The sequence below is a fragment of the Terriglobia bacterium genome (assembly GCA_035712365.1).
Classification (GTDB): Bacteria; Acidobacteriota; Terriglobia; order UBA7540; family UBA7540; genus SCRD01.
Map to the genome: position 1 here is coordinate 1 of DASTAW010000050.1, position 57671 is coordinate 57671.

The following is a 57671-nucleotide window of genomic DNA, read 5'->3' on the forward strand; positions in this document are numbered from 1 at the left end:
GATTGTGGGATTGAGGCCGGAGCCGTTCAAGCGGGTGGTGACGGGCGTGGAGATGTTCAAAAAGCTGCTGGACGAAGGGCAGGCGGGGGACAACATCGGCGTTCTGCTGCGGGGGACGGAAAAGGATGACGTGGAGCGCGGCATGGTGCTGTCGAAGCCGGGATCGATCACGCCGCACACGAAGTTCAAGGCAGAGGCCTATATTCTGACCAAGGAAGAGGGAGGACGGCACACGCCGTTTTTCTCGGGATACCGGCCGCAGTTTTATTTCCGGACGACGGACGTGACGGGAGTGGCGACGCTGCCGCAGGGGACGGAAATGGTGATGCCGGGGGACAACGTAAGTATGGAGATCGAGCTGATTACGCCGATCGCCATGGAGAAGGGGCTGCGGTTCGCCATCCGCGAAGGCGGCCATACCGTCGGCGCCGGCTCCGTAACCGATGTCATTCAATAAAGATTGAACCCTCGGGTGAGTTAAGCCATGCGTGATATCATTACATTACAGTGCAGCGAGTGCAAGAACCGCAATTACTCGACAACCAAGAACAAGAAGAAGCACACGGACCGTGTGGAGATTAAGAGGTTTTGCCCGAAGTGCCGCCAACACAGGGCGCATAAAGAAGTAAAATGAGAAAGGCAGTGACAAGTGACGAGTAAGGGCGGCGGCAGGCGAAACCGGCTTATCAATTATCGCTCGTCACCCGCCACTGCCTTTTGGAGGGGCGTCAGATCAACGGCTAATCTGCCGGTCTCCAAAACCGGTCATGGGGGTTCGAATCCCTCCGCCCCTGCCACGAACGCCAGAATGGAATCTGGCTCTGCGTCGTGGGTACGAAAGCGGGATGGGGAAAGATCATATGGCGATGGTAGATGAACTGTCATCTGGCAAAGAGGTTGCCGGAAAGATCGGCTCGTACGTCAAGGACGTCCGCGCGGAAATGAAGCGGGTGACCTGGCCCGGCAGGCAGGAGGTCTACGGCACCACGGTTATGGTGATCATCACCACCTTCCTGTTCGGGTTTTACTTCATGCTTTGTGACGAGGTTTTCTCCCGTTTGGTTTCTTATGTGCTGAACTGGGGAAAGTCCTTATAGGAACCAACATTGGAAGCCCTGAAAATGGAAAAAAACTGGTACATCATTCATACCTACTCGGGGTTTGAGAGGAAGGTGGCGGAGTCGCTGAAGGGCCGGATTGCCGCCGAGAACCTGGCGGAAAAATTCGGCGAGATCATGGTTCCGACCGAAGACGTGATTGAGATCAAGCAGGGGAAAAAAGTCGTAACGTCGAAGCTCTTTTATCCCGGCTACGTGCTGGTTGAGATGGAGATGAACGACGTGACATGGCACGTGGTGCGGTCAACGCCCCGGGTGACCGGTTTCGTAGGTTCGGGCCCCACGCCCACTCCCCTGAGCGTCGAGGAGGTTGACCGCATTGTCCATAAGGTTGAGGTGGCGGCTGAGAATCCCAAGCCCAGGCTCGAGTTTGAGCGCGGCGAAAGCATCAAGATCACCGACGGGCCGTTTAAGGACTTCACGGGCGCTGTGGAAGAAATCAACGCCGACCGTTCAACGCTGCGGGTAATGGTGACCATCTTCGGGCGCGCCACGCCTGTGGAGCTGGATTTTTATCAAGTGGAGAAGGTGTAACAACATGGCAAAAAGAGTGGTGGCAATGGTGAAGTTGCAAATCGCCGCTGGGAAAGCGACCCCTGCCCCGCCCGTTGGTCCTGCGCTAGGGCAGCACGGCGTAAACATCATGGATTTCTGCAAGACATTTAATGCCAAGACCTCTTCCAAGGACCAGGAAGGGCTGATCATTCCCGTGGTGCTGACGGTCTATCACGACCGGACATTCAGCTTCGTCACCAAAACCCCGCCTGCATCCGTTCTGTTGAAGCGTGCGGCCGGAATCGCCAAAGGATCTGGAGAACCCAACAAGAATAAAGTAGGGTCGGTCTCGGAAAAGCAGGTTGAAGAGATCGCCAAGCAGAAGCTGCCGGACCTGAACGCGAGAGACTTGGCGGCAGCTATTGCCACCGTAAAGGGCACGGCGCGGAGCATGGGGCTGGAGATTGTCGCCTGAGTCGATGGTTCTTAGACCGACGGGAGCAACGAGGAGGACAAAAAAGGTGGGGAAGAAATATGAAGCCAGCAGGAAGATGGTGGACAAGCCCGCCTATGTGCTTCAGGAAGCCATGCCGCTGGTGAAGAAGGCGGCCTTTGCCAAGTTTGATGAATCGGTTGAAGTTGCGTTGAACCTGGGCGTAGACCCAAAGCATGCCGACCAGATGGTGCGTGGGACAGTGGTCCTGCCGCACGGCCTCGGCAAGGCTACCCGTGTGATCGTGATCGCTTCAGGCGAAAAAGTCCGCGAGGCGCGCGAAGCCGGCGCCGACGAAGTGGGCGCCGAGGACCTGGTGCAAAAGATCCAGGGCGGCTGGATGGACTTTGACGCGGTGGTGGCAACTCCCGACATGATGAAGTCTGTCGGACGGCTGGGAAAAGTGCTGGGACCCCGAGGCCTGATGCCGAACCCCAAGACAGGTACGGTGACGCTGGACGTGGCCAAGGCCGTCAGCGAACTGAAGGCCGGCAAGGTAGAGTTCCGGGTAGACAAGACCGGGATCATCCACTGTGCGGTCGGGAAGGTTTCATTTGACGCCGATAAGCTTGCGGACAATGCGAAGGCCCTGATCACGAGCGTACTGAGGGCGAAACCGGCGACGGCAAAAGGCCGCTACGTAAAAAACATTGTGGTCTCGTCGACTATGGGGCCCGGAGTGCCGATCGATCTGGCCTCGGTAGAGGCGACATAGCGATTTTTGATGATGACAAGAGGAGTCCAATGAAGCGGGAAGAAAAACATCAGCAGTCAAAAGACCTGCACGAGGAACTGAAAAAGGCGCGCACGGTCTTTCTGACAGGGTTCGAAGGCTTGACGGTGGCACAAGACACGGAACTTCGCCGCCAGATTACCAGGACCGGCGCGCGGTACAAGGTGGTGAAGAACAGCCTGATCGAGCGGGCAGCCGCCGGGACCGACACCGCACCGACCGCGCAGGACCTGCGTGGCACCACTTCGCTCGCTTATACGGCGGCGACTGATCCCGTAGCACTTGCCAAAGTCCTGGTGGAATACGCCAAGGAAAATCCTGCCCTGGTCTTTAAAGCCGGGGTGGTGGAGGGACGAGTCGTCTCCCTGGCGGAGGTGGAGTCGCTGGCGTCGCTTCCCTCGCGCGAAGAGCTGTTCGCCAAAGCATTGTTTGTCATGAAGGCGCCGGCCCAGCAACTTGCCAGCGCGATCTCCGCTGTGGCCCGCGATCTGGCGCGAGTCATTCAACAGGCTGTGAAAGAACAAAAGTTCCAGGCATCCGGCGCTAACTAGATTCGGCAAAGATTATAGGCTTCCATTTTGCCGGATCTCAGGGAAGTCAGGATATTTCAGGAGGATAAATACAACGATGTCCGAAAAAGTTGACAAAATCGTCGAAGAAGTCAAGGGGTTGACGCTGCTCGAAGCCTCAGAGCTGGTGAAAAAGCTCGAAGAAGTGCTGGGAGTGTCTGCTGCGGCGGCCGCCCCGGTGATGGTGGCTGGAGCAGCAGGGGCTGGAGCGGCAGCGGCGCCCGCGGAAGAAAAAACCGAATTTAACGTGGTCCTTACCGCCGTCGGCTCTAACAAGATCAATGTTATTAAGGCGGTCCGTGAGGTCACAAGCCTCGGCCTGAAGGAAGCCAAGGACCTGGTCGATGGGGCTCCCAAGCCGATCAAGGAGGGAGTTTCCAAGGAAGAGGCTGAAAACATTAAGAAGAAGTTTACTGAAGCGGGTGCAACCGTAGAAGTGAAATAGTTCCCTCCGGGCCAGGGGAACACGCTGCGCGGGGCCAAGTCGCTGGTGTTTTCAATTTGAAGACCCTAAAGGCCGGTGTTGGCGATTGTAGCATCTCAATTCAAAAGAACTACGGCGAGGGGTGCCGAGGTGCGTGTGAAAGGGGTTCGGCATCCTTCAGCCCCTCTCATGCATCAGAGTCAAAGAGTGCATGTGTCTCCATTGATCCATAGCCCTTTAAAATCAAAGCAAGGAGCATAACGAAATGCCCAACGGCGTTAACGGTGTTCTGCCGCGTCGGATTGATTTTTCAAAGATTCCGTCGGTCATTCAGATTCCTAATCTGATTGAAGTCCAGAAGCGTTCATATGACCGATTTCTACAGATGAGCGCTCTGCCCTCTGAGCGTGACGACCTCGGACTCCAGGCGGTCTTTAACTCGGTTTTCCCCATCACCGACTTTCGCGGCGTCGCCCAGCTCGATTTTGTCGACTATTCCATTGGCGACTGGGAATGCAAGTGCGGTAGCCTCCGCGGACTCCACCACCTGCGCCGCACCTGTAAGCAGTGCGGCTATACCGTCGTTACCGATCCCTTCAAGGCCGGGGAGGTACTGTGCGAGAAGTGCGGAACGTTTAACAAGAATGAAGTTGATTTTTGTCACAAGTGCGGCGACCCTGTGACCCTCCAGCTCAAATATGATGTTACCGAGTGCCAGGAGCGCGGCATGACTTTTGCCGCCCCTCTCAAAGTGACCATCCGTCTGACGCTCTACGACAAGGAAAGCGAGGCAGGTCCCCGCAACATCCTCGACATCAAGGAACAGGAAGTTTATTTCGGCGAGATCCCGCTGATGACCGACAACGGGACCTTTATCATTAACGGAACGGAGCGTGTGATTGTCAGCCAGCTCCATCGCTCGCCCGGCGTTTTTTTTGAGTCCAACGCCGCCCGCAGCTATTTCCTGGGCAAGCTCATCCCCTACCGCGGCTCATGGGTGGAATTTGAGTACGACACCAAAAACATTCTTTACGTGCGGATTGACCGAAAGCGCAAAATTCTGGGCACCATCTTTCTGCGCGCCCTGGGCCTGAAAGACAACTCCGACATCATCAAGACCTTCTATCGTGTTGAAAATATCGGCCTCAAAGACCGCAAGCTCCTGTGGCAGGTCTCCGAGGGACTCCTGGGGATAAGGCTTTCGAAGGCCGTGGAACACTCCCGGTCGCATGAGACGATCGTCGCGTCCGGAAAACGCATAACCGCCTCGGTGCTGAAGGAACTTCAGAAATCCAAAATTACGCACGTGGAAATCACCCCGCACGACCTGGAAAGCGCCTGCGCCGCCGAGGACATCATTGACCCATCGACCGGCGAAATCCTGCTGGAAGCCAACAACGAAGTTACGCCCTCCGTGCTCAACTCCGCCATTGACGGCGGAATCGAGGAAATGAGGGTCTTCTTCCCCGAACGCGACGAGATCGGCCCCGTCATCGGCCAGACACTGCGGCGCGATTCCATCAAAAGTGTGCAGGAAGCTTTAATCGAGATGTACCGGAAATTGCGCCCCGGCGATCCTCCAACCCTGGATACCGCTACAGCCCTGTTTACCGGGATGTTTTTCGACCCCCGCAAGTATGACTTTTCCCGCGTGGGCCGCCTGAAGTTCAACATCAAGCTGGGCTACTACAGCAAGCTCAAGGTCCGGATGGACGACAAGACGACCCAGTTTGAACTGGAAGACGCCCGCAACCTTCCCACCTCGAATTTCTACGTTGTTGTCGACGAAGAGAAGATGTACGTCCGCAAGCGAGAAGGCAATATCTGTACGGAAGTCGAGCGCGGCTGCGAAGGGACCCTGGCCACCGAGCACTCTGAAACCGCGCCTGTTCAGCTCCCCCTCGACAAGCGCACTCTGGATCCCGAAGACTTCTATGCGACCATCCGCTACCTTCTGAAACTGCAGAAGAACCCCGGTGGCAAGTTTGAGGTGGACGATATCGACCACCTGGGCAACCGACGGGTGCGCGCGGTGGGTGAGCTGCTGGAAAACCAGTTTCGGCTAGGCCTGGTACGTATGGAACGGGCCATCAAGGAAAAGATGTCCGTCTACCAGGAAATGTCCACGGCCATGCCGCACGACCTAATCAATGCCAAACCGGTGATGGCGGCCATCCGCGAATTCTTCGGCTCGTCTCAGCTCTCCCAGTTCATGGACCAGACCAACCCGCTTTCGGAAATCACCCACAAGCGGCGACTGTCGGCCCTGGGACCCGGCGGACTTTCGCGTGAGCGTGCTGGATTTGAGGTCCGCGACGTTCACACCACTCACTACGGCAGGATCTGCCCCATCGAGACCCCTGAGGGTCCCAACATCGGGCTGATCTCATCGCTTTCGTGCTACGCGCGGATTAATGAGTACGGGTTTATCGAAAGCCCTTATCGCAAGGTGCGGGACGGAAGGGTGGTGGATTATGTCACCATTACCCACGGCGGCGACGGGCCCTGGAAGGTGGGCGAGCACGTTGAGCAGGAAGAAGTCGAAAAACTGAACAACGAACTGCGCTCGAAGAAACGCAAGGCCGTGGAATATGAGCCGTATTCGTTCTACCTTTCGGCCTGGGAAGAAGATCACTACGTGGTGGCCCAGGCCAACGTTCCCATCGACGAAAAGGGCCGCCTCGCCAACGAACTGGTCAACGCTCGGCAGACCGGCAACTTTGTCCTGGTGCGGCGCGAGAGCGTGGATTACATAGACGTCAGCCCGAAGCAGTTGGTCAGCGTCGCGGCATCGCTGATTCCCTTTCTCGAAAACGACGATGCCAACCGCGCTCTGATGGGTTCCAATATGCAGCGGCAGTCGGTTCCCTTGCTCCGCGCCCAGTCGCCGCTGGTCGGCACCGGCATGGAAGAGGTGACGGCCCGCGACTCCGGCGCCGTAGTCATCTGCAAGCGCGATGGAGTGGTTGACAGCGTAGACAGCGAACGCATCATTGTCCGGGTGGAAGGCGACGGCCAGAGCCAGCATATGTCCCGGGAGGTGGGCGCGGACATCTACCAGATGATCAAGTTCCGACGCTCCAACCAGAACACCTGCGTCAACCAGAAGCCGGTGGTCCGAAAGGGTACGCGAGTCAAGACGGGCCAGGTGCTCGCCGACGGCCCCTGCACCGACCACGGCGAACTGGCGCTGGGACGCAACATTCTGGTGGCTTTCATGCCCTGGCGCGGATACAACTTTGAGGACGCCATCCTGGTGAGCGAAAAACTCGTGAAGGAAGATTCCTACACCTCGATCCACATCGAAGAGTTCGAAACCGAGGCGCGTGACACCAAGCTGGGGCCGGAAGACGTAACTCGCGACATTCCCAACGTCTCCGAAACCCTGCTGCGCGACCTCGACGAGAGCGGCGTCATCCGGATTGGCGCCTACGTCAAGCCGGGCGACATCCTGGTGGGCAAAGTCACGCCCAAGGGTGAAACGCAGCTCTCGCCTGAAGAAAAACTGCTGCGGGCCATCTTCGGAGAAAAGGCCGGCGACGTCCGCGACGCTTCGCTTCAGTGTCCTCCGGGCATCGAAGGCATCGTGGTGGACGTCAAAATTTTCTCCCGAAAGGGTGCCGAGAAGGACGCTCGAGCCAGGGCCATTGAAGAGGCCGAGGTATCGCGCATGGAAAAGAACCTCAACGACGAGATTCGCATTCTGAATGACGAGCGCCTGAACCGCCTGTGCGCCGTGCTCGAAGGGGAAAAGCTGCAGGCCGACCTCCACGACGAAAAAACCAACAAACGCCTGATGTCCAAGGGTGACACGCTCACGCGCGACGACCTGGCCCGCATTTCGGGACGCAACCTCAAGCGCATGCGGATCGTGAAGAAAGATCCCACCCTGACGGAGCAAATCGACGAGATCGAAGAGATGACCTCGCGCCAGATCGACATCCTGCGCAAAATCACCGCGGAGAAGGAACAAAAGCTCAAGAAGGGCGATGAACTACCTCCGGGCGTCATCAAGCTGGTGAAGGTCTACATCGCCATGAAGCGCAAGCTTTCGGTGGGTGACAAGATGGCGGGCCGGCACGGCAACAAGGGCGTCATCGCCCGGATTCTTCCGGAAGAGGACATGCCCTACACGCCGGACGGCACTCCGGTTGAAATTGTGCTGAACCCCCTCGGCGTACCTTCCCGGATGAACGTGGGGCAGATCCTCGAAACCCATCTGGGGTGGGCAGCCAAAGAACTGGGCGATAAGATCAAGGCGCTATTCTCGAATAACGGCCACGCGGAGGCGCTGCGCGAAGAGCTGAAGGGCCTCTTCAGCGGAACTCCGCTCGCCAAAAAGTTCAGCGGAGCGACGGATGAGGAGGTCCTGGAATTCGCGAACTCTGTCCGGGGCGGTGTGCGCTTCGCCACCCCTGTGTTCGACGGGGCCAGCGAAAAGGAGATCAAGACCTATCTCGAAAAGGCCGGCCTTTCGACCTCCGGCAAGATCATGCTCCGCGACGGAATGACCGGCGATCCGTTTGAGCAGCCGGTGACGGTGGGATACATCTACATGCTGAAGCTTTCCCACCTGGTGGACGACAAGATTCACGCCCGCTCGATCGGCCCTTATTCGCTGATCACCCAGCAGCCGCTGGGCGGCAAGGCGCAGTTCGGCGGCCAGCGCTTCGGAGAAATGGAGGTCTGGGCTCTCGAGGCCTACGGCGCGGCCTGCATCCTGCAGGAACTGCTGACGGCGAAATCTGATGACGTTTATGGGCGAGCCAAGATCTACGAGGCGATCGTCAAGGGCGAGGCCGCCATCGAACCTGGCGTGCCCGAGTCCTTCAACGTTTTGGTGCGAGAGCTGCAAAGCCTCTGCCTGGATGTTGAGCTCATCAAGAAGCCCAAGGAACTGCAGCCGGCGCCCTTGGGCGCTGAATAGTTTTATCCGTCGGCGTGATTCCCAGGCGTTGGATCACGCAGGACCGCAAGAATACCAATAAACGCTTCTCGCTTGAGAAGGAGGCAACATTGTTTCGAAGCAGCCCTTATGACCGAGTCAGCCTTATTGGAGAGTTCGATGCCATTCGTATCAGCCTGGCATCCCCGGAAAAGATTCGCTCCTGGTCCCATGGTGAGGTAACCAAGCCAGAAACCATCAACTACAGGACCTTCAAGCCCGAGCGCGACGGCCTGTTCTGCGCCAGAATTTTTGGTCCCGTTACCGACTGGGAATGCCTTTGCGGAAAGTACAAACGGATGAAGCACCGTGGAGTCATCTGCGACAAATGCGGTGTGGAAGTCACGCTTTCCAAGGTGCGGCGCGAGCGCCTGGGACACATCGAGCTGGCCGCGCCTTGCTCCCACGTCTGGTTCTTCAAAGGCCTGCCCAGCCGCATCGGCCACCTGCTGGACATCTCGCTCCGCGACCTTGAAAAGATCCTTTACTTTGAGGCCTACGTCGTCACCGATCCCGGCGAAGCTCCCGTCAAGGAAAAAGAAGTCCTGACGGAAGAGCGCTACCGGGAACTCCAGCAGGATTTTCTCGGCAAGTTCCGTGCCGGCATGGGCGCCGAGGCCATCAAGGAACTCCTGAAGCAATTGGATGTAGAATCGCTCGCCGTGGAGCTGCGCGAGAAGATGAAGACCGACAGCTCCCAGCAGAAGCGGATCAAATATGCCAAGCGACTGAAGGTAGTGGAGGCTTTCCGTAAATCGGGCAATAAACCCGAGTGGATGATCCTCGACGTGATTCCGGTGATTCCGCCGGAGCTGCGGCCGCTGGTGCCGCTCGATGGCGGACGTTTTGCCACCTCTGACCTGAATGACCTTTACCGCCGCGTCATCAATCGGAACAACCGGCTGAAGAAGCTGATGGAACTCCACGCGCCCGATGTGATTGTGCGCAACGAGAAGCGCATGCTGCAGGAAGCCGTGGACGCTCTGTTTGACAACGGCCGCAGAGGCCGCGTGTTGCGCGGCGCCAACAACCGCCCGCTCAAGTCCCTTTCCGATACGCTGAAAGGAAAGCAGGGCCGCTTCCGCCAGAACCTGCTGGGCAAACGCGTTGACTACTCCGGCCGCTCCGTGATCGTGGTGGGGCCCGACCTCAAGCTCCATCAGTGCGGCCTGCCCAAGAAGATGGCGCTGGAGCTGTTCAAGCCCTTCATCTATCACAAGCTCGAGCAGTCCGGTAACTGCACCACTATTAAAGCGGCCAAAGAAATGGTGGAGCGCCAGGAATCGGTTGTGTGGGACATCCTGGAAGAGGTCATCAAAGATCATCCGGTGCTGCTCAACCGTGCTCCCACGCTGCATCGTCTGGGCATTCAAGCCTTTGAGCCGGTGCTGGTGGAAGGCAAAGCGATCAAGATCCATCCGCTGGTCTGCACGGCGTTCAACGCCGACTTTGACGGCGATCAGATGGCCGTCCACATTCCTCTTTCACCCGAGGCCCAGATTGAAGCCTCTGTGCTGATGCTGGCCTCCAACAACATTCTGTCGCCGGCCAACGGACAGCCGCTGGCCACGCCCACCCAGGACGTCGTGCTGGGCGTGTACTATCTCACCAAAGAACAAAAGGGGGCCAGGGGTGAAGGCCGCACATTCGCCAACCCCGAGGACGTCCTGCTGGCGCTCGAAGCCGGGGAAGTTGAGACTCGCACTCCCATCCGGCTCCGCTACACGGGGCGCGTAGTTGACCTCACGACAGCATACGACGACCAGGACGTCCTCCACACAGAACCGATCACAATGAAGCACCAGTTCATCAACACCACCGTGGGTCGAGTTATTTTCAACGACCATCTGCCTCCCGAGATGCCTTTCATCAATGGAACCCTTCGCAAAAAGGGCCTGGGCGCGGTGGTCAATTACAGCTATCTTCGCTTTGGACTGGAAACGGCCGTCGGCCTGTTGGACAAGATCAAGGCCCTCGGCTTCCTCTATGCTACCCGGTCCGGAATGTCGCTCGGCATCGACGACCTGGTTGTGCCTTCCAATAAAGCCGACCTGGTTCGCGCGGCGCAGAAAGAAGTAATCGAGGTTGAAAAGCAGTACCAGGAGGGCGCGATCACCCACGGCGAGCGTTATAACAAGGTGATCGCCATCTGGTCTAACGTCACCGACCGCGTCGCCGATGAGATGTTCCAGACCATGGAAGGCCAGGATACGACCGGCTCGCTCAATCCGGTCTATGTCATGGCCGATTCCGGCGCCCGCGGTTCCAAGCAGCAGATACGCCAGCTCTCCGGCATGCGCGGACTGATGGCCAAGCCCTCGGGCGAAATCATCGAGACGCCCATCACCGCCAATTTCCGCGAAGGGCTGAACGTGCTGCAATACTTCATCTCAACGCACGGAGCCCGCAAGGGATTGGCGGATACGGCCCTCAAGACGGCCGATTCCGGCTACCTGACACGGCGGCTGGTGGACGTGGCGCAGGACGTCATCGTCTCCGAATTCGATTGCGGCACGGTGGATGGTCTTTACGTGGAATCCATTGTGGAAGCCGGCGAAGTCGTCGAGCCTCTCCGCGACCGTATCGTCGGCCGAGTCTCCCTCGAACAGATCAAGGACTACGAGGGCAACGTCATCGTCGATTTCAACCAGGAGATCAACGAAGATCTGGCGGCGTCCATCCAGGCAGCCGGTATCGAGCGAGTGAAGATCCGCTCCGTGCTTACCTGCGAGTCTCGCCGCGGGGTCTGCATCCGCTGCTACGGACGCAATCTTGCCACCGGACGCTTGGTCGAGATCGGTGAGGCCGTGGGCGTTGTCGCCGCACAATCCATCGGCGAGCCCGGAACCCAGCTCACCATGCGGACCTTCCACATCGGAGGCACCGCCAGCCGTATTTCCGAGCAATCCAAACTGGAAGCCAAGAACAACGGCTTCCTCAAGTTCCAAAATCTCCAGACCGTCACCAATCGCGATGGCCACTTTGTGGTGATGAACCGCAACGGCTCCATCGTGGTTGCCGACGAGAAAGGCCGTGAACGCGAGCGATACTCCGTGGTTTACGGCGCCAAGATCATTTACGCAGACGGCGCGCCCGTCAAGCTGGGTGACACCGTCGTGGAATGGGACCCCTACACCTTCTCGATCTTGACGGAAGTCGCGGGTGAGGTCCACTTCAAGGACCTCGAGACCGGCACCACTCTTCAGGAACAGGTGGACGAAGTGACGGGCCTTTCACAGCTCGTCGTGAAGGATTCTCCGGATGAGAAATACCAGCCGCAACTGATCATCCGGCCAGAGGGAAAGGCTTCATCGAAGGGCGCCAAGAAGTACCTGATGCCCTCCCGCGCTCACCTGATGGTTCAGGACAGCGACACCGTCCAGGCGGGCGACGTTCTGGCCAAGATCCCGCGCGAAACCACCAAGACCAAGGACATCACCGGCGGTCTGCCGCGCGTCCAGGAGCTGTTTGAAGCCCGCAAGCCGCACGAGCCCGCCGTCATCACCGAAATCGACGGCGTGGTCCGCTACGGCGACGTCCTCAAGGGACAGCGCAAGGTGATCGTGATTCCGGAGCGCGGCGAAACCAAAGAGTACCTGCTCCCTCGCGGCGTTCACATCTCCGTGCAGGAGGGAGAACGCGTCAAGGCGGGTGAGCCGCTCATGGACGGGCCACGCAACCCGCACGACATCCTGGCGGTGCTCGGCGAAAAGGAACTGCAGAAGTACCTGGTAGATGAAATCCAGGAGGTCTACCGGCTGCAGGGCGTCAATATCAACGACAAGCACATCGAGGTGATCGTCCGGCAGATGATGCGGTGGATCAAGGTGGAAGAACCCGGCGACACGGAATTTCTGCTCGACGAGCAGGTGGACAAGTTCCGTTTCCGTGGCGAAAACGACAGGGCGGTGGCGCAGGGCGGCAAACCCGCCACGGGCCGCTCCCTGCTGCTCGGCATCACCAAGGCCTCGCTGGCCACTGATTCGTTCATCTCGGCGGCCTCCTTCCAGGAGACCACGCGCGTGCTGACCGAAGCCTCCATCCGGGGTGCGGTCGATCACCTGCGCGGCCTCAAGGAAAATGTTATCATGGGCCGCCTGATTCCCGCCGGCACGGGGCTGGAACGCTACCGCAACTTCCGCCTGCTGACGGAAACCGAGGTTCCGGAACCCGAACTTGAAATCGCCGAAGGGATGCCCGGCGAGGAAGCCATTCCTCCCTCACCCGGCATTGCCGCGGAACTGATGGACGAAGACGAAGCCAGGCCAACGCAATAAGAACCAGGAGGCCGGCAACCCGGGAGTGTCGCTTGTAATGGCGGACAGCATTCTCGGGGGCCGGCCTTCGCAACTTTACTCATGCGGTTCTCCTGCTTCAAGTGCGGCGAACAGATTAACGCGCCGGAACGCGTCATGGGCCGCGAAACCTGCCCCAACTGCGACGCTGACCTGCACTGCTGCCGCAACTGTCGCTTCTACGATCCCGGCAAACACAACCAGTGCGCCGAACCGCAGGTGGAATGGGTCCGGGACAAGGAAGCGTCAAATTACTGCGACTATTTCCAGCCCAACCCCGTCCTGCTGGCCAGCGGCTCCGGCCCGGGCAAACAGGAAGACGCCCGAACAAAGTTTGGCTCCCTGTTTAACAACTCCTGACACGATTCCATATTCAAAATTCAAAGTATATTTCACGGCTTCAACATCACGCCGTTCCAGAGGACATGAAGTGAAATATGAGCGATTCGAGCAACTTCCCGTTTGGCAGGCAAGCATCGAACTGGCCGCAAATATTTACGCCTTCACCACGAATCCTCCTTTCCGAGGTCAGTACAGCCTCCGAGATCAACTGGAGCGGGCGACGGTATCCATCTCCAACAACATCGCAGAGGGATTTGAAAGAGGCAGCAATCAGGAACTCCTCGCCTTCCTGTATATCGCTCGAGGATCATCCGGAGAAGTGCGCTCCATGCTCTGCCTGCTGGAGAGGCTTCGTGCATTCAAAGAGCTTGGATCCGAAATTTTGACTTTGAAATCAAAAGCGGAAACCATTTCCAAACAGTTAGGCGCATGGGTGCGCTCGGTTCAAAATTCAGGCATGAAAGACGAGCGGTGCGTTACGGACAAAATCCGCAAGGGGGATGAGGCAAACCGGCAACGAAAAGAATTCCTTGCAAGATTGGACCGAATCCGTAATCGCAGGACTTAAAAGTCGCGGACGACCTCCTCATGAACGCCCACGAGATGTGGAATCTGAAATCTTGAATTTTGAATCTTGAATTTCTCGTTGCAGAAAATTGGGACCCCTGAGGAACTTCAGGAAAGCTCGAACCCGCCCGCCTTCTCAAAAGCGTCGGCCACCTGCAAGAGCCGCGCTTCGTCGAAGTGTTTGGCGAAGATCTGCATGCCCACCGGCATCGGAGGCTCTCCAGCTAACCGACCGCAGGGCACGGAAATCCCGGGAATGCCCGCCAGGCTGGCGGTAACGGTGTAAATATCGGCAAGGTACATCTGCAGCGGATCATCCATTTTCTCGCCCAGTTTGAAGGGAGGGAGGGGCGAAGTGGGGGCGACAATTACATCGACTTCATCAAAGGCTTCAACAAAATCCCGCGTAATCAGCGTCCGCACCTTTTGCGCTTTCAGGTAGTAAGCGTCGTAATAGCCGGAACTCAGCACGTAGGTCCCCAGCATGATACGGCGCTTCACTTCCGGACCAAACCCCTGGTCGCGCGTCTTGCGATACATGTCGCGCAGGCCCGAATATTCCTTCGCCCGGTAACCGTAACGCACGCCGTCATAGCGAGCCAGGTTCGAACTTGCCTCGGCCGTGCAGATAATGTAGTAGCAGGCGATGGCGTACTCGGTGTGCGGCAAGCGGATGCGCACAATCTCGCACCCCAGTTTTTCGAGCACTCCGATTCCCTTCTCGATGTTGGCGCGGATTTCGGGGTTCAGACTTTCAAAGTACTCACTGGGCACTCCCACTTTCAAACCGCGCACGTTGCCGTCGAGAGACTTTTCGTAGTCCTCAACCGCCACGCCCGCCGAAGTGGAATCCATCGGGTCGCGACCGGCAATCACCTTCAGCGTCCGGGCCACATCGCGCACAGAGCGTCCAAAGGGTCCGACGTGGTCGAGCGAGGAGGCAAAGGCCACCAGGCCGTAGCGGGAAACCCGCCCGTAGGTCCCCATCATGCCTACGACGCCGCAGAAGGCCGCTGGCTGCCGGATGGATCCTCCTGTATCCGATCCCAGCGCAACCGTCGCCAGGTTGGCCGCCACGGCTGCCGCAGAGCCGCCGCTCGAGCCGCCCGGCACGCGCGTCAGGTCGTGTGGGTTATGGGTGGGATAGAAGCCGGAGTTTTCCGTCGAGGAGCCCATGGCAAACTCATCGCAGTTGGTCTTGCCCAGGATAACGGCCCCTGCCGACTCCAGCCTCTCGACTGCCGTTGCATCATAGGGCGCGACGAAGTTTTCCAGCATCTTTGAAGCGCAGGTTGTTTTGAGCCCGCGCGTCAGCAGAACATCCTTTACCGCCACCGGCACGCCTGACAGCGGCAGCAGGGGTTCGCCGGCCGCAATTTGGCGGTCAACCGCTCGCGCCTGCTCAAGTGCTTTCTCCTCGCAGGTGGAAAGGTAAGAGCGGATGCTCGCGTCGTCCTTCTTGATGCGCTCGAGGTGCGACCGGGCAATCTCCTCGGCAGAGGCTTCCCGCCTCGCCAGCAGGCCGTGAATTTCTTCAATGGTCAGATGGGTCAGGTTGTTCATGAACGGTGCAAGGTGCCGAAAAAGTCCGCCTGGAATTTCATCCTGAGCGAGGCGAAGGATCTGCTTCGCTCATTTCCACGAAACCACAGCGGTTGCTTCGCGGAGTTTGCCCCCGAGCCCCTTCTCCCGCCATGCAGGATCAGGAGCGTTGGCAAACGGCGAGCGAACGGACTCAGCATGCGGTTCTTTCAACAACCTGTCTTGCCGTGGCCACAGCCAATGCCCAGCTACTCTTTCTCAATCACCTGCGGCACTTTGAAACAGCCGCCGCCCGCCTCCGGAGCATTTTGGAGCGCTTCCACCTGCGTGAAGCAGGGCTGCGCCAGGTCATCGCGCAGGGCCGGATTCTCGGTCGCGGGATAGGTCACCTGGGCCATCGGCTCCACTCCCGCTGTGTCCAGTTCATTAAGCTTCTGGACGTACTCGAGCACCGCGTCGAGTTGGGGGCCGAATTTTTTCACCTCTTCGTCCGTCAGCTCAAGATGGGCGAGATCGGCCACGTAGAGAACGTCTTTTTCGCTTAAAGCCATTGCTTTCCGCCGACTGGAAGGGTTGATCAGCCCGCAAGCGCACACCCTCTGGTTTATTAAAAGGACGCCGTCCGCCGTGCTAAACCCGTTCGCGTCATTCCGGCCCCGCACGAGGGTGAGGAATTTGCCGTTAGTCTAAACGTGCTCTCCCTAAAGCATCCACTTAGCCTAAGGGATGGAGTTACCCGCGAGGCGCATTAAACATGATATCAGTTGACTTGTGATTTGTCTGGTAGCGGCGCGGCCATTACCGGTCCCGGCACATAGGCGACCTTCAACTTCCGGACCGCCGGTACACCCAGGTAACGATTGACCTGCGTCAGGATGTCGTCTGACATTCGGCGCATTTCGGCAGACCAGGCCGTGCAGTCGCATTCCAACGTCAGCGTGCCTTCTTCAAAGAACGTCGGGCGCGAGTGGCGCGCCATTGGCTTGCCGGCTACCAGCGGCCACAATGGCGCGAGCACGTCCAGCACATGAGAGTTTGTCCGGCGAGCCTGCCCCTTGAATATGAGAGGGAGAATCTTGCTGATTTCTTCCATCGACTTCCCTGGTCCGGTTCCGTCTGTATCGAGAGGTCAACGAGTCTACCACAATCGTCCTCAAGGTCAAACATTTTGTTGAGTCCTTTCTGGGGACCTTATAATAGTCCCGTGATGCGCTTGATTCTGGCTTCAAATTCTCCCCGCCGCCGCGAGCTGCTGCAAAATGCGGGCTTCGATTTTGAAGTTCGGCCCAGCGGGATTGAAGAAATCCGGCTGCCGGATGAGTCTCCGGAAGATTTTGCGCGCAGGCTGGCTCGTGACAAAGCGCTGGAGGTTGCGCGGCAGTCGGAAGCGGGAAGCCTGGTGCTGGGCGCTGACACCGTGGTGACCGTCAACGCTGAAATCATGGAGAAGCCTGTTGACGCAGCCGATGCCGCGCGAATGCTGCGCACGCTCTCCGGCCGCGCCCATCGCGTGATCACAGCGGTGTGCCTCGTCCGCGCGCCGGAAAGTATTCTGGCATGGAAGCATGAGACGACTTCCGTCACATTCGGAAATCTGACTTGTGAGGAAATCGAAACTTACGTCGCGAGCGGCGAGCCTTTTGACAAGGCCGGAGGCTATGCCATCCAGGGGCTTGCCTCGCGCTTCGTTCCCCGCATCGACGGCTGCTACTTCAACGTCGTCGGCCTGCCGGTCCCACTGCTGCATGAGATTATGAAGTCGGTCACGGCAGAATAGAGCCCGCGGCTTCAGGGACCGAAGGTCCTTTCGTCGTGACGCCCACGGGCGGCGGAGCTGGAGCTCTGCCCTCCCATGGCATCACCTTCATTACGATATCAAAGAATAATCCGCTCATCGCCCTGGCGGCGGGTGACGCGCTCGCGGTCAAGGTATTCGAGCAGCGGGATGGCGTACTTGCGGCTGAGCCCGGTCAGTTCCTTGAACACGCCCACGTTGATGCGATCGCTCTTGGTTTTCTGGCGCGCCAGCAGTTGTTTGAGGTTGCCCAGGGCGCCGGAGTGAAAAATCAGGTCATCCGCCACCTTCGCCAGCACTTTCTCTTTCAGCAGCATTTGCAGGATCTTCGCGGCTCTAATACGATCGATCTTCAGTCCGGCCAGCACGTCACTTGCCGCCGGCACGGCGAGCCCCGCCGTAGCGAACGCGTGGACAATCTGGTCGCGCGCCGCCGCTTCCTGGGAGTCCAGTTCGATCACGCGCCCCGCTAGCCTGACGGTCTCCCCGCTGGCCTCAATCTTTTCCGCCTTCTCGAGCTGCCGCAGTACAGCGTTGAAGACCGCCGCCGATGGCTCCCGCTTCTGCCGGTCGCGGACCCGGCCCCGCAAGTCCTCTTTGGCAATGCCGCTCATCAGGGGATTGCTGCCGTGAAAGCTTGCGAGCTGCCTCGCGACTTCGCCCGCCAGATGTATGAAGTGTTCAGCGTGGACGAATATGCCAGCCGGCTGGCCCAGAACCACGAGGCGTTTTTTCGCCTGGAGCGCCCGGCCCAGTTGTTCCAGCGCGGCCTCCGATCTTCCCATGCGCGCCGTCAGCATGGACATGGCGGCCTCTCCGGACTCACGCACCAGCAGTTCCAGCCTCTCTTCCTCGCTTCCCTTCTCCATGGCCGAAAGCCACTTCGCTACGGCAGGATCCAGCAACCGGTGCCGTCCGGGGAAATTGTCGATTACCACGCCGCCTCCGATGGTGACCACCGGAGAAAACTGCCGCACGATGAAACGATCTCCCGGCAGGAACAGTCCCGGATGCGCCAGCCGGAGTTGCACGCAACCCTGCATGCCGGGCGCAAGTTCTCTGGAACCCAGCAGGACAACCTCCGCTACCGTCTCCGCCGTTCCGGAATGGAAATGCACCCGCGCGCGGTTCTTCAGCGGCCGCGCGGAGCGCAACAAAGTCAGCGAGCAATCGAGGCGCGAAGTCGCCTGAAACAGCCCCGCGGCAGCCAGCACCATGCCCCGCTCGATTTCGCTGCTTTCAATCCCGGCAAGATTCAAGGCGGTGCGCTGGCCGGCCTCGGCGCTTTCCGCGGGCGCGTTGTGCACCTGGATTCCGCGAATGCGCGCCCGGCGGCCTTCCGGAAAAATTTCCGCCTCGTCGTCTTTGTGGATGCTCCCGGCGATCAGCGTCCCCGTCACTACGGTCCCAAAGCCCTTCATCACAAACGCGCGGTCGATGGGCAGGCGAAACGGCAGCGCGAGCGGCCTGGCCAGAATTCCCTCGCCAAGGCGCCGCAACGCATTCCGAATATCGTCCAGCCCCGCGCCCGTTTTTGAGCTGGCGGCAACCATCGGCGCGTTTTCAAGAAAGGAACCTTTCACCATCTCGTGGACTTCCAGCCTCACCAGGTCCAGCACGTCGCTATCGACGAGGTCAGATTTTGTTATCACCACCAGCCCGTTGCGGATATTCAGCAGCCGGCAGATATCAAAATGCTCGCGGGTCTGCGGCTTGATGGATTCGTCCGCCGCCACCACCAGCAGCACCAGGTCGATGCCGCCCACGCCGGCCAGCATGTTTTTCACGAAACGCTCGTGGCCGGGCACATCCACGAATCCCACGCGAATATCGCCTCCGATGTCCAGGTGGGCAAATCCCAGGTCGATGGTAATGCCGCGTCTTTTCTCTTCCTCCAGACGGTCGGGATCTGTGCCCGTCAATGCCTGCACCAGCGCGGATTTCCCGTGGTCAATGTGACCCGCGGTTCCTACAATCAGATGTGTCATTGCACAAGAATTATCAGGGATGGCAGGAGATTCTGGCAACTGGGCGATGGCACGGCCTTTTGCGAGGTAGTGGCGAGTTTACCTCGCCACCAGGCGAGCCGGCATCTGCTGAACAGCAGACCTGCAACCAACCGCACTCTCCGTGCCCTCTGTGGTTCAATAGTTTTCACACCGAGAACACAGCGTGCCGGAGCGGCAACTAATGTGGCACGGCCGTCTCAGCCGTGTTCATGGGCGAGACGCCCATGCCAAGCGGTCAGATCATTTCTGCGACGCCGGCGGCTGCGGCTTTTCGCGTTCCTCGCCCAGCCACACGCTCGCAACTTTCCATCCCGCCCGGTTTCTCTGCAGAACGATATGGTAGGATGCGACGGCTTCGGGGTTTTCAAAATCGACCGCGGCCAGCGCGCGTGACTTATCCGGCGAATATGTCAGATCTTTGACGTGGACCTCCACGCCGGCATTCTGTTGCCCTGCTTCTCCCGCGGCCGATGGCAGCTCGAGCGCGGGCATGAAGTAGCTGCGAATTGTTTGCTCCACGGAACGTCCCACCGACTTCCCAGCCGGGGACGCCATGAAACTGGCCCGCAGCTCAACGACCATGGCGGCCGTCTCGATATCGTCCTGGATGACGGGATCAGTGATCTGCATTTGCGCCTGGCGAAGTCTGGGCACAAGCGCCGCGTCAGAGCTGATGGAGAGCGCGAGAATGGCGTTCTGGGTTACGTCGCGGTCGGGCTCGTGGTCTGAAGCGAGCACCTTGTTCAGAAGAATTTCAGTGTCCTGCGGATTGCCGGACCCGCCCAGCGCGCCATAATAAAAGCGCCTCAGGTCCAGGTCGCGTGGGTCCTTCAAAAGCCTCTCCAGGATTGCAAGCGACTGCTCGTCGCCCAAATAAGCCAGGGTCTGCGCGGCAAATTCAGCGGTGCGGTCGTCTTTGAGCGCATGCTCAAGCTTTGGAATAATGGCCGGCCCCGCCGCGAACGCCGCGCGATAAAGGTCCTCACCCGCGGCGGGGTCCTGTGCCGTCAAGACGTCGTAGAGCTTTGCCGGGTCCCATGGGTTGTTCAACAGCTCGCGGCGTTCCTGCTCGATGGGCGCCGGCAGCGACGCGGCAGCCATCTGTAAGGCCAGCTGGAAAGCAAGCGCCGCCAGCGTCAGTAACGCCAGGCGCCTTCGTTTGCGGCCCGGCCGTTCGATTCCTGCCTTGCTAAGATTTTCCATTCAGCAGCTTCGGCAATTCGCGCAAATCGTCAATCCGGATGTCGGGCGGCGCTTCATCCAGCGTGGGAGCGCCAAACCCGTAATTCACTCCGCAGGTCCAGGCGCCCGCGTTACGGCCCGCGAGAACGTCGGAGACGGAGTCGCCGATCATCATGGTTTTCGAGGCCGGCGCTTCGGTTTCCTCCATCAGCCGCTGGAGGCCGACCGGGTCCGGCTTTTTGCTTGCAAAGCTGTCGCCGCCGTAAATCTGCAGGAACCGGTCCGCGAGGCCAAGGCCCTTCAGCATGTCGCGGCTGAACTTCACAGGCTTATTGGTCAGCACCGCCATCTTGCGCCCGTCGAGCTCCGCCAGCGCTTCCCGGACTCCGGGATAGGCGGCGGTATGATCCAGCATGTGCTCGCGATAATGGTTCAGAAAAATCCTTTGTGCCTGTTCCAACAGTTCCTCGTTGACGCCCGCGCCAAGCGCCCGGCTCACCAGGACCTTCACACCCTGCCCTACATACGACGCGATCCGTTCCATGCTGAGTGGCTCGCGGTCGATTTTTTCCAGCGTGGCGTTGACGCTGTTCGCCAGGTCGAGCTCGCTGTCCACCAGCGTGCCGTCCAGGTCAAAGACCAGAAGCTCGATCTGGCCAAGCGCGATTTTGGGAATGGCCATTAGTCACTCACCTTCGCCTGGGGCCGATTTTGATCTGCTACAGGCCCAATCGCGCGCAGGGCGATCGCGGCCTCCTCCGCCGGGACGGGATTGTAGTAGAAGGTTTCCGCGTCAAAGTGGTCCGATTCACCGTCAAGCTCAGGATAGATTTCAAAGTGCCAATGGAAATCGTCCTTCACGGTCTTCCAGCGGGTCGTTTCCGTGCCATAGGCGGCAAGGTTGGGCTCCGTGTGCAGCACCAGTCGCAGCTTGTCGGAAATATTCTGGACCCGCAGCAGCTCCATCTTCAGGAATGCTGCCAGCGAAATCAGCCGCGGCCACGGCGCCACGTCCCGCTCAAAGGAGGAATGGTGCTGCGCCGGCAATATCCAAACCTCATACGGAAAGCGCGAGGCATACGGGCAGAGGCAGACAAAATCTGAGTTCTGGTCAACGACCCGCGTGCCCTGGCGGCCCTCCTGGTATAGGATGTCGCAGTAGATACACCGCTCCTTGCGTTGGTAATGGAACAGGCTCCAGCGGAGCTCCCGTTCAACCAGGGTGGGGATCACAGGGACAGCAAGAATCTGCGAGTGTGCGTGTTCCTCGGCGGCTCGCCGCGCGCGGCCCTGGTCCTTAAACATCGAGACGTAGCGGAACCGCGGGTCCTGCTTGAGGTCAAAAATCCGGTCACGGCAGATTTCCAGCACACGGGCGATGTGCTCAGGAGCAAGCTCTGCCAGCGTCTTCCCATGCAGGCTGGTCTCCACCACGATTTCGTGCGCACCCAGGGCGTTCATGCGGTCATACATCCCTTCGCCCTGGCGATTGAGGCCGCCCTCCACGCGGAACAGAGGAGCGCGATCGTGGAACACACGCACGTCCCAGCGGCCTTCAGCATCCAGATTCTGGCGGATCGGCGCCGGAGTATACCCTTCGTTTCCGGGGCAGAATGGACACAATTCACCCGAATCCAGCGCGTCCGGCATGGCAGGCCGCTGGCCAGTGATCACCCACCTTCGCCGAACAGGATCCAGTCGCAGTACAGGCATGGCTTCCCTGGCGGAAAATTCAGATCTTTCAGCCCGAATTCAATTGCGCACCCGGCCGCGGCCCGGCCTACAGCGCGAATGCCATTGTCTATTCTAGCCCGAACGGGTAGCAAGCGGCGCAATCCCTGATCTCGAATGCCGGTCTGCGAACGGGCGGGAGTGGGATTAGAATAGTTGTCGGCTAGTGGGCCTCTGCGCGCCGGCCGATGGAGCCAATCGTTTTTCTGTTTGATCACTCTGATGTGATTTTAGGGCAGGAGGATTCCAGGATGATTCCTCTTTCGGAGATTGCAGTACGCCTTGTGGTAGCGGCATTGCTGAGCGCGCTCGTGGGAGTCGAGCGCGAGCGCCTCGAACGCGCCGCCGGAATGCGAACGCACGCCATGGTCGGGCTGGGCGCGGCGCTCTTCATGGTGCTTTCGAGCTTCGGCTTCCACGACATTCTTGGAGCACCAAACGTTGTGCTGGACCCTTCGCGCATCGCGGCGCAGATTGTGAGCGGTATAGGGTTCCTGGGCGCAGGGCTGATCATTTTCCAGCGTGAAACGGTGCGGGGGCTGACGACCGCAGCGAGCATTTGGGTGGTGGCGGCGATTGGAGCGGCAGTCGGCGGCGGGCTTTATCTGGTCGCCGTAGCCACGGCGGTGCTGGCGCTGCTGATTCTGGCGGGCCTGCGGCCGGTTGAGAACCGCTTATTCCACCACCGCCATTCACATGAGCTGAGCCTGCTGCTCGAGCATGGCGTAGGATCGTTGGCGGCAATCGAGTCAGCAGTGGAATCGGCAGGGCAGCAGCTCGATCGCATGGTCGTGCTGCCAGGCGACGCGGGCGCCGCTGACCGAGTTGACATCGTCCTGACCCCGGTGTCCGCGCGAGACCTCAGCTCGTTGATGGACCGCCTGGGCAGGCTCCAGGGCGTGCGGCAAATCACATCGGAAAGATAGGCAGCGTTTGTCCCGAGCCACGGGCGCCGAGGGCGACGGATTTTCGGTATGAAGGTACTTGAAGGAGGCGCATGGGCAATCGTCTGGTTTCCAAACGGTCATTCTGCATCCTGAGCGGACTGAGCGGCATCATTGGTGTCGTTTTGATCCTGGTGTCATTCAATATCAATCCCGGTCCGCCCCCAGGCGCGACCAGCGCCGAATTGATGGAGTTCGGCCGGCAGCATTACGGTTCCGTGCTCTGGGGAGGCTGGTTGCAAGTGGTTGGTCCGGTCCTCATAATCCTTTTCGCTTTCTCCCTTGTTCACTTAGCCGGGGCCGCGCAGAGCCTTTCCGGCTGGATGACCTTTTTCGGGGCCACAATCCTCATGACTGTCAGTCTCATCGAGGTCACCTTTTACATCAGCGCCTTTCATGCAGATCCGCCGACGATGCCTTTCATCAGTCTGAGTGTCATTTCTGCTGTTCAACACCTCTACTTCATTGTGGCCGCGCCAACTCTGTTCTTGCCTCTCGGGATCATCCTGATCGGCGCTCCCATCATCCCGCGATGGTTCGGTTATCTTGCCGTTCTCCTGGGAGTCGCATTTGGAGCGCTGGGAGTCATCTATCTGCTCACCTTGACGCTGTCGGCTGGAGTCACGGCCTTTGCGGGTATTCAGGCGCTCTGGGGTTAGCCGCCGCGATCGCGCTCATGGTCCGCAGCAGACGAATTGCGGCCAGTCCATAGCCCGGCTGCGGCGCGCGACGCCGCCTTATTGTCTGCTTTATTTCCTAAAGGGTAAATGGCCGGCAGCGCTGAACAACTCTGCTAATTTTGAGAATCAGCCAACCATAGGCTGCAAAACACAGTGCGGCCAAACGCGAGCAGGCCGGAGGTCACCCATCTGAGGGAAAACTGCGGATGGCGAAGCGCGTCGATTTCGTCGAGTATTTCCGGCGCTGTCGCTTCGCCCGTCACCACCAGGACCCGTCCAAAATGGCTGGTCCGGAGGTTTTTCACCTGGGGAGCGGCGCCGGCTGCGGGTTCCTTGGGCCTTCGAAGCTCGAGGATCATCTTGTCCCAACGGTCCTTGGCAACCGCTTCAGGGGCCAGGGCGCCTTCTGACTTGTCTCGCGCCGAGACGAGGGACAACACGTTCTGCATGACGGAAGCATCGCCAGTGGTGAGAAAGTATCTGTCAGGGTCCTGCAACATAGGTCCTCCACCGTCCCCGCCCAACATTACCATTCCGAATAGTAACTTCTGCGATACTAGGAGGCAATGGTACGGAAGTACCACGCACCTTTGGCCCATGCCCTCTGGGGGCCGCCGACGGCTCATCCATTTGCTTCAATTCGCACTCCCGGATTACAGGTCGGGACACGCATACGTTCTCAGCTTGATGGAGACCGTGTATAGGTATCGGCGCCCGGAGCGCCTGTGGGCCGCTAAATGCCTTACTTTCAGCAGGCTTTATGGCCACACCGGTCTGCTGCCATTCCCGGGCTGCCCATGAAGGGATTATGGTTGACTGGCGGAAACTCGCAATATACGATTGCGCAGCATTCATTCGTGGACGTGCGGCGTCGATCTTTTAAATCAAACGTGTGTGCCTGCGGGCCTGTATCAGGTCCCCGCGAGCGCGGATAGGAGTCCGCTATGTCGGGCCGGTTTCGCAAAGGGATGGTGCTCGTGTTGTGTGAGGCGCTGGTCTTGATGCCGCTGATGACCGCTAGAGCAGGCCAGGCCGGGGCCGAAACCTCATCTTCCGCCGCGGAGGCCGCTTCCCTTCGCGACTATTTGCAGAAACCTTACGTGGAACTCTTTGAGGTCGCGCCGAAGCTCGCCTTCACAACAGCGGAGATTGAACAGCAGCGCAAGGGCCTGCAAAAAGGCGAGGACTTTTGCGTTAATCAGTTCAAAACCCATGCGAAGAATTACAACAAACAGATAGCGGCGGCACAAAAAGAGCTGAAACAAAACACGCAGAAGATTACCGACGCCGAGCGGAAGGATTTGCACTGCCAGATCCAAAATCTCGAATTGCTGAGGAGCGAAGCTGAGGTCCTGTCGCGAAATGCCATCCCAACTGCGTACGACAACCTCACCGCCAAACTGGACCTGATCCAGAAATGGCCGGCGACACACAAGGAGATTGAACAGCAGATTGCGAACGGTTCCTACAACCAGCGCCGCTGGGGCGATGTAAAGGACATCGGCTTCCGGGAAATCGCGGCGGGCCAGGAGGACGATATTCGAAGAGGGCAGGAGGCGATTCAACAGATGAAACAGGCTGGGATCATGCCCAAGGACCTGCCGGACAAGGGTATTCAGGAGTATGTCAACTCAGTGGCGCAACGCATCGCCACGCACTCGGACCTGAAAATTCCTCTCCACTGCACGGTGCTGCAGTCGAGGGAGGCCAATGCATTTGCCCTGCCGGGCGGGTACATTTTCGTGCAAAGGGGATTGCTCGAAGAAGCAGATGATGAGTCAGAGCTCGCAGGCGTCCTTGCGCATGAAATTTCTCACGATGTCGCCCGGCACAGCAGCAAGCTGATGAAGCGCGCGACCATCGCGAGCATTTTCTACCAGGCGGCCCAGGTTGCCGCCGTGGTCCTCACGGGAGGGATCGCCGGCATTGGGATGTACTACGCCTTGCAGTACGGTTTCTATGGACTGGGTCTGGTGTTGAGCCTCCAACTGCTGGGCGTAAGCCGCGACTATGAACTCGAAGCCGATCAGCTTGGCGTCCAGTACGCGTGGAATGCCGGGTATGATCCATCGGGATTCACGCGCTTTTTCGACAAGATGGCCACGCGCGCCGGTTACGTCAACAGCGTAAGCTGGTTCCGGACGCATCCACCCTTCTATCAGCGAATGGTGGACACCCAACGCGAGATAGCATTCCTCCCGAAGAAAGAAAGTTTGATACTGCAAACCACGGCCTTTGAAAATATGAAAAAAGCTCTCAAGCCTGTCGCGGCCGAAGCAGAAAAAGAAGAGGTGGGAAAGCCGAGCCTTCGAATCACGCGTGAGCAAGGCTGCGCGCCGCCCCAAAAACTTGAATACAAGCCGAATCAGCCGATTGAGGACCTGTGCGCTGCCGCTTCGCAAAATAATCAGAAATAGCTGGCGCCATTCCGGTCCGTTCGTTTGCGCTTTTGGCAAACGCTTGCGGCCTCCCGCGCCGCTCTGAAGGGAACCGGCCAGAAACGATCAAAATCTGCTCCAAAAACCTGGTTTCCCAGCCGGCGGGCACCGACCAGGAGTGCTCGCACGGTTTGGACGCAAGGTAAGTCATTTATAATATGTCACATCAGTAAACGAACTGCATAGCCTCCACGTTCCAGGAAAGACCGAACGCGGAAGGCCCAGGCAGGGACCTCACGAAACAGGCGCAGTTCCGGGCCGGGGGGAAAACCAGAGCACAAATAAAACCTATTGACGAATGGACGAGTCACAGGCATGCTTACATTCTGCCTCGGGGGAGGAGAATAATGGGGCCCTTTGTCACTCGGAATGAAAAACGGCACTTACCGCAGGTTTTTACGGGTCGCGACGGCATGCCTGGTCGCCGGCTTCGTATCGTCAACTCCACTGAGCGGGGCCGTCAAGGCCTCTGGCCACGAAGTTCTCATCTTCGACTACCACAGGTTTAACACCTTTCGCTCCGACAGCATGACGGTCAGGCTTTCCGTCTTCAAGTTCCAGCTTCAATACATGGCGGAGCACGGCTATCATTTCATTCCTCTAGCCCGTTATGTAGCGTACAAGGAGGGCAAGGCCCCTCCACCGCCTCCGCATTCCGTGGTGATTACCATGGACGACGGCCACGAATCCGTGTACACCGAGGCCCTTCCTCTGGTGGAAAAGTACCGCATTCCTGTGACCCTGTTCATCTATCCGTCCGCGATTTCAAACGCGTCATACGCCATGACCTGGCAGCAATTGCGCGCGCTCAAGGCTACCGGACTCTTTGATATTCAATCCCACACCTACTGGCATCCCAACTTCAAGATCGAAAAGAGGCGAATGACGCCAGCCCAGTACAACAAATTTGTGGACCTTCAGCTTCGCCGCTCCAGGGACGTTCTTGACCGGAAGCTGGGAATCCACGTTTCCATGCTGGCATGGCCGTTTGGAATCTATGATCAAACACTCACACACGACGCATCTCAAGCCGGATATACCGCAGCATTTGCGCTCGACGGAAGGCACGCCGGCGATTCCGACAACATCATGGGAATCTCGCGCTACCTGGTTACCGACCGGGACAGCGGACGCTTCTTCGAGGATATTCTCGACGGCACACCGGCGCGGCGCTAAGCGCGGCGTGGCGCTTGCGTCGCTGTTCCTGGCGTTCGCGCTGGCGCCGGGGACCAGCTTTGCGGGCGCGTGCCGCGGGCGGGTCCTGGACGCAAAATCCGGCCTCCCCATCGCGGGCGCTTTGGCCACCATGGGAAACTCCGTTGTTAAAACCGATAGCGACGGGGTCTTTCAAGTCACAGGCACGGGCGACGCGGCGGGCGTCAGGGCAGCCGGCTACCTGCGGACGGACCTTCCTGCAGGTTCCTGCGCCGGCGATCAAACATTGGTCAGGTTGACTCCGTTCCGCCCGAAGGCCCTCTACCTTTCGTTTTACGCGATTGGTAATTCTTCAATTCGTGGCGGCGCAGTCCATCTGATCGAGAAAACGGAGCTAAACGCACTGGTTATTGACGTCAAAGGCGACCGGGGCATGCTTTCGTATCCCAGCGCGATTCCTCTGGCCAAAGAGGACGGAGCGCAAAGCATTATTACCGTACGCAACCTGAAAGCCCGGCTCGACGAACTGCACCAGCAACACCTCTACCTGATCGCTCGAATCGTCATCTTCAAAGATGACATGCTGGCTTCCGCCAAACCCGACCTGGCGGTGAAGACCGGGGACGGCAGGGTTTGGCGCGACAACGAAAACATGGCGTGGACCGATCCCTTCAAAAAGGAAGTCCGCGACTACAACATCGCGATTGCCGTGGAAGCCGCCCAGTCGGGTTTTGACGAGGTCCAATTCGACTACGTGCGTTTTCCGGACAAGAAGGGCGTGGTTTTTTCGCAGCACAACAACGAGGATGCGCGAGTCGCCACCATCACCGCGTTCCTTGCCGAAGCCAGGAAAAAGCTCACTCCGTACAATGTTTTCCTCTCCGCGGACATCTTTGGTTACACGTGCTGGAACCGGAATGACACGGGCATCGGCCAGAAGATCGAGCGCATCGGGCAAATCGTCGATTACATCTCGCCCATGCTCTACCCTTCCACTTTCCAGTTCGGCATCCCGGGCGACAGGAATCCCGTCAAAGATCCTTTGGATATTATCCGGCTGACCCTTGCCCGCGCCCAGCAGCGGACGGGGCTCGACCCCACTCACTTCAGGCCCTGGCTGCAAGCCTTTCGAGACTATGCCTTTGATCGCAGAAAATTTGGCGCGGACCAGATCAGAGACCAGATTCAGGCCGCCGAAAGCTTCGGTAGCGACGGTTGGATGTTGTGGAACCCCCGCAACGTCTATACCACCGCTGGTTTGACGCTGCGCCAGCCGCCGGGCAACACAACCACGCCCCGGAATGAGCTGCTAAGTAACGGCGCACTCACTGGCGGGCGGCAGGAAATTCCACCTTCGGCGGCTGCTGCGCCGCCGGAGTAGCGGCGAAATAGGCATCGTTTCTCTGGAAGCCCGCCCAGCCCGCGAAAACGTTGTTCGGAAATTGCCCGATATAGGCGTTGTAGTCCTGGAGAGCATTGTTGTAGCGGCGGCGCTCTACGGCGATCCGGTTTTCCGTGCCTGCCAGCTCATCCTGCAACCGCAGGAAGCTTTCATTTGACCGCAGTTGAGGATAATTCTCCGTTAGAGCCAGCACTTTCACCAGAGCGCCGTCCAGTTGCTGGTTGGCTGTGATTTTGTCCCTGGGATTCTGGGCGTTCATCAAATTCGCCCGGGCGTTGGCCACAGCGGTAAAGACGGTGACTTCCTGCGCCGCAACGCCCTTCACCGTTTGCACCAGATTGGGAATCAGATCGGCGCGACGCTCGAGCACCACCGACACCTGCGCCCAGTCGGATTTGATCTCCTCGTTCTTCCGCACCATGGTGTTTCGCGCGCTGACATACATGCCGCCAAAGATCAGGACAGTCAGCACTATTACGATCAGCACCAGCCAGCCTTTTTTCATCATTTTTCTCCCAGTGCCATTCCCACCTGGCTTGCCTATTCCCCGTCCGCCAGCCTGCGGTCTACTTCATCCGTCACCCGCTCGACCAGGTCCAGATATTCCCGCAAGGTTTCACGGGCCTTCACATCGCGGGCCTGGCGCTTTCCTTCGCGTACGTCGAGCACGGCCAGGAACGCGTCGGGGCGTCCCCCGCTCAGGCGCGCTATTTCAGCGACAACGTCGCGCCTTCCTACCGGCGGGTCCACGCCCAGCGCAATCAGCGCGTGACGAAACAGTGTTACGAACGTGGATACGGACGCATCCATCAGCGCCATCAACACGTGCTCCTTCTGCGGCGCCAGCAGAATGCCCTGCCGCAGTTTCACCCAGTTGGTCCGCAGTTCCCGCTCGACCTGCAGCCTGTGCAAATGCATAGGCACGGCCAGTTCGTCGAAAAAATCCTCGCCATAAATCATCTTGTGGTGCGTCTTCATGTCAAGCAACTCGATCGCAAAAATATCCGCTGAGGCACGCAGTTCGTCTAGAGTGAATATCTGAGGCGCGGGGAGTTTCTTTTGTTCCCACCAGACTGCCGCGTCGTGCAACGCTTCAATGTCTTCGGCCCTGGCCCGCTTGAGCACGCACAGGACGTTCAGGTCGGAATGGCGCTCGTGATACTCCCCACGCGCGGCCGAACCAAAAAGCACGATGGCCCTCAGATTGGGGCCCGCTGCGGCCTGCAATTTGTCATTCAACTGCCCGAGCAGCTTCTCCACGAACCTTCCTCCGGCTTACCAGCTTCCACTTGCCCCGCCACCGCCAAATGACCCGCCGCCGAATCCGCCAAATCCTCCGCCGCCGCCAAAACCTCCTCCGCCCCAAGAACCGCCTCTCCAACCGCCGCCCGCACCGCCCATAAACCACGGCCCGCCCCACCACCATGCGCTATGTCTGCGGCCGTAGCGGCGGCGTCCACCAAAAAGCCGGGCCAGCAGCCCGAACAGCGGAAAGAACAGTATGAACAGGAAAATCAACAGGGGAAAGAGATTAGGGCCGCCTTGCGGTGACGCTCTGCTTTCCGGTTCCGAAGCGATTGGTTTTCCGGCGAGGGCTTCGAGCGATATGCCGCGGTCTTTCGCGATGACGGCGGCAACGCGCTGGGTCATCAGCAACAGCGCCGCGCTGTAGTTGCCTTGGCGAAGCAGCGGCCTCGCCTGACGGCCGAAATCTCCCACGAGACCGTCGGGCAGGATCGGTTCCAGCCCGTACCCCACCTCAAATCGATATTGGTGGTCGTTGGGCGCAAGAAGGACCATCACGCCGCGGTCTTTCTGCCTGGGCCCAATGCCCCAGCGTGTTGCCAGATTAATCGAGAAATTCTCGATCGGCTCGCCCTCAAGCGATTTCACGGTCACGACGGCAATCTGGGCCTGCGCTCTGTGGTCAACCTCGGCACACAGGGTATTCAGCTCTTGCGCCGTTTCCGGGTTGATGACTCCAGCAAAGTCGTTAACGTATCCCTGAGGCTTCAAGTCCTGGGGCTTCTGCGCGTGAATACTCGCGGCAGGAAAAATCGCCAGGCAAAGTGCGCCGAGCGCCGCTCGTAGCCGCTTGCTCCAGTCGGTAGCCAGGCAATGCGTACGTCTCGGGCCGGATTGCGATGTTCCTGGAAGGATTGGAGTTCTCCAGCGGAAAGGCGTTCTTCTGCGTTGCTTTAACCATCCCTGCCGGTCATGGTCCGCCCGAAGGAATCCTTGTGTCAGAAGAATGGCTGGGAGGCAGGGATTCGAACCCCGATACGCAGATCCAGAGTCTGCAGTCCTACCGTTAGACGACCTCCCACTGCATCTATCTTTTCTACCAGTTCCAGCGGGCTTCTGGCAACTCAAATTGCCGCAGACTCAGCTTGCATGTTGCTGAAAAACCTCCTCGCACCTCATTCCGAGGGCCGATGTTCTTAATCGGCCCGAGAAATCGGCTTCTGAGCAAGCGCAAAAGCAGGTAATGACAAGCTGCAAACGTCTTTCAGCAACGGCTACGATGCGACCTCGCACCACTGACATACAAACTGCAACTGGGCCTTGGCGGCTGCAACCACCGAGTCAATCTCCACGTATTCATCCGCCGCATGAGTGTTGCCGCCGCGCGGCCCCCACAGCACTGCCGGCGTATTGAAAGCCTGGTGGAACACGTACATATCACACGGGGCCTCGATGCCCTGAATCAGCGGCTCCTGGCCCATCACATTTGTGGCGCATTCCGCAAGCTCGCTGATCAGCGGCTCGTTCCTCGCGATGGCAGATCCCGGTAGCCAGCGAATGGGGAATTCGATTTTCGGCTTTGCCGGGAAAAGCTTCGGAGCAGTTTGCACAATTCCCTCGAACCAGTTGTGGAACTCCCGTTCGATTTCCTCCTGCTTCTCGCCGGGCATCATTTGCCAGTACATTTCAATCTGGCAGGTCTCGGGAATGGTGATGGGTTCCCCTGTGCCCCAGGGTCCAGTGGTCAGTTTGGTAATCGACACCGGCACAGGGTCCTGCGAATCGGCATAAAATTCATGAACCGGAGCTTTCTTTTTGCGCTGCTCTGCAAAGTCCTGCATCTTCAACAGGAAATATCGGATGGGATCGATCACTCCCGTCGGGAACTTTCCCTCCGGCAGCACGCCTCCAGTGGAACTCAGCGTGATGTGGACCGTTCGGCCGCCGCGCTGGGCAGGACAGATTCGTAGAAATGAAGGCTCCGTGATGATGGCGGCGTCACCGTTGTAACCCTTCAACCGGCCGGCAATTGTTCCGTTGACGCCTCCAAATTCTTCGTCCGAGACCGTCTCAATGATCAGGTCGCCCTTTAATTCAATGCCCAGCTCACCCAGGGCTTCCGCCATAAACAGGTTGGTCCCCACTCCTCCCTTCATGTCATTCGAGCCGCGGCCATAAAGCAGATTGCCTTCCACTTGCCCGCCAAACGGATCTCGCGTCCACGGCTGCGTCCCTTTAGGCACGGTGTCAACATGGCCCGATAGAACCAGTGACCGGCCGCCGCCCCGGCCTTTACGCCGCGCCCCAACATTCGGGCGATTGCCGTACTGCCGTTCTTTGTAATAGAAGAGCGGATGTTCCTTCAATCCTTTGACATCGCGGAAATAATATAATTCCGTTTCCAGCCCCTGCCCTTTCAGATAGTCCGCGACATGTTGCTGGCAGGCCTCTTCGTTTCCCACCGGCGGCGTGTTTTCCGACGGGATCCGGACCAGGCCGCGAATAATCTCAACCAGCCTGTCGCGACGATTATCAACGAATGAAGACAGCCTGCTTCTGAGGGCAACATCAAGGGACATTAGGAGGTTCCTTTCTATAAATGGGTTACTGCGGGACTCGCGCGACGTCGGACCTCGGCGAATAAGGCGCTCACCCGCAGTTTCTTATCAGGCTGATGAAAAACCGCTCAACCATGTCATCCTGAGCGCAGCGAAGGATCTGCTTTGGCCATTTTCGACAAGATACAGCAGATGCTTCTCCCGCTTCGCAGGATCAGCATGACGGGCAACGTTCTTCCACAACTTGTTAGAATGCCACACTGGTCGATTTTTTCATACCTCACGAGATTTCAAGTTTGACTGGACTTCGACTGAAGCCTTTCGTCAGATACCCCAGATAGATGACTCCCAGCCCCAGCCAGATAAAACCCACAATCTTGGCCGGAGTCGAGAGGCTCATCCAGACGTAGCTGCAGACCAGCGCGCCAAGCGCGGGGAAGATCAGGTTGGTCAGGAAGGCCATGCCGCTCCGTTCTCTCCCGCGCAGGTAGTAATGACGAATTACGCTGAGGTTCACCAGAATGAAGCCGACAAACGCGCCGAAGTTCAGGAGTTCCACGGCAAGCTGGAAGCGGATCAGCACAGCGCCGAGCAGCGTAATCCCGCCCATCACGTAAATGCTGCGCGTCGGCGTCGAATATTTCTCATCGACATAAGCAAAAATCTTCCGCGAAATCACCCCGTCACGCCCCATTCCAAACAGCAGCCGCGAGGCGCCCGCCTGCCCTGTCAAGGCGCTGGCCAATCCGGCAACCAGCAACACGAAAGTGATCCAGCCCATCATCACCGGTCCGCCCAGGACCCGCCCAATATCCAGGATCGCCGTATCGATCTTGGGAAAGGTGTGATAATTCGGCCAGACAATCTCCGCCAGATAGACCTGCACCACGCAGAACAGCGCCTGAATGATGCAGACCGAGACCGTTGCAATCGCTACGTTCTTCTCCGGGTTTTCCACATCTTCGGCGAGCGTGGAGACGGCGTCGAAACCGATATACGAAAGTGTTGCGATGCCGGCCCCCAGCATCATCGGCCGCAGCTCAAAGGTCGCAGGGTTGTAAATTGCGTGCGGCACGACCAGACCGCTCCAGCCGTGGGCGCCCACAACCACGTGTACCGCAAGCACCACGAACAGAATCGCGGAAAAACTCAGAATCACCATCATCACTTTGCTGGCCCGCGCCGTCATGCTGATTCCCCGAATGTTGATCAGCGTAATTGCCACCGTGAAAAAGAGCGCCCAGGCCAGATACGGGACCTGCGGAACGTACCGTGCGGCGATCAGCGCCGAGTAGATGACGCTGAGCAGCGGAATTAAAAAATAGTCCAGCATCATCGACCATCCGGCCAAAAAACCGATGTGCTCGTTCAGGGCGCGCTGGGCGTAGGTGTAGGTTGAGCCGGCTACGGGATAAGCGCCGGACATCTTTCCATAACTTGCCGCGGTGAAAAGCATGGCCACCATCGCCACCAGGTAGGCCAGCGCGGCGTGTCCCAGCGAAACATCCTGAATGATTCCGTAGACCGGATACGGCGCGGTGGGAGTCAGAATCACCAGGCCATAGATGACAAGGTCGCGGAGCTTCAGCACCCGCCTGAATTGAGGCTTATAACCGAGAGTTTCCAGCGAAGATGAGGCAGTCTGTTCCGCCACCTAGCAAGACCTCACTACAACCATTTCAAATATATGACCAGCGCGCTGAATCAAAAGCTCTATAAGACCCGCTCCATGCTGTCATTCCGAGGGTCGATCTTCTTGATCGGCCCGAGGAATCTGCTTGAGCTTCATGCCGTCGGCCAACAGCAGATTCCTCTCCCGCTCTGCGGGATCGAAATGACGTTCGGAATTACATCTTTTGCATGTCGCCGATTGGGGCGTCCTGCGCCCTCACCGTGCCCGCGTCTCGTAGTTTTTCCAGTCGAGTTTAGTGTCCCTCAGCGGCAGGCCGTGCGCTTTCGCATACTGGTTTCGGACGCTCTCCACGTCGTCGTACCACTTGTCCAGCGGCAACAGAATTTCGCGGTAGATCAGGTAACTCATATCCACCGTGCGCACCGGCAGGTGGTCCTTTACATCATCCACTTCATCCAGATATTTCCGCCCGTTCGCTTCCGCCACTCGCGGCAGCCAGCTCTGGTACCACGTCTCCACCGCCTGGTGGTACGCCTCGTTCCGCTGGCCTCGAATCTCTTCCGCCGTGTCCAGCGCCCGGTCCAGCGCCGCCACCGCCCGCTCGAACTGAACACTTGCAGCCGCTGTCTCGGCCTGCCGCAGCGCCCCGTCTACCTGGTTCATCTCCCCGATCATTTCCAGGTTCTGCCGGTACAGCCCCGCAATCGAGAGGTAAACCTGAAGGTTATATTTCTGGAACTCCACCGACCTCCGATTCCTGTTCAGCAGGTCGAGCAGTTCGTCGTTCGCGGGCATCGACTCCTGCGCCATCTGCACCCGCCGGGCATTGGCCTTGCCCCAGTCGTAGCCCAATCGCAGATATTCGCCCTGCGGCACCGGGGGCAGCGGCAGGGTCTGGTCGCGCTCTGGCCGTCTGGGTTTGAAGATCTGATTTGAGTTTCCGAAAAGGGGCTTGCGGGCGGAAGAAGGTTCAGTGTCCCAACTGCTTTCCCAGAACTCCGCCTGCGTGCTCATCAGTTGGTAAAGCCGTCCGATATTCTGGCCGCCCTGGCCGTAGAACAGGCGGTAAAAGCTGTCTCGCGCTTCGGCAGGCGTGGGCGAGCCCGGATGCCATGCCCAGGCCGGAGCGGTTGCATATCCCAGCCAGAACGTCTCCGGATGCAGCCCTTCATCGCCCCATCCTGCGATAAACACGCCGATGAGATCGGCATTCTGCCGCGATGAGTCGAAGGAGATGTGCCGGTACATTTCCTCGAGCCGATCACCGATTCGGACGTGGTTGAAAAGCTGTGAGGGAGGCAGCCCGTAGTAGTTGGGGAACAACGGCTCCACGCCTTCCGTCGAAGTGTAAATCATCTGCTGGATGCCATGCTCCTTGAAAGCACGGTCGAATTCCGGCCCATAGACCTCGCCATTCACCAGATAGGATGGCAATGAGGGAATGTCATCCACCACCAGGGGATATTCTCCCCAGAAGATTACCTTTCGGCCGCGCTCGTGAAGATAGCCCGCCGCCTGGTCGAGAAATTGCGCTTCCACCTTGCCGACGCTCCCCAGCTTCTTCGCCAGTTGCCCCTCGTTGCACTGCTCGTTGTCGGCCATCCCCACGTAGTAAGGTTCGTCGGTCGAGAGTGCAAAATAGTTCACGCCCTTGGTCGCATCCAGCAGGTCCTGGTACATTCCCTCCAGCAGCTTGTACGAGTCCGGGTTCGTGGTGCAGAGCTCATAATTGCTGTCCGGAAATTCCCGCAGCTTCGCGTATTCCGGATGCTTCAGAATGAACGCAACGTGCGCCGGGCCGTCCAGAAATGGGACCAACTGCACGTGGTACTTCAGCCCATAGTCCGTCAACTCCTGCAATTGCGCCGGCGACAGCGCATAGGGGTCCACCACGGCGGGCGCGCTCTTGAACTCAAAATGTCCATTGAGTTTGATGGAAAATCCGTTGATTTTATAGAACGCCGCCTGCTTCAGCGCCTGCTTCAGCACTTCCATGTGTTCCAGATGATGGTTATCGTCCCAATAGATAATGCGCCGCTCGAGGTCCGGCCAGTCGGTGATGCTGGCCTCCGGCAGCCACAGCTTTCCCTGGGCATGCTTCACCAGTTGCACCAGCGTCTCAACCCCGTAGAACAATCCTGTCGGCGCGTTGGCCGTGATCTTGATTCCCCCGCCCGCCAACTCCAGCCTGTAAGCCTGTTCTTCCAGCGCCTGCTTGTTCTTGTCCGTTGCCTGCCCAATCTCGACTGACCCTGGCTGAATCACCAGCTCAATTGCGCTGCCTCGACCGCGTGTTTCAAGGCTAAGACCGTGGCGCGTCGCGAGACCGTCCTTCAGGCTTTCTACGGCTACGTCGTCGGGCTTCACGCCCTGGCCCAATAGCAGACGCCAGCCGCTGCCGATTTCAAAATCTCCGCCCTTCGGTTCCACTTTCTGCGGGGCAGGAATCACGTTGTAACCGCGTTCCAGCAGCGTCCCTGGGGCTGCTGCACGGGCCACTGGCATCCCACCAATAACCACAAACGCAAAGACCACGAAAATCAGCACGCTACTCAAACGAAAACTCGCTCTCATCTGGTCCTCCGGTCGTTCTTCAGGATCACAACAGGCAAGGGAGTCCGCCGCAACATCAACGTCCGATGCAGTCGCACTTCCCTCGCCTTCAATAGTGGTATCTCTGCCGCAGCATGGATGGTCCCCAATTCCAGATGGGGTCACCCTTAATCACAGTATTCGTGTCGTTCCAGTCAAATGTTTTCGTTCGGGCCGGCAGGCCGTGCGCCTTCGCATACTGGTTTCGGGCGCTCTCCACGTCGTTATACCATTTGCCCAGCGGCAGCAGCAATTCCCGGTAGATCAGGTAACTCATGTCTACGGTCCGCATCGGCAGGTGGTCCTTTACATCATCCACTTCATCCAGATATTTCCGCCCGTTTGCCTCCGCCACTCGCGGCAGCCAGCTTTCATACCACGTCTCCACTGCCCGGTGATAGGCCTCGTTCCGCTGGTCTCGAATCTCTTCCACCGTGTCCAACGCCCGATCCAGCGCCGCCACCGCGCGCTCGAACTGCACATTCGCCGCCGCTGCCTGCGCCTGTTTCATCGCTCCATCAATCTCGTTCATCTCCTCGATCATTTCCAGATTCTGCCTGTACAGCCCCGCAATCGACAGGTAGACCTGAAGATTATATTTCTGAAACTCGACTGACCTCAGATTATCGTGCAACAGATCCAGCAGTTCGTCGTTGGCAGGCATCGACTCCTGCGCCATCTGCACCCGCCGGGCATTGGCTTTGCCCCAGTCATATCCCAATCGCAGATACTCGCCCTGCGGCGCCGGCGGCAGCGGCAGCGTTTGATCGTGGGCTGGCCGCCGGACTTTATATACTTCACGAGAGTTGCCGAAAATCGGCTTGCGAGCGGACGATGGCCCCTCATCCCAGCTATGGTCCCAGGTCTCCGCCTGCGTGCTCATCAATTGGTAAAGCCGTCCGATATCCCTGCCGCCCTGGCCCTAAAAAAGGTGATAAAAACTCTCGCTTGCTTCAGCCGATCCCGGCGAATCCGGATGCCAGGCCCAACCGCCTGCGGTCACATATCCCAGCCAGAAAGTCTCCGGGTGCAGCCCTTCATCACCCCAGGCCATTATGAGAACACCGATTAAGTCAGTCTCCTTTCGGGCCCAGGTGAATGACACCTCCTGATATGTCTTGTTCAACTCCGAGACCGGGGCCTGGCCTCCGCCGCGTGAAGAATTGAACTGGGCAGAAGCCGGCAGAAGATAATAACTGGGAAACAGAGGTTCCGTACCTTCGGGAGCAGTCCGAATCATTCCCCGTATCCCGTGCGCCTTGAGGGCCCGCGCAAACTCCGGCGTCCCATTATAATTCGCGCCCCGGGTTACCAGGTACGTCGGCAGCGAAGAGATATCACCGGCCACCATCGGATATCCCGCCCAGAAGATTACTGTCCGCCCACGATCATGCACGTAGTTCCCTGTCGTTGTTAAGTATTTTGCCAGGAGCTTGCCTGTGCTGCCGAGCTGCTTCGCCGTTTGCGCTTCGCTGCATTGGGCGTTGTCGGCCAAGCCCACGTAATAGGGTTCGTCGGTCGAGAGCACAAAATAGTTAACGCCCTTCGTGGCATCCAGCAATTCCTGGTACATGCCTTCCATCAGCTTGTAGGAGTCCGGGTTCGTGGTGCACAGCTCGTAGTTGCTGTCGGGAAACTCCCGCAACTTCGCGTATTCCGGATGCTTCAGAATAAATGCAATGTGACCCGGCCCATCGATATAGGGGATGAGCTGGATATGATCTCGCAACCCAAAATCGGTCAGGTCCTGAAGTTGTTGAGGCGAGAGAGCGTAGGGGTCCACTACGGCCGGTGCGGTCTTGTATTCAAAATGCCCGTCCAGTTTGAGGGCGAATCCGTTGATCTTGTAAAACGCCGCCTGCTTCAATGCCTGCTTCAAGACCTCGGTCCGCTCCAAATGGTGGGCATCGTCCCAGTAGATGCTGCGCAACTCGAGGTCCGGCCAGTCGGTGATGGTTGCCACCGGCAGCCACAGCTTTCCTTGGGCATGCTTCACCAGTTGCACCAGGGTTTCAACCCCATAGAACAATCCCGTCGGCGCGTTGGCCGTGATCTTGATTCCGCCGCCCGCCAGCTCCAGCCTGTAGGCCTGTTCTTCCAGCGCCTGTTTGTTTTTGTCCGTTGCCTCGCCGATAGCCACCGATCCTGGCTGTACAACCAAATTAATTGCAGGGCCTCGTCCCTGTGTTTCAAGCGTAATTCCGTGGCGCGTCGCCAAGCCCTCTTTCAGGCTTTCCACCGCCACATCGTCAGCCTTCACCCTCTGGCCCAATTGCAGCCGCCACCCGCTGCCGATTTCAAAATCCCCGCCCTTCGATTCCACCTTCTGCGGCGCGGGAACCACGGTGTAACCGCGTTCAAGCAGCGTGCCTGGGGCTGCCGCGCTGGCCAACGGCATCCCAACCATAAGCGCCAGGGCCAAGGCCACCAAAAGCAATCCACCACTCAAACGAAAAACTGCCCGCATCTATTCCTCCAGGTCCTTCTTCGGGATTACAACAGGCCAGCAAGTCCGCCGCAACCTGAACGGTCGATGCAGACGCACGGTCGATCTCTTTCCTCCGCAGCAGAGCTTTTGCAACTTTTTCCACAGTGTCATTGTTGAACACAGGGGCCCCAAATTTATTAATGTAACACTTCGCTTCCCAACTTTAACCCATTGATGTTATTACTTAAAAAATTTATCGTCCCATTCGTCCCACGCGTCCCAAACGTCTCATCCCGTCCTGCTATGCTTCAAGGGCAAGAATTTCTGCGACCTAGCTTTGCGGCGCCCGAAGGCCGCGAAAATGGAGGAGACTATGGAAAACGTAAACGATCATCTCACACCCAGGCAACTGGAATCGAGGCGCGAAAACGCCCGGAAGTCCACCGGGCCGCGGAGCAAGGCCGGCAAGCGCCGCGTGTCGCTGAACGCGCTCAAGTACGGGCACTACTCCGGCCCGCACACGATGGAACAGAGCATGCTGCTGCTGGGCGAAGACCCGCGGGAGTTCCACGTCTTCCGCCTGGGCCTCGTCGCCAGCCGCCGGCCCGCCGACGCCGTCGAGCTGATGCTGGTGGAAGACATTGCCATGCTCGAGTGGAAGAAGCGGCGGCTCAACCGCGCCCAGCAGGGGATACAGTTGCGCAATCTGGAAATGCTGGAACTCGCCCGCCATCGCCAGGTGCAGGAAGTCGGGCGGGAGAGCGCCGACATTTCGCAGGACGAGGTACTGAAGTCCGGCCTGCGCCGCGTGTCGAGATCGCCGGCCCGGTTCGGCGAAATTCTCTCGCACCTTGAGACGCTGAAGGCGCTGGTGGCAAGGCAGGATTTTTCGCAGGACATCAGCGGCCTCATCACCCTGCTCTACGGCGAAACTCCCACGCTGCGCGGCGCGCAGATCGCCCACACCTACAGCCAGCTCGCCGAGCAGGGCGTCGAAACGGAAGAGCAGCGTGCGTTCGCAGCCAGCCTCAAAATCGCGATTGAAGAAGAGATCCGCGACGTGATCGAAGAATACACCCTCTTCCTTCAGGAACACGTCCATATCTCTCCCGCCCTGCGCGACTCCGCGTTGGCGCCCATGCATCCGCAGTGGATGGCCATCGTTCGCCACGAGTCCACGCTCGACCGGATGATCGAGCGCAAAATTAAACTCCTGGATCAGATCCAAAGCGCCCGCAAGCTTGAAGCCCTGGCAGCCGCCGATAGCATCGAAAACAGACGAAATGGGACAAAAAAACACGTTTTTTCAAAAACAAAGCGGAGAAGTCGCTGAAAACAAAGGGAGAGACTACATGGATAGCCAAAAACAAACCGGAAAACAAAGCGGAGAAGTTGTTGAAAACACGTTCATGTGGAAAAAACAAACCGGAACAAAGCTAAAACAAAGCGGGCCATGTTGTTGAAAACACTGGAAGGCTACAAATCAGCCTGCGACTCATGTATGATCGGGGATTAACGAAAAAACCCTAGAGCTTCGAATAGCGGAAACTCACGGCTACGTTTCTTATTGTGATATCCAGGAGAGCGGTCCTTACTGCGGGCCTTGGCGCCATCCTGCGGACCCGGAGACCTGCCATGTTCGCTGATGCTCGCGCATACGAGCGGTTCATGGGACGTTGGAGCGAACTGGCCGCGACCCCGTTCGCAGAATTCGCTCGCCTTCCGGACCGTGGGGAGGTGCTCGACATCGGCTCCGGCACAGGCTCGCTTGCGCTGGTGATCGCGCGTCTCCGCCCGCATTGCAGGGTCGAGGGTATTGATATTTCACGCGGGTACGTCGAGTTCGCGCGCGGCCGCACGCGAAACCCGCGAGTGCGGTTCGAAACGGGCGATGCGCAAAATCTGCCCTTCGCGGCCGGGACTTTCGATGCGGCCGCATCTCTGCTGGTCTTCAACTTCATTCCCCATCCGGCAAAAGCGCTCTCGGAGGCGCGGCGCGTGACGCGGGCGGGCGGTTCCATTTCGGCGGCCGTCTGGGACTACGGGGACCGAATGCGCATGTTGCGCGTCTTCTGGGACGCCGCAGTTGCGCTGGATTCCTCAGCCGAACAGCTCGACGAAAAGCATATGCCGCTGTGCCGCAAGGGCGAACTTTCAGAACTCTGGGCGCGCGGAGGACTCCAGAAGGTTGAAGAGTCGCCGCTCGAAATCACGATGCATTTTGCAGACTTCGATGACTTCTGGAATCCATTCCTGCTCGGCCAGGGGCCGGCTGGGGCTTACGTGGGCCGCCTGCCGAAAAACAGGGCCTCAGCCCTTGGCGAAGAATTGCGACGCCGGCTTGGACGTCCGCACGGCCCTTTCACTCTGCCAGCTCGCCTATGGGCTGTCCGAGGAGAAGTTACTGGAGGCTAATTGCGGACGCCTGTCCTGGCAGACAGGCGCGTTATATAATCACTCCCTTGCGGGTCAATTGACATCCGTGATTGGGAGTAAGATGAATCAGTCTTGGAAAAAAGTCGTCCTCATTTCGGGCGCGATTGTTGCCGCTGCGCTCGTTCCCTTCCTCGCCATCCAGCGAGAGTCCGATGCCCATCCGGGAAACGGCACCGCTGCCGCGCAGCCACCTACCGCATGGTCCATGGCGCAAGCCAAGGCGCCGGATGCCGCAACCCTTCAGACCTGGCGCAACGTGGGCAAGGCGTACTACGAGCAGGGCAAATATCCGCAGGCGGCGGACGAATTTCAGAAGGTGGTCAAGTCGGGCCATGCTGTCGCCACGGACTATCTTGACCTGGGCCTCGCCTACACGCAGGCGAACGACCTCAACCCGGCGCTTTCGGCGCTCACCACTGCCAAGCAGATGGCGCCCACGCTGGTTGCCGTTGACTACAACCTGGGGATTCTGGACAAGCGCGAGCTGCATTACGGGCCGGCCGAAGAAGCTTTCAGGAAAGTCCTTGCCGCTGATCCTGACGATCCGGCCACACTGTTCAACCTGGGCACCGTCTATTTTGCCGAACGCAAGCTCGGGCCTGCGCTCGACGTCCACGAGCGGCTGAATAAGATAGGCTTTGAGCGCGGCCAGAATTTTTATGTCGCTTCCCTGTTCCGCACTTTCACCATCCTGGTCCGGATGGGCCGCCGGGATGAAGCGCAGAAGGTGCTCAAGCTTCACCAGGAATACAGCGATAAGGTGCCCGGCATTTCTCTCCAGAGTCCGGCCCTCGAAAAAGGCAAGTACGGAGCTGTGCTGGTTCCGGCTGCGCCGCCGGTGCAGGTGGCGGGCGGGGCTGCCGCGCGTCCTGTCGATTTCCGCGAGATCACTTCGCAACTGGATATCTCTACGCGCGGCGGAGGGGAGGCCGAAAGCGGAGATTCAGCCGAAATCAAGGCGGCGGATTACTCGCCGGACTTTGCTCAATCGAAGCTCCTGCCGCTGCTCGGCGCCTCGATTGCCGTCGGGGACTATGACGGCGACTCGCATCCCGATCTTTACCTCGTGAATCCCGCTGGCCGCAACCAGCTATTCCACAACAGCGGCACAGGAACCTTCACTGACGTTACGGCGAAGGCCGGAGTGGAAGGGCCGGGGCATTCCGTTTCCGCCACTTTTGCCGATTATGACAACAGCGGCAACCTCAGCCTGTTTGTGGCCGGCCTGGGCGGCGTCCACCTCTACAAGAACGACGGAAAAGGGACGTTTACGGATGTTACGGAGAAGGCGGGATTGAAGCCCCAGCCGGGCGAGGTGGATACGCGCGCGCTGCTGTTTGATGCCGACAATGACGGCCTGCTCGACCTTGTCGTCACATCCTACACCAACCTGAACGACCCGCCTCATGAGGCGAGCTTCCGCTTTCCTGACAACTTCCCACCCGCAGCCATCCACTTTTACCGCAACAACGGCAATGGGACCTTCACCGACATCACCGAGGCGACGGGCCTCGGAGACGTCCGGGGCCGTTTTCGCAGCGCGTTGTTTGCCGACTTCGACGGCAACACTTATCCCGACCTCGTTTTTTTCCGCGATGACGGTCCGCCGGTGCTCTTTGAAAACCTCGGGGGCGACAAATTTCAGGACCGGTCTCGCGAGGCGGGCGCGGCCTTCAGCAGGCTCACCGCCATTGGCGGCGCTGTCGCCGATTTCGACCACGACGGCAGGTTCGATCTTGCACTCTGGACCACGGACGGCTGCGAAGTTCTCAGGAACAATGGCAACGCCAGATTCACGCCCTTTCCGGACCTCCCGGCCATCAAGCCGCCTGCTCCTTTGCTGGCTTTCCGGGGACTCGCCGCCGACATCGACGGCAACAGCTATGTAGATCTGCTGGTGGCCGACTCTGCTGGAAAACTGCACCTGCTGGCCAACCGCCTGGGGCGCTTCCACGAGGAAGCCACCCACCTGCCGATCAGCAACTCCGCCAAGCTCGCCTCGCTGGGCGCTACCTGGATTGGCAAACCCGGCGTGCTCGATCTGGTCGGCACTACCCGCAGCGGAACGCTGGCCGCGTGGGCCAAGGCGGGACTTCCCGAACACTGGCTGGAAATCAGCATGGAGGGTTCAAAGAGCAACAAGCAGGGCGTGGGATCGGAAATCGAGCTGAAGCAGGGAAACTTTTATGACAAGGTGCTGATCAGCAGCGGCCCGGCGTATGTCTACACCGGAAACCTCGCAAAGCTGGATGTGGTGCGGGCAACCTGGCCGACCCAGATTGTCCAAAATAATCTTGCCGTCGCCACCGATTCACCCATTCGCTTCCGCGAGTCGGAGCGCCTGGCGAGTTCCTGCCCCATGCTCTACGCATGGAACGGCAGGCAGTTCGTTTTTGTGACGGACATCCTCGGCGTGGGTCCGCTGGGCGAGCTGGCGCCCGACGGCACGCGGACCAAGCCCTATTCGCGCGAGTTCATTCGGCTGCCGGACACTTTCGAACCGCGCGATGGAAGCTACGAATTCCAGATGACGGATGAGCTGCGGGAGGTTGATTATTTTGACCGGCTGCACCTCGTGGCCGTGGACCATCCTGCCGGCGAAAAGATTTATGCCAATGAAATCTACGCTTCCACGCCATCGGAGCCCCGGCTTTATGCCGTTCGCGGCGAGCAGTTGCCGGTGTCGGCTGTGGATGACCACGGCAACAATGTTTTGCCGCTCCTCACCAAAGCCGACCATCGCTACCCTCACGGCTTTGAGCGCCTGCGCATTCCGGGCATGGCCAAACTGCACTCCTTGACGCTCGACCTCGGCCATCTTCCCCAAGCCGGGCGCGTCTCGCTGTGGCTGACAGGATGGGTTTTCTGGACCGACTCGAACGGATCGAGAGCGCTGATGCACGACCCCTCGACGCCCATGGTCTCGCCGTACGTGCAGGTGCGCGACAGGCAGGGGAAGTGGGTCACCGTCATTCCCGATATGGGCCTGCCCAGCGGAACCAACCGCACCATGCGCGTTGACCTGACGGGTAAATTTCTCTCAGCCGACCATCACCTGCGCATCGTCACCAACCTCTGCGTTTACTGGGACCGCATCTTCTTCACCCGCAACGACCGCGTCGTACAGCCGGACCGCGCGATCGGACCCCAATATGCCGATCTCCATTATCGCGGCTTTTCTACGCCTGTCACCGATCCGAGGCACGTTCGCCCGGACCATTACGAATACGCTTCGCTGATGGACCGCGCGCCGTGGAACCCCATGCGCGGCTTTTATACGCGTTACGGCAGTGTCGAGAAGCTGGTGGGCCAGGCGGACAATCAACTGGTGGTGATGTCCACTGGAGATGAGATGACGGTGCGCTTCAGCGCGGGAGGATTTCCTCCGCTGCGGCAGGGATGGGCGCGGTCACTGTTCCTCGATGCCACCGGCTACGCGAAGGACGGCGAACCCAACACGGCTTATGCGGCCACGGTCGCCCCGCTTCCCTTCCATGCCATGACGAATTATCCGCCCGGCGCTCGGGACCGCGCTCCGGATGATGCGGGCTATCGCGACTATCTGAGGAACTACCAGACACGGCCGTCGTACCAGTTGATTCCGTCGCTGGCGCCGCCGGTGAATTGACGCAAGGCAGAAGGAGAGCCAGCCAGGTTTGCTGTGTGAGAAGAACCGCGGGCCTCGAAACCGAAGCTCCGCGCTACCCCGGCTCCCTTCTCTCTTGCAGCAAAGCCTGCCGCTTACTGGACGCGACTCGGGGACTCCGCAGCCGTAAGAGCCGCAGCGGGCGCTAACAGGCCCAGGCCCTGCAGAAGGAAGATGGTCCGCTGGGCGGCGTCACGCCAGACCAACTGGCAGCTTTCTCCCTGGCAGTTCTGGACGTATACGTCGCCTCCCGAATACTCCAGGCTGCAATTCTTGAATATGCAATTGACAAACACGCCATCATCGAGGATGACGTGCTGATTCTCAAATGTTCTATCTTCGTATCGAGTCATACTCGCGCACAAGGTCCTTTATCGGAGCATTTGGGAATTTCAGGTCTTGCCGCCGCCCCCCTTTGCGGCCTCAAGAAAGCATCTGTAGTGGTTCTGATGGGAGCCTACCATTTGCTGATGCCCGACGCAATCGTTCAGAGATGTACATCGACTCGCCGATGACGTTTCCCTCAAGTACCATTCAGCTTGGCGGGGCGCGGCCCCATCTCAGAAACAGATCGGCAGGAAACGCTTCAGACGCCAGGTCCTGCGGCATCGGTGGAAGGCGCAGGCCAAGGCCCCGGCGCGGGCCGGCGGGATCCCCGGCCATCCGGCCGCAGGCATGCCCGATCAGCCACCCTGCTGCGGAGTCTCGATATGGCGCCCGAGTGCAGTTGCGAAACCCGCGATTCGTCGATGCCAAGCCGGCAGCCAATCTGCTTCATGGTCAGCGCCTTTTTGTAGTAGAGCGCGATAATGGAGCGCTCGCGTTCGCTCAGGCAGCGGAGCGCGCGGGAAAGCAAATCTCTCTGTTCGCGGCGGTAACACAGCTCGAAGGGGCTGGCATCCTGCGAGGCTGGCAGGTCCTCTTCGTTCACACGCCTGCTGCTGTCCGGCAGAAAGCGGGCGTTGGTACCTTCAAAACCAAGCCGCTGCAACTCCGCCGCCCGTTCATGCCAGCGCTCGAGGCCCATACCCATCGCGCTGGCCATCTCTGCCGCTTCCGGCGCGCGCCCCAGACTGCGTTCAAGGGTCTGGCAGGTGGATTCGACTTTCTTGACCCTGCGCCGCATGTCACGCGAGGCGTAATCCTGGTCTCGCAGCGAATCGAGCATGGCCCCACGGATGCGATAGCGCGCGTAACTTTCGATCGATGGTCCCCTGGCAGGATCAAATTTGCGCACAGCGTCGATCAATCCCACCGTCCCGTCGCTGACAAGGTCGTCAAGCTCGACGTGCGCCGGCAGACGGCCGCGCAACTGAAAGGCAATCCGCTTGACCAGCGGCGCCAGCTTCACCACGAGGTCGTTGGCGCTACTCCCATCGTGGGCCGGCCCGCGTTTCTGTTCCGGGCGCGGATTGCCGGTGGAACACATCCTGCCGCCGCCAGGGTTGCCAGCGGAACGCCGGCGGCGCTCGCGCCCATCGTAGTGATGTTCATCAGGGTTTCGAGATATGCCAGGTTGGATTGCCACTTCAACACCTCCTTAAAATTCGTCTCCGTCGCAGATGGAGCAAGGCTGTCAGCAGGGCTGGAAGCCGTTTCAAGCCTCCGGCAGCCTGGCACCGCCGCGCACGTCAAGCCGTTAATGCACGGAGCGGGCCAACTCGGCTTCGAGGCTGGAAAAATGTGCCGCCCAACCCTTGTGCCAAGTGCGATCACGCGGACAGGTCCGCGACCATGCGAGCAGCAAACTGGCCGGCGCTTTTCAGAATGCCGGAAACAAGATACTCGTGTTTGTCCCGCTTTTTCAGACGCTTAGGGAATCTATAGCCTGGCCTTTCGCCTGCGATAACAGCGTCGCGTCAGTTGAGGCCATGGCAGCATCAAGAGGCGCTCGAAAAAATTACGCCCGGGCAGTGCGAGGCCCGATTGGGAGCAGCGGTCAACACGATCAAAGGGCTGATTCTTCTCAATTCGGGAAGGCTCGAGGCCCGTGATGAACGATGGTTCGAAGGCGGTGCTTAAGAGAAGTTTCATGAGAACATCCTAGGGAATCGCAGCCGGGATGAAGGGCGGCGAAGTTGGCGCGGATTGGCGGCCGGGCTGAATTCCAAATCAGAACAGTTTCCCGATTTGGGAATCGGCCGATAAAACTTCTTGCCGCATTGCGAGGATCGTCACCGATACCCACACGGGAAGCTGGCGGGCGCGGACACCCCTTCACGAGGTGGTGAGGCAACAAAGGGTCTCAGGTGATTTGCAACCGGGAAGGAGCTCGGGTCGCAAAGTCGACGCCGGACAAATTTAATTTCCATGAATCAGCGCCAGCGCGCCTGATGATACGGCATCATGAAGATTTGACGGACCGATCGAGGAGGTCCGGCGGGAATTTTTCGCGAGTCTTAAAAAACCCTTTTGCAAAATTTTTACACATCGTGTATATTTTCAGGTTTCATTGTGCTGTCAGGCGGATAGTAAACGCCACTGGGGCGCGGTCAAACCCATTAATGTGCAGAAGATTTAGAGGATGCTGACGCCTCGATAACCGCAGATTCGTACTCTGCAGGATGCATGTAAGGCTCTCAAAATGTCCCAAATCTTTCATCGCAGCATGAACGCCATTGCCAAAGCGTCGCTCTATGGCATCGTCATTCTTATTTGTGCGCTCGGCTACGGCATCTGGCAGGTCAACCAGTCGTCTTACTTCACGTACATCCAGCGTCCTATTCCGCAGCCGGTGCCTTTCAGCCACGAGCACCACACAGCGCAGCTTGGCATTGACTGCCGATACTGCCACACGTCGGTTGAAAATTCGTTCTATGCGGGTATTCCTCCCACGCACATCTGCATGTCCTGCCACTCGCAGCTTTGGACGAACGCCGACATGCTGGAGCCAGTGCGGGCGAGCTACCGCACCAATGATTCGATCCTGTGGAACAAGGTCAACGCCCTGCCGGACTTTGTCTTCTTCAACCACAGTATTCACATCAGCAAAGGAATTGGCTGCACGACGTGTCACGGGCAGCTTGGCAAGATGCCGATCACCTGGCGGGAAAATACCCTCTACATGAGGTGGTGCATCAACTGCCACAAGCATCCGGAGCGTTACGTCAGACCGAAGAAGGACGTATTCGATCCGATTTACACTCCGCCTGCCAACCAGATCGCCATGGGCAGGAAATTGGTGAAGCAGTATGAGATAAGGAGTCTGACAAGTTGCGAGACGTGTCACCGATAAACAGCGCACACAGGAACAACCAATGAAGGACAAGAACTTCATCGACCTCGCCTCAGTCCGGGCGGGTCTGGAAAATGGGGGCAGGAAACGCTTCTGGCGAAGCCTGGATCAATTGGCTGACACCGAAGAGTATCAGGAACTTGCGCGGCGCGAGTTCCCAACAAATCCTGTCAAACCTGCCGAATCCGGAGTCAGCCGGCGAAACATGCTGAAGCTGATGGCTGCTTCCGCCGGCCTCGCGGGATTGACGGCCTGCACAAAGCTTCCGATCGAACACATTGCGCCCTACGTTAGACCTTCCGAAGAGTTTGTTCCTGGCCACCCCTTGTTCTACGCCACCTCAATGCCTCGCCCCGAAGGAGGCGCTCTGGGCCTGTTGGTGAAGAGCGATATGGGCCGCCCCACCAAGGCGGAAGGTAATCCCGACCACCCGGCCAGCCTTGGCAGCACGGACGTTTTTGGCCAGGCATCGGTGCTCGACCTGTGGGACCCCGACCGTGCTCAGACGGTGTTGCACGAAGGCGCCATCACCAACTACAGCGAGTTTCTGGAATTACTGGGCCAGTTGCGAAGTATGTACCTGACCCGGAAGGGCGCAGGATTTCGAATCTTGACTGAGACGATTACGTCGCCAACGCTGGGCAGCCAACTGGCGTCGCTGACGGCGCAGTTCCCGGAAGCGAAGTGGCATCAGTACACGCCTGTGAACCGCCACGCGGAGCGGGAGGCCCTTCGGGCGGTGTATGGCGAACAGCTAAGCGCATACTACCGGTTTGACCAGGCTGATGTGGTGCTTGCGCTGGATTCCGATTTCCTGTGTTCGGGGCGGGCCGGCGTACGCTACACTCGCGACTTCGCTGACAAGCGCCGGGTCCGGGACACGCACAGTTCCATGAACCGTCTGTACGTGGTTGAATCGATGGCCACGATCACAGGCGCTGCGGCCGATCACCGGCTTCCGCTAAGGTCCAGCCAGGTTGAGGCTTTTGCCACGGCGTTGGCTGCGGCGGTGGGGGTGAAAGGAATAGATGCCGGCGCACAGGCCCCGGCCGGAGCTTCGGCGGGGTGGCTTGCCGGCGTGGCGCGCGATCTCCAGCGGCACGGCGGAGCCAGCATCGTTCTGGCCGGTGAGCATCAGCCGCCCATTGTCCATGCCCTGGCGCACGCCATCAACGCGGCGCTCGGCAACAACGGCAAAACGGTCATCCACACGGCCCCGATTGAAGCGCGGCCGGTCAACGAGATGGAATCCATCCGGGAACTCGCGGGCGACATGAATTCCGGTAAGGTCGAAACCCTGTTGATCATCGGCGGCAATCCGGTCTACAACGCTCCCGCCGATCTGGACTTTGAAAAGGCGCTCGATCGCGTCAGCCTCCGCCTGCGGCTGGGAATTTATAATGATGAAACGTCTTACCGCTGCCACTGGCTGGTTCCTCAGACCCATTTCCTGGAATCGTGGAGCGACGAACGCGCTTACGACGGTACGGCGTGCATCGTTCAGCCGCTGATTGCGCCGCTCTATGGCAACCATTCCCCGCATGAAATCCTGGGAGCGCTTCTCGGAGACCCTGGCCGCACTCCGCACGACTGGGTCCGCGGCTACTGGTCTGACCAGAAACTCACAACCTCCGTTGAGTACGAAACTTTCTGGGAGACCGCCCTCGAAAAAGGCGTGATCGCAGGGACCGCCTTCCCGGCCAGGACCGTGACCGCCAAGCCCGGCTTCGCCGCTGCCCTGGGCGGGCGCGCAAACGGCGGGAGCGCGGGCGCCGGTCCAATGGAGATTAGCTTCCGCCCCGACCCGACCGTCTGGGACGGCAGCTTCACCAATAATTCCTGGCTCCAGGAACTGCCCAAGCCGCTGACCACCATGACCTGGGACAACGCAGCCTTTATCAGCCTTGCCGCCGCCGAGCAACTGGGCGTCACGAATGGCGATGTGGTGGAGATCGCTTACGAGGGGCGCAAGCTTCGTCTCCCCGTCTGGATCCTTCCCGGCCACGCGGACGGCTGTGTGACGGTCAGCTTCGGCTACGGCCGCTCCCGCGCGGGCCACGTGGGCAATGGAACAGGATTCAACGCCTATTCCATCTGGACCTCCGATAAGCCCGGCTTCGGGCCGATTTCGCAGCCGCGGAAAACCGGCGAGCGTTACCATCTTGTGACCATGCAGCGCCACAACATTATCAACGCGGGCGGCCGCAAGCAGGAGGAGGAGAGCAAGAGCGCCTTCGAGCGTGAGCTGGTGCGGGTTGCAAGTCTCGACGAGTTTCGTTCAGACCCCGATTTTGCGGCGGACCCGGCCGAAGAAACGGTCCAGGCCCCCAACCTCTATCCCCAGTATGACTACAGCACGGGATATCAGTGGGCCATGGCGATTGATCTGAATAGCTGCGTGGGCTGCAATTCCTGCGTGATCGCCTGCTATGCCGAGAACAACATCGCGGTGGTTGGCAAAGACCAGGTGGACAAAGGGCGCATCATGCAGTGGATCCGGGTGGACACGTACTGGCGCGGCGGCCTCGAGAACCCGGAAACCTATCGTGTGGTGATGCCCTGTATGCACTGTGAAAATGCGCCTTGCGAATATGTGTGCCCGGTGGGGGCCACCGTGCACAGTCCCGAAGGGCTCAACCTGATGGTTTACAACCGCTGTGTCGGTACGCGCTACTGCTCGAACAACTGCCCCTACAAGGTGAGAAGGTTTAATTTTTATCTCTTTTCCGACTGGCAGACGCCCAGCCTTTACGGCGTGCGGAACCCGGACGTTTCGGTCCGCAGCCGCGGGGTGATGGAGAAATGCACTTACTGCGTGCAGCGCATCAAGGAAGCCGAAATCAGGACGCAGGAAGAAAATCGCACCATTCAGGACGGCGAAGTGGTTACCGCCTGTCAGCAGGCTTGCCCCACCCAGGCGATTATTTTCGGAAATAAGAACGATCCCAAGAGCAAAGTTGCAGCCCAGAAGGCGCAATCGAGGAACTACGTTTTGTTAGCCGATTTGAACATACGTCCACGGACCTCGTATCTGGCAACGCTGCGAAATCCGAATCCGGAGATCAAGGAGCAAGGGGATGTCCGTTAGAGAACCCGAAGACGTGGGTACCCTGGTCGTCCCGGGAAGCGACGTCCTTGCCCCCGGCCACACGTACGGGTCCGTCACCGACAAAATCAGCGCCATTGTCTTAACGCGGGGCACCGGCAACAAATATAAGGTGGGATTCGCGACCGCCGTGGCGCTCTTCATTGGGCTCAACATCGGCATCACGGTCCTGATGGCCTATGGCGTGGGCGTATGGGGCATCAACATTCCGGTGGGCTGGGGCTACGCCATCACGAATTTCGTCTGGTGGATCGGAATCGGCCACGCCGGCACGCTGATTTCAGCCTTTCTGTTGCTGATGCGCCAAAGATGGCGCACCTCCATCAACCGGTTTGCCGAGGCCATGACTCTGTTTGCCGTGGCCTGCGCGGGCATGTTTCCTCTGCTGCACATGGGCCGGCCGTGGCTTTTCTACTGGCTGCTTCCCTACCCGGACACGATGGGTGTCTGGCCGCAGTTCCGCAGTCCGCTGGTCTGGGACGTTTTTGCAGTTTCCACGTACGCGACCGTTTCCCTGCTGTTCTGGTATGTCGGGTTGATCCCCGATCTTGCGACGGTTCGGGACCGCGCCACCAAGCGGTTCAAGCAGATCATCTACGGAATTTTTGCCTTGGGCTGGAGAGGTTCGGCGCGCCACTGGGAGCGGTATGAAATGGCGGGCCTGCTGCTCGCGGGGATCGCAACGCCGCTGGTTGTTTCTGTCCACACTGTGGTGAGCTTCGACTTCACCATTGCCATCCTTCCAGGCTGGCACAGCACGATCTTCCCTCCCTATTTCGTTGCGGGCGCCATCTATTCCGGCTTCGCCATGGTGATTGCGCTGGCCGTGCCCTTGCGGAAATACTATGGCCTCGAAGACTTCCTCACCATCCGCCACCTGGACAACATGGGCAAGATCATGCTGGCCACGGGGCTGATTGTCGCCTACAGCTACGTTATGGAAACCTTCATGGCGTTTTACGGCGGCAACAAGTTTGACGTTTACATGATCATGAACAGGATGACCGGGCCTTACGCGACTGTTTACTGGGTGCTGATCGCCGTGAACCTCGTCATCCCGCAGTTGCTGTGGTCATCGCGCATCCGGCGCAACCCGCTCTACCTTTTCCTGCTGTCCTTCTCCGTGCAGACCGGCATGTGGATGGAACGCTACATGATTATCGTCACCGCCCTGCATCGCGATTTTGTCCCCTCGTCCTGGGGAATGTTCGTCCCGACGCGCTGGGATTGGATCGTCTTTGTCGGCACCATCGGCTTCTTCTTTACGCTCTTCTACCTTTTTATCCGCTTCCTTCCCATGATCTCGATCTTCGAAATGCGGGATCTGGTCCACAAGACCACAGAGGAGGCCACACCTTAAATGATCAGGATGAATTCCCTTTACGGACTGATGGCCGAGTTCATTTCGGCGGAGGAACTTCTGGAAGCGAGCAAGCTCGCCACCGAAGCCGGTTACAAGCGCCTGGATGCGTACTCGCCTTTCCCCATCGAAGGACTTGCTGAAGCCATCGGGGTCGAGAAGACCAGGCTGCCGATCATCGTTTTCTGTGGAGGCTTGTTCGGGTGCTGCGGGGGCTTCTTTCTGCAGTGGTGGCCCAACGTCATCGGATATCCGCTGAACATCGGCGGCAAGCCCTGGGACAGTTGGCCGGCCTTCATACCTATCACGTTCGAACTGACGATTCTGTGCGCTGCGTTGGCGACCACCTTCGGCATGATCGCGCTCAACGGTCTGCCCTCTCCTTATCATCCTGCGTTCAACGTCGAGCGATTTGCGCTGGCCAGCAAAGACCGGTTTTTCCTGCTGATCGAAGCGGAGGACCCCCATTTTGAACTGGAGCGGACACGGCAGTTTCTGAACGAACTCAATCCTCGCGAGGTATCGGAAGTTGAAAGCTAACAGGGGCCAGGCACAACACGTCATCAGGGCAGCCTCTTCTGCGTCCGTTCCGGGGGCCTTCCCCATCGACAGCCGCGCCCGAACGGCCCTGCAATGGACCGCTGTGGCGCTGCTCGCCGTTTTGATGACCGGATGCCGTCTGGATATGCACATTCAGCCGAAGTACAAAGGACTCGAGCCCAGCAGCTTCTTCAATGACGGGCGCTCAGAGCGGCCCGTGGTTCCTGGAACCGTGGCGAGAGGACAGTTAAGGACCGATGAGTTGTATTACACCGGCAAAATCAACGGCCAGGTGGCTGACGTCTTTCCATTTCCGATTACCCAGAAGGAACTCGAGCGCGGCCATGAGCGATTCAACGTCTACTGCGCCCCCTGCCACGATTACACGGGGTCCGGCAATGGGATGATCGTGCAAAGGGGCTTTCCACCGCCGCCTTCCTATCACATTGACCGCCTGATGAAGGCGCCGGTAGGCCATTTCTTTGATGTCATGACCAACGGTTACGGGACCATGTACAGCTATGCAGGGCGCGTTTCTCCCAGGGACCGCTGGTGCATCGCGGCCTATATTCGCGCCCTGCAACTGAGCCAGAACGCTCGCGTAAGCGATGTTCCGCCGCAAGAACTCACGAAACTTCAAGGATCGGCACAATGAACGGAGACACCCTCAAGCCCGGACTCGATCGCGCCCAGCGCTGGTCTCTCGCGGTCGGCGTGGTCGCTTCGGCGGCGTGCATATTCGCAGCCTTTTCCAACTGGACGGGGTTTCTTCGGGCCTATCTCGTCGGATATCTTCTCTGGTTGTTGGTGGCCGTAGGGTGCTTTGCAATCCTGATGCTCCACCATCTGGTGGGAGGCAAATGGGGATTTGTCATCCGGCGCACCCTCGAAGCCGCCACCCGGACCATTCCTTTGCTGGCCTTGCTGTTTATTCCCCTGCTGATCGGCCACCGGGATCCTCAGGTCTATCCGGCTGTCGCCGCAGGCTCCTTCAAGGCATTTTATCTCAGCACGCCATTTTATTACGGCCGGGCGATCCTTTACTTCGCCTGCTGGATCGGCTTTGCATACTTCCTGAACAAGTTCTCCAGGCGGCAGGACCTGGAGCCGGAGAGAACTTTTCTGCGGCAATTCAACAACCTCAGCGCTCCGGGACTGCTGATCTATTGCGCCACGATCAGTTGGGCGTCTTTCGATTGGGTGATGTCCCTCGAGCCCAAGTTTTTCTCGACGATCTTTGGCATGATTTTTATCATCATGCCGGTGCTGGCGGCGCTGTCGTTTACGATTATTGTCTCCATGGTTCTGGCGAAGCACAAGCCGCACGAAGGGGTCATTGATCCAAAGAATTTCAGAGATTTGGGTAATATCCTGCTGACCTTCGTGATGCTCTGGGCATACCTGTCTTTCTCTCAGTTTCTGATCATCTGGGCAGGCAACCTGCAGGACGAGAACTTCTGGTATACCGTTCGAGGCACCGGGGGATGGGCGTCGGTGGCGCTGTTCATCATCCTCTTCCACTTTGCGGTGCCTTTTGTCCTGCTCCTGAATCGGCCCGTCAAGCAGCACATGAGGGCCCTGGCTGCGGTGGGTAGCGGTCTGGTGGTGATGACCTGGATTGACCTCTACTGGTTCATCATGCCTGCCTTCTATCCGCTGGGGCCGCACATCCACTGGATTGATATTGTTGCGCCTTTCGGGGTGGGTGGATTGTGGCTGGCGTTCTTCATTCGCCAGCTTAAGGCCATGCCGCGTCTCCCCTTGAATGATCCTCGAATAACATCGCGCAGGGGCACAGTCAGCATGGCCCAACCGACGGTTTAAGGGAGTGGTTCAGCATGGATGAGAACACGACCCATTCTGAAAATCCGAAGCACCGGCACGAAACCCGCGAGGCTGTGCCGCGGTATATTCTGATTTTTGCGGCGGGCCTCGCCATAGCCGTCGTGGCTGGATTCCTGGTAAGCTGGGGGACCCTCGTCTACTTTAAGAATCACGAGAACTATGCTCCCCCGCAATCGTCGATATCACGTGGCCGCGTTCTGCCGCCTCCGGGCATGCCGCAACTTCAAACGCATCCCGTTGAGGACCTGGCCGGCTATCTGAAAGATCAACGCGGGGTTCTCGACTCCTATGGGTGGGTCGACCGGAAGGACGGCGTGGTTCGAATTCCAATACAACGTGCTATGACCATCCTGCTCCAGCGCGGCCTTCCGGTACGCAACAGCAAAACACCGAAGGGTGCGGTGCAGCCTGGGGAAGTGCAGCAGTACGAGGTCCCGCAGGGCTACATGCCGCAAAATTAGGGCAAACGCCGAAGCCGGTGGTCAGCAGGCTGCCAGAAAGTCAGGGTTTATTATGGCTGTAGAGTTTATTCAGGACAGGTCCGACGCCGCACGGCCTGGTCTGCGCGGCTGCCGGCCGGTAAAACTGGGCGTCATTTTCGCGCTGTGCCTGCTCATCGGCGCTGTGTACCCGTCCGTTGCAAGCGGACAAGTTTCTAAAATTCTTCAAGCCCGCGGATTTCAGGGTCCTCCGGAGGGAGGAGCTACTGCCCAGAATTCAAAGGTGGTGCCTCCCGAACTGAAAAACGTCGGCATTGACCAGCGCTTGAACAACCAGGTTCCCCTGGACCTCGTCTTCCGCGACGAGACCGGGAAGACGGTTCGCCTGGGCGACTATTTCGGCCAGAAACCCGTCATCGTCTCCCTGATTTATTTTAACTGCCCGCAGCTCTGCCCCATGGTGGAAAACGGACTTCTGGAGAGTCTCAGGGAGGTCCGGTTCAACATCGGCGATGAGTATAATGTGCTGACGGTCAGCTTTGATCCAAGGGACTCATCCAATCAGGCCTATGCGAAGAGGGCCACGTACCTTTCCATGTACAACCGCAAAGGCGCGGCCGCTGGATGGCACTTCCTGACTGGAGACGAAGGCTCGATCTCCGCGCTGACCAAAGCGCTGGGGTTTCGATATAATTACGATCCCAAAACCGAACAGTTCTCCCATGCCACGGCCATCGTCGTCTTAACGCCTCAGGGCAAGGTTTCGCAGTATCTTTACGGCATTCGATATCCGGCCGGCGCAGTCCGCCTGGCCCTGGTGGAAGCGTCACACGGAAAGATTGGAAATCCCGTCGATGCCATCCTGCTTTATTGCAGCCATTACGATGTGGCCCAGGGGAGATACAGCCTGATCATCTCCCGCGTCCTCTTTATTGGCGGTCTGGCAACCATAATTATTCTGGGCGTGTTGTTACTGGTCCTGTTTCGAAGCAAGCCCTCCAATCAGCGCGGGCAGCTCGCCGCACAGGAGTCTGTACGGGTCGGGAGGTAGAACAATATGTTTCGCGTGAGTGGGCCTGAACTGGAGAGGGTGAAAGAATAAAATGCCACAAGCTTTCCCGTTATTTCCGCAGCAGGCTTCGACCATTGCTCCAGCGGTTGACCACCTTTTTTATTTTCTGACGGCGGTGTCAGTTTTCTTCGGCACGCTCATCTTCCTGCTGATTTTCTATTTCGCTGTCAAATACCGCCGGCGCGCGAATGACGAGGCGCCGCCGAAAAATCAGGTCACTAACAATATTCCGCTTGAGGTCACCTGGACGGTCATTCCCATGATACTGGTCGCCATCATGTATTTCTGGGGCGCCAAAATTTTTGTCAGCAACGCAACACCGCCCAAGGATGCCACGGAAGTGTTCGTCATCGGAAAACAATGGATGTGGCATGTCGAACACACGAATGGGAAGCGCGAAATCAATGCCCTGCACATGCCGGTCGGAGTTCCGGTCAAGCTCACCATGACGTCCCAGGATGTCATCCATGACTTTTCCGTTCCCGCCTTCCGGATGAAGATGGACGTGGTGCCGGGCCGCTACACCACCGAATGGTTCGAAGCGACCAAACCGGGCAAATACCACCTGTTTTGCGATCAATATTGCGGGATGGGGCATTCTTTGATGGCGGGGTGGGTGTACGTCATGACCCAGGAAGATTACCAGAGGTGGCTCAACAGCGGGGTGACAGGCACT

General features: G+C 58.7%; 48 protein-coding genes and 2 tRNA genes (1 of these 50 running past the window's edge). 31 read left to right on the forward strand and 19 right to left on the reverse strand.

Annotated features, from left to right (window positions below; all coding sequences use genetic code 11):
* From VFQ24_15720 to VFQ24_15780, 13 genes are all read left to right on the forward strand, one after another.
* On the forward strand, positions 1–457 hold a 457-nt coding region (locus VFQ24_15720), incomplete at its 5' end, for an EF-Tu/IF-2/RF-3 family GTPase (protein HET9179804.1).
* 27 nt (positions 458–484) lie between these two features.
* Positions 485–634 carry a 50S ribosomal protein L33 gene (rpmG, locus tag VFQ24_15725; GenBank protein HET9179805.1) on the forward strand — a complete coding sequence of 50 codons (150 nt, stop codon included), beginning with the start codon at positions 485–487 and terminating at the stop codon, positions 632–634.
* A gap of 87 nt (positions 635–721) precedes the next feature.
* A tRNA-Trp gene (locus VFQ24_15730) sits at positions 722–797 on the forward strand.
* A gap of 48 nt (positions 798–845) precedes the next feature.
* Positions 846–1097 (forward strand): preprotein translocase subunit SecE, encoded by a 252-nt coding sequence (gene secE, locus VFQ24_15735; GenBank protein HET9179806.1) that lies wholly within the window; start codon positions 846–848, stop codon positions 1095–1097.
* Between the two features lie 24 nt (positions 1098–1121).
* Positions 1122–1652: a transcription termination/antitermination protein NusG gene (gene nusG, locus VFQ24_15740; protein HET9179807.1), complete on the forward strand. Its 531-nt coding sequence runs from the start codon at positions 1122–1124 to the stop codon at positions 1650–1652.
* Between the two features lie 4 nt (positions 1653–1656).
* On the forward strand, positions 1657–2088 hold the full coding sequence (gene rplK / locus VFQ24_15745) for a 50S ribosomal protein L11 (protein HET9179808.1): 432 nt from the start codon (positions 1657–1659) through the stop codon (positions 2086–2088).
* A gap of 4 nt (positions 2089–2092) precedes the next feature.
* A complete protein-coding gene (gene rplA / locus VFQ24_15750; protein ID HET9179809.1) occupies positions 2093–2821 on the forward strand; it encodes a 50S ribosomal protein L1 in 729 nt (242 codons plus the stop codon).
* Positions 2822–2850: 29 nt separating this feature from the next.
* Positions 2851–3390: a 50S ribosomal protein L10 gene (rplJ, locus tag VFQ24_15755; GenBank protein ID HET9179810.1), complete on the forward strand. Its 540-nt coding sequence runs from the start codon at positions 2851–2853 to the stop codon at positions 3388–3390.
* A gap of 76 nt (positions 3391–3466) precedes the next feature.
* Positions 3467–3853 carry a 50S ribosomal protein L7/L12 gene (rplL, locus tag VFQ24_15760; GenBank protein HET9179811.1) on the forward strand — a complete coding sequence of 129 codons (387 nt, stop codon included), beginning with the start codon at positions 3467–3469 and terminating at the stop codon, positions 3851–3853.
* Positions 3854–4097: 244 nt separating this feature from the next.
* The gene (gene rpoB / locus VFQ24_15765) at positions 4098–8759 is read left to right on the forward strand and encodes a DNA-directed RNA polymerase subunit beta (protein HET9179812.1); all 4662 of its coding nucleotides are present in this window, start codon (positions 4098–4100) and stop codon (positions 8757–8759) included.
* Between the two features lie 89 nt (positions 8760–8848).
* Complete coding sequence (gene rpoC / locus VFQ24_15770; GenBank protein ID HET9179813.1) at positions 8849–13054, forward strand: DNA-directed RNA polymerase subunit beta'; 4206 nt, start codon at positions 8849–8851, stop codon at positions 13052–13054.
* An 81-nt stretch (positions 13055–13135) separates the two neighbouring features.
* Positions 13136–13432: a hypothetical protein gene (locus VFQ24_15775; GenBank protein ID HET9179814.1), complete on the forward strand. Its 297-nt coding sequence runs from the start codon at positions 13136–13138 to the stop codon at positions 13430–13432.
* A 70-nt stretch (positions 13433–13502) separates the two neighbouring features.
* Positions 13503–13982, forward strand: coding sequence for a four helix bundle protein (locus VFQ24_15780; GenBank protein HET9179815.1), 480 nt, complete (start codon positions 13503–13505; stop codon positions 13980–13982).
* A gap of 107 nt (positions 13983–14089) precedes the next feature.
* Here VFQ24_15780 and gatA read toward each other — a convergent pair whose 3' ends face one another.
* The 3 genes from gatA to VFQ24_15795 form a co-directional block, all read right to left on the reverse strand.
* Positions 14090–15544 carry an Asp-tRNA(Asn)/Glu-tRNA(Gln) amidotransferase subunit GatA gene (gene gatA / locus VFQ24_15785; protein HET9179816.1) on the reverse strand — a complete coding sequence of 485 codons (1455 nt, stop codon included), beginning with the start codon at positions 15542–15544 and terminating at the stop codon, positions 14090–14092.
* A gap of 227 nt (positions 15545–15771) precedes the next feature.
* On the reverse strand, positions 15772–16074 hold the full coding sequence (gene gatC / locus VFQ24_15790) for an Asp-tRNA(Asn)/Glu-tRNA(Gln) amidotransferase subunit GatC (protein ID HET9179817.1): 303 nt from the start codon (positions 16072–16074) through the stop codon (positions 15772–15774).
* Positions 16075–16283: 209 nt separating this feature from the next.
* Complete coding sequence (locus VFQ24_15795) at positions 16284–16616, reverse strand: DUF721 domain-containing protein (protein HET9179818.1); 333 nt, start codon at positions 16614–16616, stop codon at positions 16284–16286.
* Between the two features lie 114 nt (positions 16617–16730).
* Between VFQ24_15795 and VFQ24_15800 the strand changes: the two genes are divergently transcribed.
* Positions 16731–17300 carry a Maf family protein gene (locus VFQ24_15800; protein HET9179819.1) on the forward strand — a complete coding sequence of 190 codons (570 nt, stop codon included), beginning with the start codon at positions 16731–16733 and terminating at the stop codon, positions 17298–17300.
* A gap of 98 nt (positions 17301–17398) precedes the next feature.
* Here VFQ24_15800 and selB read toward each other — a convergent pair whose 3' ends face one another.
* The 4 genes from selB to VFQ24_15820 form a co-directional block, all read right to left on the reverse strand.
* Positions 17399–19306, reverse strand: a complete 1908-nt coding sequence (gene selB / locus VFQ24_15805) for a selenocysteine-specific translation elongation factor (GenBank protein HET9179820.1) — start codon at positions 19304–19306, stop codon at positions 17399–17401.
* A 261-nt stretch (positions 19307–19567) separates the two neighbouring features.
* The gene (locus VFQ24_15810; GenBank protein ID HET9179821.1) at positions 19568–20530 is read right to left on the reverse strand and encodes a HEAT repeat domain-containing protein; all 963 of its coding nucleotides are present in this window, start codon (positions 20528–20530) and stop codon (positions 19568–19570) included.
* Positions 20517–21191, reverse strand: coding sequence for an HAD-IA family hydrolase (locus VFQ24_15815; GenBank protein ID HET9179822.1), 675 nt, complete (start codon positions 21189–21191; stop codon positions 20517–20519). Before VFQ24_15815 ends, VFQ24_15810 begins: the two co-directional genes overlap by 14 nt.
* The gene (locus VFQ24_15820; protein ID HET9179823.1) at positions 21191–22222 is read right to left on the reverse strand and encodes a galactose-1-phosphate uridylyltransferase; all 1032 of its coding nucleotides are present in this window, start codon (positions 22220–22222) and stop codon (positions 21191–21193) included. The genes VFQ24_15815 and VFQ24_15820 overlap by 1 nt, the downstream gene beginning before the upstream one ends.
* Before the next feature lie 269 nt (positions 22223–22491).
* Between VFQ24_15820 and VFQ24_15825 the strand changes: the two genes are divergently transcribed.
* The gene (locus VFQ24_15825; protein ID HET9179824.1) at positions 22492–23166 is read left to right on the forward strand and encodes an MgtC/SapB family protein; all 675 of its coding nucleotides are present in this window, start codon (positions 22492–22494) and stop codon (positions 23164–23166) included.
* Between the two features lie 71 nt (positions 23167–23237).
* The gene (locus VFQ24_15830; protein ID HET9179825.1) at positions 23238–23843 is read left to right on the forward strand and encodes a hypothetical protein; all 606 of its coding nucleotides are present in this window, start codon (positions 23238–23240) and stop codon (positions 23841–23843) included.
* A 134-nt stretch (positions 23844–23977) separates the two neighbouring features.
* On the opposite strand, the gene VFQ24_15835 is transcribed toward VFQ24_15830, so the two are convergent.
* Complete coding sequence (locus VFQ24_15835; protein ID HET9179826.1) at positions 23978–24364, reverse strand: hypothetical protein; 387 nt, start codon at positions 24362–24364, stop codon at positions 23978–23980.
* A 444-nt stretch (positions 24365–24808) separates the two neighbouring features.
* Between VFQ24_15835 and VFQ24_15840 the strand changes: the two genes are divergently transcribed.
* From VFQ24_15840 to VFQ24_15850, 3 genes are all read left to right on the forward strand, one after another.
* Positions 24809–26281 carry a M48 family metalloprotease gene (locus VFQ24_15840; GenBank protein HET9179827.1) on the forward strand — a complete coding sequence of 491 codons (1473 nt, stop codon included), beginning with the start codon at positions 24809–24811 and terminating at the stop codon, positions 26279–26281.
* A 378-nt stretch (positions 26282–26659) separates the two neighbouring features.
* Positions 26660–27478, forward strand: a complete 819-nt coding sequence (locus tag VFQ24_15845; protein ID HET9179828.1) for a polysaccharide deacetylase family protein — start codon at positions 26660–26662, stop codon at positions 27476–27478.
* Between the two features lie 7 nt (positions 27479–27485).
* Positions 27486–28838 (forward strand): putative glycoside hydrolase, encoded by a 1353-nt coding sequence (locus VFQ24_15850; GenBank protein ID HET9179829.1) that lies wholly within the window; start codon positions 27486–27488, stop codon positions 28836–28838.
* On the opposite strand, the gene VFQ24_15855 is transcribed toward VFQ24_15850, so the two are convergent.
* The 9 genes from VFQ24_15855 to VFQ24_15895 form a co-directional block, all read right to left on the reverse strand.
* Positions 28783–29364 carry a LemA family protein gene (locus VFQ24_15855; GenBank protein HET9179830.1) on the reverse strand — a complete coding sequence of 194 codons (582 nt, stop codon included), beginning with the start codon at positions 29362–29364 and terminating at the stop codon, positions 28783–28785. The genes VFQ24_15850 and VFQ24_15855 overlap by 56 nt on opposite strands.
* 35 nt (positions 29365–29399) lie before the next feature.
* A complete protein-coding gene (locus tag VFQ24_15860) occupies positions 29400–30119 on the reverse strand; it encodes a nucleotidyltransferase domain-containing protein (protein HET9179831.1) in 720 nt (239 codons plus the stop codon).
* Between the two features lie 15 nt (positions 30120–30134).
* Positions 30135–30875: a TPM domain-containing protein gene (locus VFQ24_15865; protein HET9179832.1), complete on the reverse strand. Its 741-nt coding sequence runs from the start codon at positions 30873–30875 to the stop codon at positions 30135–30137.
* A gap of 236 nt (positions 30876–31111) precedes the next feature.
* Positions 31112–31185 (reverse strand) — tRNA-Gln (locus VFQ24_15870).
* A gap of 193 nt (positions 31186–31378) precedes the next feature.
* Positions 31379–32683 (reverse strand): M20/M25/M40 family metallo-hydrolase, encoded by a 1305-nt coding sequence (locus VFQ24_15875; GenBank protein HET9179833.1) that lies wholly within the window; start codon positions 32681–32683, stop codon positions 31379–31381.
* A 259-nt stretch (positions 32684–32942) separates the two neighbouring features.
* On the reverse strand, positions 32943–34316 hold the full coding sequence (locus VFQ24_15880) for an APC family permease (protein HET9179834.1): 1374 nt from the start codon (positions 34314–34316) through the stop codon (positions 32943–32945).
* A 234-nt stretch (positions 34317–34550) separates the two neighbouring features.
* Positions 34551–36869, reverse strand: a complete 2319-nt coding sequence (locus tag VFQ24_15885; protein HET9179835.1) for a beta-N-acetylhexosaminidase — start codon at positions 36867–36869, stop codon at positions 34551–34553.
* Between the two features lie 88 nt (positions 36870–36957).
* Positions 36958–37770, reverse strand: coding sequence for a hypothetical protein (locus tag VFQ24_15890; GenBank protein ID HET9179836.1), 813 nt, complete (start codon positions 37768–37770; stop codon positions 36958–36960).
* 39 nt (positions 37771–37809) lie between these two features.
* A complete protein-coding gene (locus VFQ24_15895; protein HET9179837.1) occupies positions 37810–39354 on the reverse strand; it encodes a beta-N-acetylhexosaminidase in 1545 nt (514 codons plus the stop codon).
* 334 nt (positions 39355–39688) lie between these two features.
* Here VFQ24_15895 and VFQ24_15900 point away from each other — a divergent pair, with 334 nt between their 5' ends.
* The 3 genes from VFQ24_15900 (at position 39689) to VFQ24_15910 (ending at position 45379) form a co-directional block, all read left to right on the forward strand.
* Positions 39689–40648, forward strand: coding sequence for a hypothetical protein (locus tag VFQ24_15900; GenBank protein HET9179838.1), 960 nt, complete (start codon positions 39689–39691; stop codon positions 40646–40648).
* Positions 40649–40950: 302 nt separating this feature from the next.
* Positions 40951–41730 carry a class I SAM-dependent methyltransferase gene (locus VFQ24_15905; protein ID HET9179839.1) on the forward strand — a complete coding sequence of 260 codons (780 nt, stop codon included), beginning with the start codon at positions 40951–40953 and terminating at the stop codon, positions 41728–41730.
* A gap of 82 nt (positions 41731–41812) precedes the next feature.
* Positions 41813–45379 (forward strand): FG-GAP-like repeat-containing protein, encoded by a 3567-nt coding sequence (locus VFQ24_15910; GenBank protein ID HET9179840.1) that lies wholly within the window; start codon positions 41813–41815, stop codon positions 45377–45379.
* A gap of 113 nt (positions 45380–45492) precedes the next feature.
* Here VFQ24_15910 and VFQ24_15915 read toward each other — a convergent pair whose 3' ends face one another.
* Positions 45493–45750 carry a hypothetical protein gene (locus VFQ24_15915; GenBank protein ID HET9179841.1) on the reverse strand — a complete coding sequence of 86 codons (258 nt, stop codon included), beginning with the start codon at positions 45748–45750 and terminating at the stop codon, positions 45493–45495.
* A 233-nt stretch (positions 45751–45983) separates the two neighbouring features.
* Positions 45984–46925 (reverse strand): FliA/WhiG family RNA polymerase sigma factor, encoded by a 942-nt coding sequence (locus VFQ24_15920; GenBank protein ID HET9179842.1) that lies wholly within the window; start codon positions 46923–46925, stop codon positions 45984–45986.
* Between the two features lie 1056 nt (positions 46926–47981).
* On the opposite strand from VFQ24_15920, the gene VFQ24_15925 reads away from it, so the two are divergent.
* The 9 genes in view from VFQ24_15925 to coxB are tightly spaced (at most 52 nt apart) and all read left to right on the forward strand, a layout consistent with a single transcriptional unit that may run on beyond the window.
* Positions 47982–48632 carry a cytochrome c3 family protein gene (locus tag VFQ24_15925; protein ID HET9179843.1) on the forward strand — a complete coding sequence of 217 codons (651 nt, stop codon included), beginning with the start codon at positions 47982–47984 and terminating at the stop codon, positions 48630–48632.
* A gap of 22 nt (positions 48633–48654) precedes the next feature.
* Positions 48655–51720 (forward strand): TAT-variant-translocated molybdopterin oxidoreductase, encoded by a 3066-nt coding sequence (locus VFQ24_15930; protein HET9179844.1) that lies wholly within the window; start codon positions 48655–48657, stop codon positions 51718–51720.
* Positions 51710–53098, forward strand: coding sequence for an NrfD/PsrC family molybdoenzyme membrane anchor subunit (nrfD, locus tag VFQ24_15935; GenBank protein ID HET9179845.1), 1389 nt, complete (start codon positions 51710–51712; stop codon positions 53096–53098). Before VFQ24_15930 ends, nrfD begins: the two co-directional genes overlap by 11 nt.
* Positions 53099–53638: a DUF3341 domain-containing protein gene (locus tag VFQ24_15940; protein ID HET9179846.1), complete on the forward strand. Its 540-nt coding sequence runs from the start codon at positions 53099–53101 to the stop codon at positions 53636–53638.
* Positions 53628–54293, forward strand: a complete 666-nt coding sequence (locus VFQ24_15945) for a cytochrome c (GenBank protein HET9179847.1) — start codon at positions 53628–53630, stop codon at positions 54291–54293. The genes VFQ24_15940 and VFQ24_15945 overlap by 11 nt, the downstream gene beginning before the upstream one ends.
* Complete coding sequence (locus tag VFQ24_15950) at positions 54290–55462, forward strand: hypothetical protein (protein HET9179848.1); 1173 nt, start codon at positions 54290–54292, stop codon at positions 55460–55462. The genes VFQ24_15945 and VFQ24_15950 overlap by 4 nt, the downstream gene beginning before the upstream one ends.
* Before the next feature lie 14 nt (positions 55463–55476).
* The gene (locus tag VFQ24_15955) at positions 55477–55944 is read left to right on the forward strand and encodes a hypothetical protein (GenBank protein ID HET9179849.1); all 468 of its coding nucleotides are present in this window, start codon (positions 55477–55479) and stop codon (positions 55942–55944) included.
* Positions 55945–55996: 52 nt separating this feature from the next.
* Positions 55997–56974: an SCO family protein gene (locus VFQ24_15960; protein HET9179850.1), complete on the forward strand. Its 978-nt coding sequence runs from the start codon at positions 55997–55999 to the stop codon at positions 56972–56974.
* A 52-nt stretch (positions 56975–57026) separates the two neighbouring features.
* A protein-coding gene (gene coxB / locus VFQ24_15965) for a cytochrome c oxidase subunit II (protein ID HET9179851.1) crosses the window boundary here: on the forward strand, positions 57027–57671 show its 5' portion. The gene runs 306 nt beyond the window's last position; the window shows 645 of its 951 coding nt (coding positions 1–645); its start codon is at positions 57027–57029; its stop codon lies off the right edge, out of view.

What these genes read in the sequence shown, in the direction of transcription:
- nusG (HET9179807.1), top strand. Translation starts at nt 1,122, where the DNA reads ATGGAAAAAAACTGGTACATCATTCATACCTACTCGGGGTTTGAGAGG.
- VFQ24_15930 (HET9179844.1), top strand. Translation starts at nt 48,655, where the DNA reads ATGAAGGACAAGAACTTCATCGACCTCGCCTCAGTCCGGGCGGGTCTG.
- VFQ24_15950 (HET9179848.1), top strand. Translation starts at nt 54,290, where the DNA reads ATGAACGGAGACACCCTCAAGCCCGGACTCGATCGCGCCCAGCGCTGG.
- VFQ24_15800 (HET9179819.1), top strand. Translation starts at nt 16,731, where the DNA reads ATGCGCTTGATTCTGGCTTCAAATTCTCCCCGCCGCCGCGAGCTGCTG.
- VFQ24_15925 (HET9179843.1), top strand. Translation starts at nt 47,982, where the DNA reads ATGTCCCAAATCTTTCATCGCAGCATGAACGCCATTGCCAAAGCGTCG.
- secE (HET9179806.1), top strand. Translation starts at nt 846, where the DNA reads ATGGGGAAAGATCATATGGCGATGGTAGATGAACTGTCATCTGGCAAA.
- rplJ (HET9179810.1), top strand. Translation starts at nt 2,851, where the DNA reads ATGAAGCGGGAAGAAAAACATCAGCAGTCAAAAGACCTGCACGAGGAA.
- VFQ24_15885 (HET9179835.1), bottom strand. Translation starts at nt 36,869, where the DNA reads ATGAGAGCGAGTTTTCGTTTGAGTAGCGTGCTGATTTTCGTGGTCTTT.
- rpoB (HET9179812.1), top strand. Translation starts at nt 4,098, where the DNA reads ATGCCCAACGGCGTTAACGGTGTTCTGCCGCGTCGGATTGATTTTTCA.
- gatC (HET9179817.1), bottom strand. Translation starts at nt 16,074, where the DNA reads ATGGCTTTAAGCGAAAAAGACGTTCTCTACGTGGCCGATCTCGCCCAT.
- VFQ24_15875 (HET9179833.1), bottom strand. Translation starts at nt 32,683, where the DNA reads ATGTCCCTTGATGTTGCCCTCAGAAGCAGGCTGTCTTCATTCGTTGAT.
- VFQ24_15795 (HET9179818.1), bottom strand. Translation starts at nt 16,616, where the DNA reads ATGGAAGAAATCAGCAAGATTCTCCCTCTCATATTCAAGGGGCAGGCT.
- VFQ24_15960 (HET9179850.1), top strand. Translation starts at nt 55,997, where the DNA reads ATGGCTGTAGAGTTTATTCAGGACAGGTCCGACGCCGCACGGCCTGGT.
- VFQ24_15910 (HET9179840.1), top strand. Translation starts at nt 41,813, where the DNA reads ATGAATCAGTCTTGGAAAAAAGTCGTCCTCATTTCGGGCGCGATTGTT.
- VFQ24_15835 (HET9179826.1), bottom strand. Translation starts at nt 24,364, where the DNA reads ATGTTGCAGGACCCTGACAGATACTTTCTCACCACTGGCGATGCTTCC.
- nrfD (HET9179845.1), top strand. Translation starts at nt 51,710, where the DNA reads ATGTCCGTTAGAGAACCCGAAGACGTGGGTACCCTGGTCGTCCCGGGA.
- rplL (HET9179811.1), top strand. Translation starts at nt 3,467, where the DNA reads ATGTCCGAAAAAGTTGACAAAATCGTCGAAGAAGTCAAGGGGTTGACG.
- gatA (HET9179816.1), bottom strand. Translation starts at nt 15,544, where the DNA reads ATGAACAACCTGACCCATCTGACCATTGAAGAAATTCACGGCCTGCTG.
- VFQ24_15840 (HET9179827.1), top strand. Translation starts at nt 24,809, where the DNA reads ATGTCGGGCCGGTTTCGCAAAGGGATGGTGCTCGTGTTGTGTGAGGCG.
- rpmG (HET9179805.1), top strand. Translation starts at nt 485, where the DNA reads ATGCGTGATATCATTACATTACAGTGCAGCGAGTGCAAGAACCGCAAT.
- rplA (HET9179809.1), top strand. Translation starts at nt 2,093, where the DNA reads ATGGTTCTTAGACCGACGGGAGCAACGAGGAGGACAAAAAAGGTGGGG.
- VFQ24_15810 (HET9179821.1), bottom strand. Translation starts at nt 20,530, where the DNA reads ATGGAAAATCTTAGCAAGGCAGGAATCGAACGGCCGGGCCGCAAACGA.
- selB (HET9179820.1), bottom strand. Translation starts at nt 19,306, where the DNA reads ATGACACATCTGATTGTAGGAACCGCGGGTCACATTGACCACGGGAAA.
- VFQ24_15855 (HET9179830.1), bottom strand. Translation starts at nt 29,364, where the DNA reads ATGAAAAAAGGCTGGCTGGTGCTGATCGTAATAGTGCTGACTGTCCTG.
- VFQ24_15830 (HET9179825.1), top strand. Translation starts at nt 23,238, where the DNA reads ATGGGCAATCGTCTGGTTTCCAAACGGTCATTCTGCATCCTGAGCGGA.
- VFQ24_15905 (HET9179839.1), top strand. Translation starts at nt 40,951, where the DNA reads ATGTTCGCTGATGCTCGCGCATACGAGCGGTTCATGGGACGTTGGAGC.
- VFQ24_15895 (HET9179837.1), bottom strand. Translation starts at nt 39,354, where the DNA reads ATGCGGGCAGTTTTTCGTTTGAGTGGTGGATTGCTTTTGGTGGCCTTG.
- VFQ24_15955 (HET9179849.1), top strand. Translation starts at nt 55,477, where the DNA reads ATGGATGAGAACACGACCCATTCTGAAAATCCGAAGCACCGGCACGAA.
- VFQ24_15825 (HET9179824.1), top strand. Translation starts at nt 22,492, where the DNA reads ATGATTCCTCTTTCGGAGATTGCAGTACGCCTTGTGGTAGCGGCATTG.
- VFQ24_15815 (HET9179822.1), bottom strand. Translation starts at nt 21,191, where the DNA reads ATGGCCATTCCCAAAATCGCGCTTGGCCAGATCGAGCTTCTGGTCTTT.
- VFQ24_15775 (HET9179814.1), top strand. Translation starts at nt 13,136, where the DNA reads ATGCGGTTCTCCTGCTTCAAGTGCGGCGAACAGATTAACGCGCCGGAA.
- VFQ24_15900 (HET9179838.1), top strand. Translation starts at nt 39,689, where the DNA reads ATGGAAAACGTAAACGATCATCTCACACCCAGGCAACTGGAATCGAGG.
- VFQ24_15915 (HET9179841.1), bottom strand. Translation starts at nt 45,750, where the DNA reads ATGACTCGATACGAAGATAGAACATTTGAGAATCAGCACGTCATCCTC.
- rplK (HET9179808.1), top strand. Translation starts at nt 1,657, where the DNA reads ATGGCAAAAAGAGTGGTGGCAATGGTGAAGTTGCAAATCGCCGCTGGG.
- VFQ24_15820 (HET9179823.1), bottom strand. Translation starts at nt 22,222, where the DNA reads ATGCCTGTACTGCGACTGGATCCTGTTCGGCGAAGGTGGGTGATCACT.
- VFQ24_15940 (HET9179846.1), top strand. Translation starts at nt 53,099, where the DNA reads ATGATCAGGATGAATTCCCTTTACGGACTGATGGCCGAGTTCATTTCG.
- VFQ24_15890 (HET9179836.1), bottom strand. Translation starts at nt 37,770, where the DNA reads ATGAGCACGCAGGCGGAGACCTGGGACCATAGCTGGGATGAGGGGCCA.